Origin of the sequence: Pelagibacterium lacus (genome assembly GCF_003345525.1) — a bacterium.
In the GTDB taxonomy this organism is placed as follows: Bacteria; Pseudomonadota; Alphaproteobacteria; order Rhizobiales; family Devosiaceae; genus Pelagibacterium; species Pelagibacterium lacus.
On the sequence record NZ_QQNH01000020.1, the window covers coordinates 1 to 48843 of the forward strand.

The following is a 48843-nucleotide window of genomic DNA, read 5'->3' on the forward strand; positions in this document are numbered from 1 at the left end:
TGTTGCGCTTCATCTCTGGTCCTTTTCGATGGGCCAGAGTCTATTTCAAACTGGATTAGCTCCAAGGGGCAACGTCAATGGCCGCACTCTATTTGAAGCCAGGTATCAGGGGCCGCTCGGTGGCGGTCGTAGCCATGAGCTTAATATCCCAATGTTCGAAGCGAGAAGCAATATCGAGGTGTGCGTCGAATATAGCGCCCCTGCCTCCATCCCTTTGCTTCCGTTCGAGTTCAATAATCGCCGAAAGGTCAATTCGCATTCTGCGGCCAAACAGCGTTCAACGGAAGATCATCCAAGCTACTATCCAAGCCACGATGAGCATAGCGGCCTTTGGGAGGGCCTCTGGTCGTCCCCTAGTTGCTAATGATCATGCATCCTTCCATTCGGGCCGCAGATGGTCCTTCATGCGCTCATTGGTGACCTGCCCATAGAACTTGTGGATCATATCCGGGCTGGTGCCGGTATTCCGGGCAAGCGGGAACACATCAACGCCATGCGCAAGCTGTTGGCTGATGTAATAGTGCCGAAACGAATATGAGGTGCGGCGAACACCGCGATAATCCACCAGCAGATCACACGCCTTGAGCAGTTCCGCCAAAGACTTCTTGGTCGAGCCGAGCGGTTTCCCTCCACGTGTCGCAAACACCGGATCACTATCCGCGGGCGGCTTCTCCATGTGCTTGACCCAGAAATCCCACAGCCGATCAAACCACGGCAATGCTGCTTCCTGAGGTACAAAAGTTCGGCTCTTGGCCTTGCCATGCACCCGCAATCGAATGTCGCGTTTGCCAATGGGCAGCTTGCGGCCATCGCGATAGCCCAGAACGTCACCCCAGTTGAGGTTCTTCATTTCAGTGGGTCGCATACCGGTATAGGCTGCAATCATGATCTGCGAATGCAGGATCGTGCGGTCCCAGCGCAGATGCTCGTGGATATCGGGATCGGAAAGCCGTTTCAGGCTCGTCTCAATTAGCTTCTTGAACTCTTGCGGCTCGAAGCTGGGCCGGTGGTTAGGTTTGCCGGTTTTGGCAATGGCAATATCGGGCACCTGCCCGTTGTTCATATAACCCCACTTAACTGCCTGCCGGAAAAGCTGGCGCAGGGTGACGGTTTCCGACTTCTGCCTGCTGAGCGTTGGCATCCGCTTTTCAGGCAGTGGGCGCTTAATGGTCTTGCCATTGCGCTCATAGGTGATGTGAGTGACTTCGGCTCCCGGTCCTGTCAGCCAGTATTCCTTGCGCCATTCGAGATATTTCTCGATGTTGGCCTCGGTGATCGCGCTGATGTCCTTGGTGCCGAAATAGGGAATGAAATAACGTCGCACCACCGGAGGAATGTCGCGCGCATGATACGCTGGCCGTTCCCCGCGTTCAGCTTCGCGCTCGACCAGCGCTATGAACTCTTCGGCCACCTTGGCGAATGAACTGGGCTTTGCCTTCAATCCGTTCTTGGCCCGGTATTGCGCCTCATACCAAATCTCATGCGCTTTATGGCGCGCTTCAGCTTCATCAGCTGTTTCCAACGAACGCCTGATCTGCCCTTCGCCCTTGATCGAGAACCGCACCCACCAGTTGCTAGTGCCGTCCCGTCGATAGATCGAATACGGCTGTGAGAAATTTGAGTTCATGGACCCCGCACCCCTTGCATTATGGAGGTAGCCGAGCCGTGCTAAGAATGTGCTACCTCACAGCCTAGCACATCCAGAAACTCAATGATTTCAATGAGGGCAATTGGCCTGTGCCAGACCTGTGCTAGCTATAGCTTTTCAGTTTGAAAGCTGCGACCATTGATTTTGTTGAGTTTTTTGGTAGCGGAGGAGGGACTTGAACCCCCGACACGCGGATTATGATTCCGCTGCTCTAACCAGCTGAGCTACTCCGCCCCGATTGGCGCCGCCCGGAGGGGCGGGGGTCCGCGCGGTGCGGACGGCATGGGGCTTATTATGGATCGGCGCCGGGCCTGTCAAGCGCAACGCTGTGTCCCAATTCGCTTTCTGCATGATCGCGGATCAGCGCCAGATCGCGGGCGAAGGCGGCCCGCTCGGCCGCTGCCTTGTCGCGGTCCGGAAGGCGCAGCAGGTAGGAGGGGTGCACGGTGACGAACACCACCGTCCCGTCCTCCCTTTCGATCGGCGCGCCGCGCAGTTTCGAGATCGTCGCACCCGATCCCAAAAGACTTTTGGCGGCCGTGGCGCCCAGCGCCACGATCACCGCGGGCTTGACCAGGGCGATCTCGCGATCGAGCCAGAAGCGGCAGGCGCTGACCTCGCCCGCATTGGGGGTCTGGTGCAGCCGCCTTTTGCCGCGCGGCACGAATTTGAAATGCTTGACCGCGTTCGTGACATAGAGCTTCCTGCGGTCGATCCGCACCTCCTCGAGCACCGCGTCGAACAGCTTTCCCGCCGGGCCGACAAAGGGCTTGCCGGCGAGGTCCTCGCTGTCGCCGGGCTGTTCCCCCACCATCATCACCCGGGCATACGCCGCGCCGGCGCCGAACACCGCCTGGGTCGCATCCTGATAGAGCGGGCAGCGCGTACAGGCCTGAACCGCCGCTCTCGCCGCCGACAGGCTCGTGACATCCTCGCCCCCGCCCGTTTCCGCCTCATGGCGCGCCCTGTGCCTCACATGCCGCACGGGCGGCGAACTGGCTCCGGTCGCGATCATTTCGGCCTCCCGTATCTGCGCGGAACGGATCAGGGGAGCAATGATCTCGGCCTCGGGAAGGTTGCGCCAATATTTGCGCGGCATCTCCGCCGTCATGGCGCGGATCTTGAGCCGGGCCGGGTTGAAGATCGCGGCAAAATAGGTGCGCCACACATCCTCCAGCGCGTCCTGGGCCGGAACGTCGGTCTTGCGCGCACCCTCGCCGAACACGAGACGGTGCCGGTCCCAGAAGGCCGAGCGATAGGGCGTCAGGATGGCCCACTCCATGCCGCTGAACCGTTCGGCGAAAAACGGCGCCGTGCGTTCGAGGGTGAAATGCTCGGGCTCGAACCAGGCGGCGAACCGCGCATTGCCCTCATCCACTGCCCGAAAGCGCACAAAGGCCTTCATCTTGTGGCTGTCGCGCCGCACGGCCTTTTCCATGCTGCCGAGGCGGACGATGTCGGGGTCGGACGCGACCGAAAGCAGGTCCCGTTCCCGCTGCAGCCGCAACGCGATGCGGTACAACAGGTCGAACCGCCGCGCATCGGCGTGGCACAGCACGGTCTCCGCCGCGGCGAGGAAAGCGCGCGGCACCCCGATTGGCTCCCGCCGGCCGGCCGGCAGCACCTCCTCTGCGAACAGGGGCTCGGCGTCCCCTGCCCCGAGCCAGGCGATCCGGTCGGGCGCGATCCGCGCTTCGAGCAGCGGCCGCACCGTTTCCCGCCAGATCGCCAGATCGTTGCGCGTTTCCAGACGCACCCGATACATGGCTCAGAACAGGGACAATTGCGCCGGCCCGGGCAGCATGCGGGCCCGCAGGTCCTGGGCATCGAGGCGCTTTCCCGGCGTCCAGTCGACCGCCTGGATGAAGGGCCGCACCTTTTCGAGGCTGGCGCAGAGCCTCGCGACGTCGGCAAGGCGCAGCGAATGATGCCGCCGCGTCGCGATGATCTTGTCCACCGCCCGCAAGCCCAGCCCGGGCACCCGCAGCAATTGTGCCTTTTCGGCCCGGTTGACGTCGACCGGAAAGCGGCCGCGCCGGTTGAGCGCCCAGGCCAGCTTGGGATCGATGGCGAGGTCGAGCATGCCGTTTTCGTTGCCGGCGGTGATTTCCCCCGCTTCGAAACCGTAAAAGCGCATCAGCCAATCGGCCTGGTACAGCCGGTGCTCGCGCATCAGCGGCGGCTTTGCGATGGGCAGTCGCGCGCTGGCGTCGGGGATGGGCGAAAAGGCGGAATAATAGACGCGCTTGAGCCCGTACCCGGCATAGAGCGCCGCGCTGCGCGACAGGATGGTGCTGTCGGCCGATGCATCGGCGCCGACGATCATCTGCGTCGATTGTCCGGCCGGGGCGAACGGCTGGGGCTGGGCCCGCGAGGCCCGGTCGGGCTGCCCCTCCTCCCAGTTCGTCCGCACCCGCGCCATGGCCGTGCGGATTTCGCCGGCCCGCTTTTCCGGCGCGAACCGGCCCAGCCCCTCATCGGTCGGCATCTCGATATTGGTCGACAGCCGATCGGCGAACCGCCCGGCCATTTCCAACAGGTCCGGCGCCGCATTGGGGATCACCTTCAAATGGATGTATCCGGCAAAGCCATGCTCCTCGCGCAGGCTGCGGGCCACGCGGACCATTTCCTCCATGGTGTAGTCGGGCGCGCGGATGATCCCCGACGAGAGGAACAGGCCCTCGATATAATTGCGCTTGTAGAAATCGAGCGTCAGCGCCACCACTTCGGCCACCGAAAACCGGGTGCGCTCCACATTGGACGACGAGCGATTGACGCAATAGACGCAGTCATAGATGCAAAAATTGGTCAGCAGGATCTTGAGCAGCGAAATGCAGCGCCCGTCCGGCGCATAGGAATGGCAGATTCCGCTGCCCGGCCCCGTCGACCCGATGCCGCCGCTGGCCTTCCCGGTGCGGCGTTCCGATCCGCTGGAGGCACAGGACGCATCGTATTTGGCCGCATCCGAGAGAATGGCGAGCTTGCGCTTGAGACTGATCTGAACCATTTGTTCATGATATGTTCTATATGGCGCGACTGCAAGCGGCGTTTTCCCTTTTCCCACAGCCCTCGGCGATCGTTCGGCAAAAACGAATGATCAATTCTGCCGGCCGCCGGTTTTGCTCCATGGCCGGGCGGCCTATGTTGATCGGCAACGAACATCGATCCATCGGAGACACGACCATGGCCCTCGAACTCACCGGACTGCATCACCTGACGGCGGTGACCGCCAATGCTCGGGAAAACCTCAGATTCTATACCCAGGTTCTCGGCCTGCGGCTGGTCAAGCGGACCGTCAACCAGGACGATACCAGCGCCTATCACCTGTTTTACGGCGACGGGCGCGCCTCGCCCGGCTCCGACATCACCTTCTTCGACTGGAACACGCCGCGCGAGCAGCGGGGCACCCATTCGGTGGTGCGCACCGCCTTCCGCGTCGAAGGCGAAGCGGCGCTGGACTGGTGGAAGTCCCATCTCGAGGCCCATGGCGTCGCCACTTCGGCGATCGCCGAGCGCGCCGGGCATATGTCGCTCGATTTCGAGGACTCCGAGGGCCAGCGCCTGCGGCTGGTCAACGATACCCGGGCCGGCGGCGCCCACCCCTGGGAAAAGAGCCCGGTACCCGCGAAATACCAGATCAAGGGCCTCGGCCCCATCACCATGAGCGTCCCCGATCTCAAGCGGTCCGAGCCGGTGCTGACCGTGGTGATGAACATGCGCAAGATCCGCACCCACGCGGCCACCGCGGAACAGGGCGAGGTGCACGTCTTTGCCATGGGCGATGGCGGCGCTTCGGCCGAATTGCACGTGGCGGTGGAGCCCGATCTGCCCTTTGCCCGTCCCGGCGCGGGCGGGGTGCATCACATCGCCTTCCGCACGCCCGACAAGAAGCAGTTCGACCAATGGGTGGCCCGCGCCAGCCAGGCCGGCCTGCGCACCTCGGGCGAGGTCGAGCGTTATTATTTCACCTCGCTCTATTTCCGCGAGCCCAACGGCATCCTGTTCGAGATCGCCACCGACGAGCCCGGCTTCGACGTGGACGAGCCCATGGAGACCTTGGGCGAACGCCTCGCCCTGCCGCCCTTCCTCGAGCCCAGGCGGGCCCAGATCGAGGCGGGCCTCAAACCCATCGATTGAGACGAGAAAGGCCCGGATCGCTCCGGGCCTTTTTTTGCATCGTGCGCCATCCGGCGTCAGTTGAGGCTGGCCGCCATGTCGACCAGGCGGATGAACTCGGCCCGCCTTCCGGTCGGATCGCTCCCCCGCCCGGCTTCGGCGAGGGCGCGGATATCCGCCCACTCCATGGCCCGCAGATAGGGCGATCCCTTGAGCTTCTGGCCGAAGGCCGCCACGGCGGTGGCGAAATCGGCATCGGCCCGGGCGATGCTGTCCTCGCCCTCCACCAGCATTGGGGTTTCGATCAGCGTCGAGACGTCGCCGTCGGGCGCCTTGTAGCGCAGCTTGAGAAAGCCATATTCGTCGAGGCTGCCGCCCCCGGCCGCCACCGCCTCGCCATAGCGCAGGGGATCGACGGCGCCCCGCGCGCCCACCGGCGTGATCTCATAGAGCGCCGTCACCGAATGGCCGGCGCCGATATCGCCGGCATCGACGGCGTCATTGTTGAAATCCTCGCGGTCCAGCACGCGGGTTTCGTAGCCGATCAGCCGGTATTCGCTCACCGTCGCCGGGTTGAATTCGACCTGGATCTTGACGTCCTTGGCGATGGTCACCAGCGTGCCGCCCAATTCCTCCACCAGCACCTTGCGGGCTTCAGAATAGGAATCGATATAGGCGGCATTGCCATTGCCGGCCTGGGCCAGCGCCTGCATCACGGAGTCGTGGTAATTGCCGGTCCCGAACCCGAGGACGGAGAGGAAGATCCCCCTGTCGCGCTTGGCTTCAATCAGGTCTTCCAGCGCCTCGGGATCCGAGAGCCCGACATTGAAATCGCCGTCCGTGGCCAGCAGCACCCGGTTGGTGCCGCCCGCGATCATCGCCTGCTCGGCCAGCCGGTAGGCCGCTTCGATTCCCTGCGCCCCGGCCGTCGATCCGCCCGGCGCGAGGTCTTCGAGCGCGGCGAGGATCTTTGCCTTCTCGCCGGCCGGCGTGGGTTCGAGCACCACCCCGGCGCTTCCGGCATAGGTGACGATGGAGATGGTGTCCTGCGGCCCCATCTCGTTGACCAGCAGGGTGAAGGCGCGCTTGAGCAGCGGCAGCTTGTCCGGGGCATCCATCGAGCCCGACGTATCGATCAGCAGCACCAGATTGGCCGGCGGCACCGTATCGAGGGCCATGTCCTCGCCCTGAATGCCGATCTGGATCAGCCGGTTCTCCGCGTTCCATGGCGAAGGGCTGACCGCGAGCGAGGTCTCGAACGGAACCCCGCCCTGCGGCGCCGCATAGTCATAGGAGAAATAATTGATCAATTCCTCGACCCGCACCGCGTCGGGCGGCGGAAGCTGGCCCATGTCCAGCATGCGGCGCACATAGGCATAGGCGGCGGTGTCCACATCGATCGAGAAGGTCGAGACCGGATCGTCCGCCACCAGCATCACGCCGTTGTCGTCGAACGCGGTGAACCGGTCGCCCCCGGCCGGCATGGTCCCATATTCCTGGGTGCGCATCGGGATGACGCCGATCCGCTGCGTCGCGGCATCCACCAGCATGGACTCGGCCATGGGCACCGGCGCCGCGGGGGCCGGCTGCTGCGCGACCGGCCCGAAATCGGGCGGGGTCAGCGCGGTATTGTTCATATAGAGGACGCCCAGCGGCAGGATGAGCAAAGCCGCGAAGGTCGCGCCGAGGGGGATGCGCATATCCATGGTCCAAAGTCCTTTCAAGTTCGAACCTATGAACCTGTGACGTTTGGCCCGGCAATTTCCTTGGAAACCGGCGGCAAAGAAATCTACATAGACCGACGACTATCATCGAGCGGCGAGATCATCCCATGACAGAACCCGAAAAGGCCAATTGGGGCAACCGCATCATCCTGCTCATTTTCGGCGCGCTCGCCATCGTGACCATCGTCGGCACCATCTGGTCGACCACGGCCGAATGGGGCGCCGGCGAAGTCGCCGGGCCCACGGCAGTCGAGGATAGTCCGGTGATGGATTCCGGCAATGCGCCCGATGAGCGCGCGATATAATTGCGTTTCGACCCTAAGCCATCTCGTAGTCTTCTTCGAGCAGGGACTGCCGAACCGACTTGCGCATCAGCGGATAGCCGTCGGCATTGTAGAACCGCTTCACGTCGCCCGGGCCGTAGCTGTGGTTCCCGACGACCATGCGCGCGCCGCGCAGGCTGACGGGAGCCGCTTCTTCCATGGCAAACCGGATGGCCTTGGCGGCGGTAGGGAAGCGCCGCGCGCCTTCCCTGCGGGCCGAGACGGGATTGCTGCCCAGATAGAGCGCCGCCTCGGCGTTGAAATTGAGAGTATTCATTGCAAACCTTCTGCCGCCAGATCCGCTGGCGGTCCAAAATATCGCAGCGCGGGCCTGCCGGTCGGCAAGCATCCTGACGCGCGAACATGTCATGAGTTGTGTTCAAAATGACCGGCGCCGGAAACCCGACGCCAAGCGCCGTTTGTGCGGCCGCTGCGTGTCATGAACAGGTGATATATAGCGCCATGGGCGAAAAAATCAAGTCACCGCAAAATCATAGCGGAATCCCTGCCGGAACCGCCATTTGATTTTCTACCGCGCCGCTGATAGGATGCTCGGCATACGCTTGATGATTGTATCGGCCCGACGCTCCGCCATTGCGGATACTTCCAATGTTCTGGCCGAGCGGCGCGACCGAGCCCCACGGGCTGCCGACACCGGTTGAAAACCGGGCCCGCGATGACCATATCTGACCTAGGCTATGGCAGCACCCGCCCCAATATTCACCAAGCCCAAGGCCCGGAGCGCTTTCAGCAAAAGTGATTTCCACTTTTGCGGTTCGAAAGCGCGACAAAGAAAAGACTCCAGGCGCTTCCAGCAAAAGTGGTTTCCACTTTTGCGGTTTGGAAGTGCTCCATATTTCCGCCCCGCGCCGCCTGCGCGGGTCGAAGATGCTGCAACATTGATGGTCGAGGGGCCGCCCTTGGGTGGCCTGCTCTTGTTTAGTGAGGTTTCCCGATGATTGGTCCCAAATTGAGCACGCAGAGACGGCAGGATTTGATGGAAGCGCGCCAGCAGGAGGCCCTGCGGCAGGAGGAACTGGCCCTCGAAGCCACGCGCGCCAAGACCGCGCGCCTGCGCGCCCTGCGTCTGGAGCGCGAGCATCAGGCCGACCTTGCCGCAGCCGTGCCGGCGCCACGCAAGCGCCCCATCCGCGCCCGGCGCTAACGAAAGTGCGTCAGGCGACCATGGCCGTTTCGACAGCCTCGGCGATGAATCCTCCACCCAGCACCTGCGCGTCGGCGCTGTCGTCCGAATAGAGCACGCAGGCCTGCCCCGGCGCGATCCCGCTCTCTCCCGCAATGAGCGTCACATAGACATCCCCGTCACGCATGAAGGCCACCGCCTCCTGCGGGGCGCGGGTCGAGCGCACCTTGGCTTCGAGCGCCAGCCCGTTGCCATCGGCCATCTGGGCCAGCGGGCGCGCGCCGAGCCAGTTGACGTCGCGCAGCCGGATCGTATGGGTCGAGAGTGCCGACTTCGGCCCCACCACCACCCGCTGGGTCCGCGCGTCGAGCGAGAGGACGTAGAGCGCTTCGCCCGCCGCCACTCCCAGCCCGCGCCGCTGGCCCACCGTATAGTGGATGATCCCCTTGTGCCGACCCAGCACATTGCCGTCCCGGTCGACGATATCGCCGGGCTGTTCGGCCTCGGGCATCAGCTTGCGGATCACGTCGGAATAGCTGCCCTGGGGCACGAAGCAGATGTCCTGGCTGTCGCTCTTTTCCGAGATGGCCAGCCCCATCTCCCGCGCCATGGCGCGGGTTTCGTCCTTGGTCATGTTGCCGAGCGGAAAGCGCAGGAAATCGAGCTGTCCGGCCGTGGTGGCGAACAGGAAATAGGTCTGGTCCTTATCCCCGTCGAGCGGGCGCAGCAGCTGGCGCTTGCCGTCGACGATCCGCGAGCGGACATAATGGCCCGTGGCAAGGCAATCGGCCCCCAGATCCTTGGCGACCTCGAGCAGGTCCACGAACTTGACCGACTGGTTGCACGCAACGCAAGGGATGGGCGTTTCCCCCGCCGCATAGCTCGCCGCGAAGGGCTCGATCACGGCCTTGCGGAACCGCTCCTCATAGTCGAGCACGTAATGGGGGATGCCCAGCGTCGCCGACACGCGCCGCGCATCGTGGATATCCTGCCCGGCACAGCACGATCCCTTGCGGAACGTCGCTTCGCCATGGTCGTAAAGCTGCAAGGTCACGCCGATCACCTCATAGCCCTCGCGGGCGAGCAATCCGGCAACGACTGAAGAATCCACGCCGCCCGACATTGCGACGACGACGCGCGTTTCGCCGGGAGGCCGGTCGAAACCCAGGGAGTTCACCATTTTTCTCTTATCCGGTTGGGGTCAAGGGCCAGCGGACAAATCCGGGCGCATAAGCGCCTGTCTCAAGGTGGGTGCTTTTACGCCCATCGCGCCTGTGCCGCAACCGTGCCGGCGGGGATGGCGGCAGAAATTGCCGCCCACCCGGCGCTTCCTGCCCTCCGGCCCCACCGCGCGCGGGACAAATCTCCGCCTAACGCGCTCTATTTCCTGTCGTTTCCGGAACGGCGGCAGGTTGGCAAGCCATTTGCATCTATGGGCAAGACCTTGTCCTTGCTTATGAGCACAGCATCGTGACCAACGCGCTCACCCTATCGGCCAGTCCTGCGCGACCCGCGGGCTTTTCCGTGTCCTTCCGGCCCGCCCCGGAAACGCCGGACCGCGCTTTCGTCGATTTGCTCGACCTCGCGGACGGCACGCCCGCCAAGGCGCTGGGGGCTGTCTCGAGCGCGCCGGACACCACATTCGGAACTACCACATCCGAAGAGGACGAACTGCCCGAGCTGCTGGACGCGCTCCATGCCCTGTTCGACACGCTCGCCTCCAGGCTCGACTCCGACAAGACGCTGTCGAGCGCCGATATCGACGAGCTCGGCCAAATGCTGGGCCGCATCGAGACCCTGCTGTCGGCGGGAACGTCCCTGCCAGCATCCGATGGCGACCCGTCCCTGCCCGACCGGCCGGGCCTGCGCCCCGGCGAAGCCTTTGAGCTCCTGTCCGGCCTTGCCGCCCGGCTGGCCGAGGGCCTGCGCGACGCAGCGCCCGAGCTCGCATCCCGCCTCACCGATCTCACCCGGCAGCTCGACGCCCATGCCGCGACGATCCAGACGGCCGCCGCCGAGACAAAGGCGAGCGCCGCGATCACCATGCGCCATGTGGAAAGCGAAACCCGCCTCAACCCCGCCGCGGCCATAGACGCCGCCGCGACCGACACCGTCGATCCGGAAACTCCCGCCCCCGAACGGAAAACGTTCGAGCCCGCCCCTGCTTCCTCCCGCAGCCTCGTCGGTTCTGACGCCTCCGCGCCGGCGGCGTCCCCCAGCGCCCGCTCCGGCGCCAATACCACCGCACCGGCCGCATCCGCCGCCACGCCGGCCGAGCTCGAAGCCCCCGATGGCCTGATCACCCAGCCCGCCGGCCCGCACACCCAATCACCCGGCGCAATCACCGCGCCGCGGCCCGAGGCGGCGCTCTATCAGCGGCCGGAAGTCCAGGTCAATCTGCCCCACATCGCCGCCGAGATTTCCCGTCACGTCCACAACGGCACCACCCGGTTCGAGATCCGGCTCAACCCGGCCGAGCTCGGCCGCATCGACGTGCGCATGGAGATGGACCAGTCCGGCAATGTGATCGCCCGCCTCGCCGTCGAGCGCAGCGAAACCCTCGACCTGCTGCAACGCGACCAGCGCGCCCTGATGCGCGCCCTGGCCGATGCCGGCATGGACACCGCCCGCACCGATCTGCAATTTTCCCTCGACCAGGACGGGCGGCAGGGCTTTTCGCGCGATGAGGATGGCGCCCGCCACGCCGTGCGCTTCGCCGCCCCCGGCGCCGATGCCGCGCCGTCCGCCGACACCGCCGCCCCGGTCCGGGGCTATGCCCGGCTCGATGCCGTCAATCTCTGGGTATAAGGAGCCCCGCCCATGTCCTCGGTTTCCGGCGTTTCCGGCAGCACATCGAGCCTTGCCACCAGCCGCACGACGATCGCCGACAATTTCGACACCTTCCTGCAGATGCTGATCACTCAGCTCAAGAACCAGAACCCGCTCGAACCCATGGACACCAACCAGTTCACCCAGCAACTGGTGCAGTTCACCTCCGTCGAGCAGCAGCTCAAGACCAATGAATTCCTCGAGGCCATGATGCTGACCTCGCAGAACACCGTCAACGCGCAGGCGGTGGGCTATGTTGGCAAGACCGTCACCGCGTCCGGCGCCACGACCGATCTCGTCGACGGCGCGGCCGCCTGGGTCTACCGCATCGACAGCCCGGCCGAAAACACCACCGTCACCATCAAGGACGCCAACGGCAACACCGTCTATACCGATCAGCTTTCCCTCTCGGCGGGGACCGACCACATCGTCTGGGACGGCACCACCTCGACCGGCGAGAGGCTTTCGGGCGGCCGGTTCACCATCACCATCGACGCCCGCGACGCCAACGGCACCTATGTGCCCGTCACCACCGAGATCCGGGGAGTCGTCGAGGGTATCGATGTGAGCGGCAAGGAGCCCTATGTGATGATCGGCGACCTCCGCCTGCCGCTGTCCTCGATCACCGCCGTGCAGCGCACCCCGGCCTCGGGCTCGGGCGGCGGAGCCGACTAGGGCCGACAATCGCGCCCCCTCGCTATCCTCTTGATTTATCTTGATGGATGACCGCCCCCTTCGGGCGGTTCCGTGGCATTTTGCATGTACTCTTAACCGGTTGTAAGTTTCCGCTTAGCCAATTTTTAAGCCACGCACGCTAGTGTGAATGTCGGCTATGGTCAGGTTGAGTAGAGAGTAAAATGACCGTACAGATGCGTCCGCGCGTGAAGTATGTGATCGGTCCCGATGGCAGTCCGCTGACCATTGCGGATCTTCCCCCGGCCGATACCAAGCGCTGGGTCATCCGCCGCAAGGCGGAAGTGGTTGCCGCCGTGCGCGGCGGCCTGCTCAGTCTTGAGGAAGCCTGCGAACGCTATACCCTTAGCGTCGACGAATTCCTCAACTGGCAGGCGGCGATCGACAAGCACGGCCTGGCCGGCTTGCGCACCACATGGATTCAGCACTATCGGGAAGGCTGACGCCTTCTCACCGCCACATTCACGACCGGCCTATACCCTTCAAAGCCCGCCGCCCCATCGCGGCGGGCTTTGATTTTTCATTTTCCCGCAAGGCTTTGGCACCCTGATGCAGGCGGTTCGCGTGCCATAAACCTTTATGGGCAAAATTTGCCCGACCTTGCAAATTGCTGCCATGGTTAAGACCTTGTTTACCATCCGCTAGGCATATTTTGCCCAGTGGGCGCGAACTGATTTGCGGCCCCATATTCTGGGCTCGGGGCAGAGGCGTTCGCGTGAATCAATTGGGGGAACTGCTGGGCAAACTCGGCGTGGCGCGCATCGCGGCCATGGGCGCCGTAGCCCTCATGATGATCGGCTTTTTCGCCTTCCTCATCGTCCGCTCCTCCACCCCGCAGCTCGCGCCGCTCTACACCAATCTCGAATTCGACGATTCCGCCGCCATCATCGCCGAGCTCAACGCCACCGGCACCCCGTACGAACTGCGCAATGAGGGCGCCACCATCCTCGTGCCGCGCGACCGGATCACCACCGTGCGCATGGCGCTGGCCCAGGATGGACTGCCGGCCCGGGGCCAGGTCGGCTACGAGATCTTCGATTCCCAGAACACGCTGGGCGCCACGAGCTTCATCCAGAACATCAACCACGTCCGGGCGCTGGAAGGCGAGCTGGCCCGCACCATCGGGGCCCTGAGCCGCGTCCAGAGCGCCCGCGTGCACCTGGTGCTGCCCGAGCGCGAACTGTTCCGCCGCGAGGTGCAAAAGCCCTCTGCCTCCATCGTCCTCACCGTGCGCGGTCAATTGGCATCGGGCGAAATCCGCGCCATCCAGCACCTCGTCGCCTCGGCCATCGAGGGCCTTTCGCCCAATGCGGTCTCCATCGTCGACAGCGCCGGCACCCTGCTGGCGTCCGGCGCCGGCGAGGACGACACCAGCATCGCGGCCCAGGCCCTCGAGGAGCGCACGGTGGGCATCGAGAACCGCCTGCGCAGCCAGATCGAGGAACTGCTCGCCTCGGTGGTCGGTCTCGGGCGCGCCCGCGTGCAGGTCGCCGCCGAACTCGACCTCAACCGCTCCACCATCACCTCCCAGACCTTCGATCCCGATGGACAGGTGGTCCGCTCCGCCCAGACGGTGGAGACCGGCGACCAGTCGAGCGGCCCGGGCAATTCCGGCCAGGTCACCGTCGCCAACGAACTGCCCGGCGCCAGCCAGGGCGGCGCGGCCGGCACCGGCACCCAGACCACCTCCTCGACGCTCGAGGAAACCTTCAACTACGAGATTTCCAACATCTCCGAGACCCTGATCTCCGAAGCCGGCGCCATCAAGCGCCTCTCGGTGGCGGTGATCGTCGATGGCGTCTACACCTATGATGCCGATGGCAATGCCGTCTACGAACCGCGCAGCCAGACGCAGATCGACCAGATCACCGCCCTCGTGCGCACCGCCATGGGCTATGACGCCAATCGCGGCGACCAGCTCGAAGTCGCCAATCTGCAATTTGCCGAGCGCCCGGGCCTCGCCGCCGGCACGCAGGCTCCGGGCCCGCTCGATTTCAACCGCGACGACCTGATGCGCTTTGCCGAAATGGCCGTCACCCTGCTCATCGCCCTCGCTTTGGTGCTCTTCGTCATGCGCCCGCTGCTCAAGAAGGCCCTGGCCCCCGAGGCCAAGCCCCTCGCCCTGCCTGCCGCCGCCTCGGTGCCCGCCGACTATGCCGGCGAGGATGCCCCCGACCCCGCCGCCATGCTGGCGGCGCGCGACGCCACCGAGGCCTGGCTGTCCCAGGCCCGGTCCCTCGGCGAATCCCAGGTCAAGACGCTGCGCATGGTCGGCGATCTGGTGGAAGAAAACCCCAAGCAAGCCTCGCTGGTCATTCGCGACTGGCTGAGCGAAGCGGCATAGGCCTCCCATGGCACTCACCAATCCCCAGACCGCGGTCGCCGATCCCGAGGCCATGAACAAGGGCCTCGTCATCGACAATGACAAATCGCGGCGCCTCTTGTCGGGCGACGAGAAGGCCGCGGCCCTTCTGCTCGCCCTCGGCCCGGATTTCGGCAAGCCCATCTGGGACGAGCTCGACGAGATTGAAATCCGCCAGCTCTCGCGCGCCATGGTGCGGCTGGGACCGATCACCCAGGAAATGCTCGACGAATTGCTGGGGGAATTCGTCATGGGCGTGTCTTCGTCGGGCGCCATGGCGGGCAATACCGATTCCACCGAACGGCTGCTGCTGTCCTTCCTCCCCAAGGAGCGCGTCGACCAGATCATGGAGGAGATTCGGGGCCCGGCCGGGCGCAATATCTGGGAGAAGCTCTCCAACGTTCAGGAAGATATCCTCGCCAGCTATCTCAAGAACGAATACCCCCAGACCATCGCCGTGGTGCTCACCAAGATTTCCACCGACCACGCCTCGCGCGTTCTCGCCGTCCTCCCCGAGGAGCTGGCCATGGACGTGGTGCAGCGCATGCTGTCGATCGATCCCGTGCAGAAGGAAATCCTCGAAAAGATCGAGGCCACCCTGCGCACCGAGTTCATGTCCACCCTGAGCCATACCCAGCGCCGCGACAGCCATGAGCAGATGGCCGATATCTTCAACGCCTTCGACCGCCAGACCGAAGCCCGCTTCATGACGTCGCTGGAAGACGCCAATCGCGACAGCGCCGAGCGCATCAAGGCTCTGATGTTCACCTTCGACGACCTGACCCGTCTCGAATCCGCCGCCATCCAGACCCTCCTCCAGGCCTTCGACAAGAAGGAGCTGGCCTTGGCGCTCAAGGGCGCTTCCGAGACGGCGCGCGAATTCTTCTTCTCCAACATGTCGGCCCGCGCCGCCAACATGATGCGCGACGATATGGAAGCCATGGGTGCCGTGCGCCTCAAGGACGTGGACGAGGCCCAGTCCCGCCTCGTCAACACCGCCAAGGACCTTTCCGCCCGCGGTGAGATCGTCATCGCCAAGGGCAAGGCCGACGAGGAGATGGTGCTGTGAGCGTCGCCCACAAATTCACCTTCGATCTCGACCTCGCCCATACCCCGCCCCCCAGCAAGGTGATGGCGGAAGACGAGTTCGACCGTCAGATCGCCGCCGCGCGCCAGCAAGGCTATGCCCAGGGCTTCGCCGCCGGCGAGGCCGGTGCCGAGGCCCAGTCGGCCAGGGCAAGGGCCGCCGCTACCGAGCATCTCGCCGACGCGGTCAGCCATATGCTGGCCGGCATCGGCGCATATGAAAGCCGGCATCTGGCCGGCGCGGTGGACCTTGCCGCTTCGGTGGGCCGCAAGCTCGCCGCGCACCTCATCGCCCGCCACCCCGAGGCCGAGCTTGAGGCGCTGATCCATGACTGCATGGCCTCGCTCGAAAACGCCCCGCATCTGGTGATCCGCTGCCACCCCGACCTGTGCGACGCCATCCGCGACACCACCGAGGAGCGCATGCGCATCACCGGCTTTGCCGGACGCCTCGTGGTTCTGGGCGATCCCGACATCAAGCTCGGCGACGGCCGCATCGAATGGGCCGATGGCGGCCTCGTGCGCGACATCAACGCCATTTCCAGTGAAATCAATGCCCGCATCTCCGCCTATCTGGCGGCCAGCGGCGTCAAGGACGGAGACTAGGCCATGACCAATGGCGGCGACGAGACCCGGACCGCGCCCGACGGCATCTCCCTTGAGGAAATGCTCGCCGATTTCAACGAAGACGAGGCCGGCGGCGGCGAGAAGACCGCCAGCGATCTCGAAGCGGTGTTCGACGTGCCCGTGCGCCTCTCGGTGGTGCTCGGGCGCACCCGCATGCCGGTGTCCAAGCTCCTGAAAATGGATGTCGGCTCGGTGGTCGAGCTTGACCGTCAGGTCGGCGAAGCCATCGACATCTATGTCAACGACCGTCTGGTGGCGCGCGGGGAGATCGTCCTTGTCGAAGGACGGCTCGGCGTCACCATGACGGAAATCATCAAGGCCGCATAAGGGGAGTTCCGACCATGCGCTTACTGATTATCGGCGCCCTCGAAGGCCAGTTGAGCCAGGCATCCAAGATGGCCATGGATGGCGGCGCCAAGGTCGCCCATGCTGGCGATATCCACATCGCCATGGCCAGCCTGCGCTCGGGCAAAGGCGCCGACCTGCTGCTGGTCGACGTGATGGTGGATATCCCCGCCCTCATCGCCGCCCTGGAAGCCGAGCGCATCCATATTCCGGTCGTCGCCTGCGGAACCGAGACCAACGCCGCCGCCGCCGTCAACGCCATCCGCGCCGGGGCCAAGGAATACATTCCCCTGCCCCCCGATGCCGAGCTGATCGCCGCCGTCATCGCCGCCGTGGCGCGGGAAAATTCCGATTTCCTCTACCGCGATCCGGCCATGGCCCGGGTCGTCAAGCTGGCCGAGCAGATCGCCGGCTCCGACGCCTCGGTGCTCATCACGGGGGAAAGCGGCACCGGCAAGGAGGTGATGGCCAAATATCTGCACGCCCGCTCCAAGCGCGCCGCCCGCCCCTTCATCTCCATCAACTGCGCCGCCATTCCCGAAAACCTGCTCGAATCCGAATTGTTCGGCCACGAAAAGGGCGCCTTCACCGGCGCCATCGCCCGCCGCATCGGCAAGTTCGAGGAAGCCAATGGCGGCACGCTGCTGCTCGACGAAATCTCGGAGATGGATTTCCGCCTGCAGGCCAAGCTGCTGCGCGCCATCCAGGAGCGGGTGATCGACCGCGTGGGCGGCACCAAGCCCGTCCCGGTCAATATCCGCATTCTCGCCACCTCCAACCGCGATCTGGCCACCGAGGTGCGCGAGGGCCGCTTCCGCGAGGACCTTCTGTTCCGCCTCAACGTGGTCAACCTCAAGCTCCCGCCCCTGCGCGAGCGCCCCGGCGACGTCATCGCCCTCGCCGAGCATTTCGTCGCCCGCTATTCCGCCGCCAACGGCCTCACCCAGCGCGTCCTCTCCCAGGCCGCCCGCGACGAATTGCTGCGCGCGCCCTGGCAGGGCAATGTCCGCGAATTGGAGAACACCCTCCACCGCGCCGTGCTGCTGTCCTCGGGCGAGGTCATCGAACCGGACGCCATCCGCATGCCGGACGGCACCGGCCTTTCCGAAGCCATCGCCAGCCATTCCATCGCCAGCCAGGCCCGCGAGGCCGCTGATGCGGCGACCCGCGCCCTGGTCGGACGGACCGTCGCCGACGTGGAACAGGAGCTGATCCTCGATACGCTCCACCATTGCCTCGGCAATCGCACGCACGCCGCCAATATACTGGGCATTTCCATCCGCACATTGCGCAACAAGCTCAATCAATACGCCGATGATGGGGTCCCTATCCCCGCTCCCGGCGAGCATCGCATTAGCGCCGCATGAGCATCGCGGCGCCCCTCACGCCGCCGGCCGCGCCCGTTCCGGGCCGGTCGCACGGCGTGAGTTCCGGCGCCGCGATCCGCGCCCCCCGCCCTTCCGATACGTCCCGGACCGATATGACCGACACCACCGCCAGCGCCGTCTCCTCGCCTCTGGGCCGCCTCAACACGATCTTCGAGGTCATCCGCCAGTCCAATGCCGGGCTGGCCGTCGGCGTGGTCGGCATCATCGCCGTCCTCGTCCTGCCCATGCCGGCCATCTTCCTGGACGTGCTGCTCTCCATTTCGTTCGTGATGTCGGTGATGATCCTGATGACGGCGCTGTTCATCCAGACGCCGCTCGAATTCACCGCCTTCCCCACCGTGCTGCTGGTATCGACCATGCTGCGCATGGCCCTCAACCTCGCCTCCACCCGCCTGATCCTCTCGGAAGGGCACAATGGCGCCCACGCCGCCGGCCAGGTGATCGAAGCCTTCGGAAACTTCGTCACCCGGGGCAATTTCGTCATCGGGATCATCGTGTTCTCGATCCTCCTGATCGTCAATTTCATCGTCATTACAAAGGGTTCGGGACGCATCGCCGAGGTCGCGGCCCGCTTCAACCTCGACGCCATGCCCGGCAAGCAGATGGCCATCGACGCCGATCTTTCCTCCGGGCTGATCGAGGAATCCGAGGCCCGCACCCGCCGCAAGAACCTCGAGGACGAAAGCGCCTTTTTCGGCGCCATGGACGGCGCGTCGAAATTCGTGCGCGGCGACGCCATCGCCGGATTGCTGATCACCTTCATCAACATCATCGCCGGCATCATCATCGGCACCATGCAGATGGGCCTGACGCTGGCCGATGCGGGCAATTACTATACGCTGCTGACCATCGGCGACGGCCTCGTCAGCCAGATCCCGGCCCTCATCGTCTCCACCGCCGCCGGCATTCTCGTCTCCAAGGCCGGCGTCACCGGCTCGGCCAACAAGGCCCTCACCACCCAGTTCACCGCCTATCCCGTGGCCCTGGGCATGAGTTCGGGCGTCATGTTCATGATGGCGCTGGTGCCCGGCATGCCGCTCATTCCCTTCGTGACCCTCGGCGGCGCCGTGGGCTATCTCGCCTGGTCGGCCTCCAAGCGGCAGAAGGCCGAGCGCGCCGAAGCGGCCAGGACGACGCTCGCGCAACCGGCCGCGTCCTCGGCCCTCTCCACCCCCGCCGAAGCGCCGATCACCGACAGCCTCAAGATTGACGAGTTGAAGCTCGAACTCGGCTACGGGCTCCTGAGCCTCGTCAAGGAAGACGATTCCGGCACCGACCGGCTGACCGAGCAGATCAAGGCCCTGCGCCGCCAGCTCGCCACAGAGCTGGGCTTCATCATGCCCGCGGTGCGCATCCTCGACAACATGCAGCTCGAGCCCAATCTCTACAAGATCAAGATCAAGGAAGTCGAAGCCGGGCATGGCGAGGTCCACGCCAATCAGTTGATGGTCATGGACCCCTACGGCAATCCGATCACCCTGCCGGGCGACCGCACCGTCGAGCCCACCTTCGGGCTTCCCGCCACCTGGATCGACATCGCCCTGCGCGACGAGGCCGAGGTGCAGGGGCTGACCATCGTTGACCCCTCGACGGTGATTTCCACCCATCTCACCGAGGTCCTCAAGGCCAATACCGCCGATCTGCTGAGCTATGCCAATGTGCAGTCCCTGCTCTCCGGCCTCGACAAGGACCAGCAAAAGCTCGTCGAGGACATCGTCCCCGCGCTGATCTCAGTGTCGGGCATCCAGCGGGTGCTGCAAGGCCTGCTGGCCGAGCGCATCTCCATCCGCGACCTGCCCACCATCCTCGAAGGCATCGCCGAGGTGGCCGGTGCGGCCCGCAATACCGGCCAGATCATCGAGCATGTGCGCAGCCGGCTGGCCCGCCAGATCTGCGCCGCAAACCTGGGGCTGGACGGCAACCTGCCGCTGCTCACCCTCTCCCCCAATTGGGAGCGCGAATTCGCCGAGGCCATGGCAGGTGAAGGCGACGACCGTCATCTGGCCATGGCGCCCTCCAAGCTGCAGCAATTCATCGTCGGCATCCAGAACGCCTTCGAGAACGCCGCCCAGATGGGCGAGATCCCGGTGCTGATCACCTCGCCGCACATCCGGCCCCATGTGCGCGCCATCATCGAGCGCTTCCGCCCCCAGACCGTCGTCATGAGCCAGAACGAAGTGCATCCGCGCATCAAGCTCCGCACGGTGGGCAGCGTCTGAGCCAAGCGATCCCCAAAACGAAAACGGGAGGCCGAAGCCTCCCGTCCCTGCCTTATTCGGCCGCGACCGGCACCGGCCCCGTATCCAGCGCGTCGATTTCCTCGACCCGGTCATAGGCCTCCTGGTCGAGAATCCCCTGCCGCTTGGCGACGATGGTGGGCACCAGCGCCTGCCCGGCCACATTGACCGCCGTGCGGCCCATGTCGAGGATCGGGTCGATGGCCAGCAGCAGCCCGACGCCTTCGAGCGGCAGGCCCAGCGTGGAGAGCGTCAGGGTCAGCATCACCGTCGCGCCGGTCAGCCCCGCCGTCGCCGCCGAGCCGATGACGGCCACGAAGGCGATGAGCAGGTATTCCTGCATGCCCAGTTGGATACCGAAGAACTGCGCGACGAAGATCGCCGAGATGGCCGGATAGATCGAGGCACATCCATCCATCTTGGTGGTGGCGCCCAGGGGCACGGCGAAGCTCGCATATTCGCGCGGCACGCCGAGGTTCTTTTCCGTCACCCGCTCGGTGATCGGCAGCGTGCCAATGGACGAGCGCGAGACAAAAGCGAACTGGATCGCCGGCCACGCGCCCTGGAAATAGCGCACCGGATTGAGCCCGTGGAACGAGAGCAAGGCCGGATAGACCACCGCGATGACGATGGCGAGGCCGATATAGATCGCCGCCGCATACCAGCCCAGCTGCGCCAGCGTATCCCAGCCATAGACCGCCACCGCATTGCCCAGAAGGCCCACGGTCGCGATCGGGGTCAGGCGGATGATCCACCACAGCAGCTTGTGGATGATCTTGAGGAACGAGCGGTTGAACGCCAGGAACGGCTCAGCCGCATCGCCCACCTTGAGGGCGGCGATGCCCACCGCGATCGAGATGACGAGGATTTGCAGCACGTTGAAATTGAGGCTGGTGGTTGCCCCGCTCTCGGCCACCCGCGTGCTGGCCTGGAGCCCCAGGATATTGGAGGGGATGAGGCCGGTGAGGAAGTCCAGCCACGAGCCCGAGCGGGACGGCGCGGCGGCCGCGGCCTCGGTCACCGCCGTATTGAGCCCCGGCTGGATGATCAGCCCCAGCGCGATGCCGATGACCACCGCGATCAAGGCGGTGATGGCGAACCACAGCAGGGTTTGCCAGACCAGGCGCGCCGCGTTGTTGAGCTCGCGCAGATTGGCGATCGAGGCCACGATGGCGGTGAAGATCAGCACCGGCACGATGGTCCGCAGCAATTGCACGAAGCTCGATCCGATGGTCGAGAGCGTCTGGACCAGCCAGTTCGGACCGCCCGTCGCCGCCGGACCCATCTGGCGGGCGACCAGCCCCAGCAGAAGGCCCACCACCAGGGCGACCAGCACCTGGAAACCGAAGGACGTATACAAGGGCTTGCGCGGTTTGATTCCCGCGCCCGCCGCCAATGACGATGACATTTCTTGCCTCTTGGATGACCTGCCCACATGCCGGGCAGCAACTGAACAAGAGGATACGCCCCACCCCCAGCCGAACCAAGGTTCTGGCATGTCGGCGAAAACCGGGGCGGAGAAATATCGTGCCCCGCCGTTTCGGATTATTGGAATTGTCTTACTGGGCGAGACGATCCCGCATCGCGGCCATGCGATCGGAGATCGGGCCGGACGGCATACCGACCGTCTGCAAGGGCAGGTGCTCGGCCTCCGCTCCGTCTCCGGCATATTTGGCGACGCGGTCGAACAGGCTCTCTGTGACCGGCTCCTCGGTTTCCGCATCCCCGGCATAGACCAGCAGCGAGACGTCCGAGGCGATGTCGCGCAGGCGCTCGCGCAGGGTTTCGGCATCGAAACGCTCGGTGGTCCAGTCGGCGGCGATGGCGTCCTGCAATTCGGTCACCGATGCGCAGATCTTTTCTTCCTGCTCGTTCTGGGTGAACACCTCGGCCAGAAGCTGGGTCGGTGCCTGCCCCGCAGCATCCATGTCGCTGCCGTTTTCAGCCAGAAGCGCGTTGAGCCGCGTCTCGGCCCCGGAAATCCGCGCCTCCGCCTTGCGCAGCGCCACGCGGGACTCGCTCTCGGGGTCGGTCTGGGCCGCAAGCGTGTCGCGCAGCATGGCGATGGCCTCGTCCTTAAGCCCCGCCTTCTTGCGGCTTTCGAGCCGCGCCAGCAGCATGCGCGCCTGTTCTTCGAGATAGCCGTTGCGCTGGCGTTCGATATTGAGCGCGGTAAGCAGGTCCTCGACATCGGCGCGATAATCCCCGCTCAGCGCGTCGGCGGAAACCGCGGTGGCGGCGTCGAGCATATCCGGCTCGTCGAGGTCCTCCGCCTCCCGCGCCCGGGCCGCCAGCATCACCGCGTCGCGCTCAAGGTCGCGGATGCGGCTGGTCAACTCGTCCTCGCGCAGACGGAAGGCCTCGATGGCCCCATATTGCTCGTCCCGCTCAGATTTGAGCGCGGCCAGCTCCGTGCGCGCGGCATCCAGCTCGACGACCCGCGCCACCAATTGGTTGCGCACGGTCTCGATGCGCATGTCCCGCTTGCGCAGGGCCATAGCGAATTCGGCCCGCAATTTGTCCTTGTCGGCCCGGAATTCGGAAAGCGTGACGGGGGTGGCGGCCTCGATCCGGCGCTTGGTCAGCCTAACGGCCCGGCGCCAGAAGGCTGGCCCGATCGCGATGGCGATGAGCGCAGCGGACAGAAAGCCCAAAGCGAAATACATCGCGTATTCAATAACCATGCACCCTCTCCCCGCGCGGGAGTTTCTCGATCGAGTTTCGCACACCCGGCAGTCCGGTGCCAGAAAGCGATATGGGTAACCTTACCGCAGGCCGCAACCGGAGTCATGCCCCGGCGCGCCTCGGATCGGCATCCTTTCGCTGCCTGGAAACTGATCGCGGCTAGAAAGGGTTCCAGGTGGGCTCGCGGGTGAAGTTGAGATAGCCGACCGAGACGCCCGCCCGCAGCCCGACACCCGAGCTGATCGGCACCACATAGACGTCACCCATCTTGAGCGCCGTCATCCCCAGCCCGCCGACGGCGAAGATCGATCCCTCCACGCCGGGATAGCGGTCATAAATGGCGTCCACGGTGGGCAGGTTGTAGACCAGCATCATCACCCGGCTGCCATCGGCGCCGATATTGAGCCCCAGGCTCGGCCCCTGCCAGAACACCTGATGCGTGCCGGCATTGCGGGTATAAAGCGTGCCGTCGCCATATTTGGCGCCGATGAACAGGGCGCCGCCGCCCTCCTGGCCGAGGATATAGCCATTGGGCTGGCCATACTGGCTGAAGGCCCGCTCGATCAGAGAAGCGAGACCCTGCGCGACCGATCCGAAGAACTGATGCCCGGCGGTGAGAATTTCATCGCTCGAATAGGTCTCCGACAGTGAACCGTTCTGCGCCTGCGCGCCCGCCGGCCATCCGGCGAACCCCACCAGCAGAACCAGTGCCGCCAAAAGGCGATTGATCATCTCAAGTGCTCCCAACTCTCGCATTTCGATGTCGCGATATGCGTTCCCGGTTAACCAAGGCCAAACGGCCTTGCGATACGGTCTTCCGGTCCGCCCCCAACAGCATAACGGTTCCAACGGCAATTATACGGCAAAGAGGTAAACAAATCTTAACCCTTACAAAGCGTTACGCCGCCTTGCTGATCTTGTGCCTCGCCATGGGCGCGGCGCCGGCCGCTGCCCAGCAAAAAGCCTTTGTCGCCAATGCCCTGACCGGGGTCGCGCTCTCGGGCTACGATCCCGTCGCCTATTTCACCGAGGGCCAGCCGCGCCTCGGCCTGCCCCTACACGAACTCGCCTGGGGCGGCACCGTCTGGTATTTCGCCTCGGCCGCCAATCGCGACGTGTTCGCCGCCAATCCCGAGGTCTATGCGCCGCTATTCGGCGGCCATTGCGTCACCGCCATGGCGCGCGGCTATCTTTCCGATGGCAATCCGCAGATTTTCCGTATTGTCGGCGACCGGCTGATGCTGTTCCATTCGGTCGGCAATCGCGAGGCCTTCGCCCTGGCCCCCGCGCCGCAATTGTCCAGCGCCGTCGACAATTGGGAGGCCCTGCCCGATTACGGCGCACAGACGGTTTCCGCGCAATAAGCTGGGGCGAACCCGTCCCCGGCCATCATCGTGGCGTTGCCCCTCAGGGCTTGCCCTGTAAAGTGCACTGCAATTGATTCGTGAGCGAAAGGCCGACCGGATATGACCAGCATTATTGAACTGAGCGCCGCGGACCTTGCCGCTCTCTTGTGCTCGCGGGTCTGCCACGACCTGATCAACCCGGTCGGCGCGATCGGCAACGGGCTGGAGGTATTGTCCGATCCCAGCCAGACCGAAATGCAGACCTTCGCCAAGGAACTGATCGAGAATTCGGCCCGCCAGGCCCGCGCCAAGCTCGAATTCGCGCGCCTCGCTTTCGGCGCCTCCTCGACCGCCGGCACCGACATCGATACCCGCGAGGCTGAACGCGTATCGAGCCTGCTGTTCGCCGGAGAAAAGGCCGACCTCGAATGGAAGGTCGCGCCCATGCTCCTGCCCAAGAACAAGGCCAAGCTGATGCTCAACATGCTGCTGATCGCCGTGGCCGGCGTGCCGCGGGGCGGCACGGTCACCGTGGAGGTCGAGGGCGAAGCCGGCAGGGAATCCATCACCATCACCTCCACCGGCCCCAAGACGCTGATCCCCAATGCGGTGCAGGGTCTCCTGTCCGGAATGCCGGAGGACGGCAGCGTGGATGCGCGCGGCATCCAGCCCTTCTATACGGGGCTTCTGGCCCGCGAGAGCCATATGGGCATCAATCTCGTGCTCGACGGCGATATCCTGCGCTTCACCGCCGATCCCCTGCCCCACGATATCGATTGAGATTTCCCATTCGCTAACCATTCTGGCCTACCCTTGCCTCCGCCGGCGCCATGGCGATGCGCTGGCGGAGCGTGGAGCCCAGCATGAAATCCTGTCTCATCGTCGACGATTCCAGCGTCATCCGTAAGGTGGCGCGCCGCATCCTCGAGAATATGGATTTCATCGTCGACGAGGCCGAGGACGGCCAGGAAGCCTTCGAGAAATGCACGCGGGAAATGCCCGACGTCATCCTGCTCGACTGGCAGATGCCCATCATGTCGGGGCTGGAATTCCTGAAAACCCTGCGCGGCTATACCGGCGGCGAGCGCCCCAAGGTGGTCTATTGCATCACCGAGCGCGATATCGGGCAGATCGCCATGGCCCGCAAGGCCGGCGCCAACGACCACATGCTCAAGCCCTTCGACCAGGCCATGCTCGAGAGCAAGTTCCAGGCTTTCGTCTGACACCGCACAATGGCGTGAGCACGGCTCACCAACACCACATTTCTCCTATACCCTGACGCCGTTGCGCGGCCCCCGCGCATTGTGACGAAAGGCCATGGCCGCGCTTCCTTGCAAAAGGGAGACCGAAAATGCCTGTGCCTCATGCCCCCACCCTCTCCGGCGCCGACGAAAGCCATGTTTCCGTCCACTCCGTCACCATGTCAGACCTCTCCGACGCCCTGCGCAAAGGCGTCAGCGACTTCTGGCGCCATCCGTCCCACTATCTCTTCATCGCGCTGATCTATCCCGTCATGGGCATCGTCCTCGCCGTGTGGAGCGCCGGCGGATCGGCCTTCTCGCTGCTCTATCCCCTCGCCACCGGCTTTGCCCTTCTGGGTCCCGTCGCCGCCCTGGGCCTCTACGAATTGAGCCGCCGGCGGGAACAGGGGCTCGATGACAGCCCGCGCCACGCCCTGTCCGTTCTTCACCACCCCGCCATCGGCTCCATGCTGGTGGTCGGCCTCTATCTGGCGGTGGTCTTTGCGGCCTGGCTGGCCGCGGCCGCAGCGCTCTACAACGCCTTTCTCGGCGCCAACCCGCCCGAAGGCATCCTCGAACTCATCACCGCGACGCTGACCACCCCGGCCGGCCAGGGCCTGCTGCTGTGGGGCAATGTGGTGGGAATAGGCTTCGCCCTCCTCGTCCTCGCCACCACGGCCATCGCCTTCCCGCTGCTGGTCGACCGCGGGGGCAGCGCCGGACGCGCCATCGCCACCTCGATCCGCGCCTTCTTCGCCAGCCCGGCGACCTTCCTCGCCTGGGGCCTGATCGTCGCGGCGATCCTGCTCGTCGCCTCCATCCCGCTCTTCGTCGGATTGGCCATCGCATTGCCCATTCTCGGCCATGCGACCTGGCACCTCTACCGCAAGGCGACCGACTAAGGGAGCGTGTCCAGCAAAAGTGGACACCACTTTTGCGGTTCGGAAACGCGACGAATCAAAGACTTACAACACCAAAAGGGCCCCGCGCCGATGCTTCGCGCGGGGCCCCTCGATAAACCGGAGATGCCGGAGAGATCAGGCGCTTTTGGCCATCTCCGCCTCGTCGGGCTCGCGCAGCACATAGCCGCGCCCCCAGACGGTTTCGATGTAATTCTTGCCCTCGGTGGCCACCGAAAGCTTCTTTCTGAGCTTGCAGATGAACACGTCGATGATCTTGAGTTCCGGCTCGTCCATCCCGCCATAGAGATGGTTGAGGAACATTTCCTTGGTGAGCGTCGTGCCCTTGCGCAGGCTGAGCAGCTCCAGCATCTGGTATTCCTTGCCGGTTAGATGCACGCGCTGGCCACCCACCTCCACCGTCTTGGTGTCGAGGTTGACGCTGAGATCGCCCGTATTGATGACCGACTGGGCGTGGCCCTTGGACCGCCGCACGATGGCGTGGATGCGGGCCACCAGCTCGTCCTTGTGGAACGGCTTGGTCATGTAGTCGTCGGCGCCGAACCCAAGGCCGCGGACCTTGTCTTCGATGCCGGCCAGGCCGGACAGGATGAGAATGGGGGTCTGAACCTTCGCAACGCGCAGCGTGCGCAGCACTTCATACCCGCTCATATCCGGCAGGTTGAGGTCAAGCAGGATGATGTCGTAGTCATACAGCTTGCCCAGATCGACACCTTCCTCGCCGAGGTCGGTGGTGTACACATTGAAACTCTCGGATTTGAGCATCAACTCAATGCTCTGCGCTGTCGCGCTGTCGTCCTCTATCAAGAGCACACGCATGCCAATCCCCTTATCCAACACATCCCTGTCTGGGACCGAGCCCGGACCGAACCGCGACCCTTAATCAAACCCTACTGGGTACGATTCGAAGCTACCGACAATTAGTTAACAAAGTTTAATTCGGTCGGGCAATATGCGAGAGACATTAACCGTTATTTCCACTAACCCATTGTAAATTAACATAAAATTGCATCAATTTTTCTTAATGCACAACGTTAAGAAAACCCTGCAAGCGACTCTCTGGACTCACCTAAACCGGACTGATTGGAAGGAGCGGGCGCGCGTCGACGCGCGGCGAAAAAAATTGCTCAACTTCCGGCAATATCGCTATAACCTTAAGGATCGGTTACCAATGCGGCGCCAATATGGTGCGAATCATGGTCTTCCGAGGATGCGCGCAAGGTGCAGTCGCTGATCTCCGACATCGATGCCATTGACGAAATCGAGGTCTTCGGACGCGTCAAGACCGTCCAGGGCCTGTTGATCGAGGTCGTCGGTCCGGTGCGCGAATTGCGCGTCGGGGGGCGCGTCTTCATCGAGAACCAGTCCGGCACCCGGCTCGCCTGCGAGATCATCGGCTTCCGCGACGGCCTCGCCCTCTGCCTCCCCTTCGGCCCGGTGGAAGGCGTAAGGCTCGGCTGCAAGGCGGTGTTTGCCGGCCATGACGGCGCCGTCTATCCCCATCCGTCCTGGCTCGCCCGCGTGATCAACGCCGAGGCCCAGCCCATCGATGGCGGCGATCCCCTGCTGCGCGGGCCCACCCCCTATGGCCTGCGCAATGCGCCGCTCCCCGCCCATGAGCGCGGCCGCGTCGGCGGCCCGATCGATCTGGGCGTCCGGTGCCTCAACACCTTCACCACCTGCTGCAACGGCCAGCGCATGGGCATCTTCGCCGGGTCCGGCGTCGGCAAGTCGGTGCTCATGTCCATGTTGGCCCGCAACACCGATGTGGACGTCGCGATCATCGGCCTCATCGGCGAGCGCGGCCGCGAAGTGCAGGAGTTCATCTCCGAGCAGTTGGGCGAGGAGGGCATGAAAAAGGCCATCGTCGTCGTCGCCACCTCCGACGAATCCGCCCTGATGCGCCGCCAGGCCGCCTTTCTAACCCTGACCCTGGCCGAATATTTCCGCGATGCGGGCCAGCGCGTCTTGTGCATGATGGACAGCCTCACCCGTTTCGCCATGGCCCAGCGCGAGATCGGGCTGGCCACCGGCGAGCCACCGACCGCCAAGGGATATCCGCCTACGGTGTTCACCGAGCTGCCGCGCCTGCTCGAACGCGCTGGTCCGGGCCTTGTCAATTCGGGCTCCGTTACCGGTCTATTTACCGTTTTGGTGGAAGGTGATGATCACAATGAGCCCATTGCGGACGCCGTGCGCGGCATTCTCGATGGCCACATCGTGATGGAGAGGGCGATTGCCGAACGCGGGCGTTATCCGGCGGTCAATGTGCTCCGATCCGTCTCGCGCACCATGCCCGGATGCGTGCCGGAAGATTTCCGGCCCACCCTGACCAGGGCGCGCGAACTGATGTCGGTATTCGCCGACATGGAGGAACTGATCCGGCTGGGGGCTTACCGGAAAGGATCGGATCCAAAGGTTGATCGCGCCATCGCGCTCAACCCGGCGCTGGAGGCGTTTCTGAGCCAGCGTTCGGACGAACGGACGGGGATTGCCGACGGATACAAACTGTTGGCCACCATCCTCGAAACCGGCGGGGCGCAGTCGTAATGACGGATGGGGACGGCTCCCGGGCCGGCCGGCGGCTTGATGAGTAAGGAGTACAAGTCATGAAGTCCAAGAGCGCGAACTTGATCCGCCTGAAGAAGTTCCAGGTGGATGAAAAACGCCGCCAGGTGCTTCAGATCGAAACCATGGTCGCCGATTTCGAGCGCATGGCCGCCGAACTCGACCAGCAGATCGAGATCGAGCACAAAAAGACCGGCATCTCCGACGTCGCCCATTTTGCCTATTCGACCTTTGCCAAGGCCGCCATCACCCGGCGGGACAATCTGCTCACTTCGGCCGGCGACATGAAGAGCAAGCTCGAGGCCGCCCAGGACGAACTCGCCGAAGCCATCGAGGATCTCAAGAAAGTCGAACTGCTCGACGCCCGCGAAACCCAGCGCGAAAGAGACGAGCAGCAAAAGCGCGAACAGGCCGAATTCGACGAGATCGGCCGCCTGCGCTACCGCCGCTGAGCGGGAGCGCGGCGATGACCTGGGACGACCTCCTCCCCATCGCCCTCTCCTTTCCGGACGTCACCGAATCCACCAGCTACGGCACGCCCGCCCTCAAGCTGGGCACGAAATTCCTCCTGCGCGAACGCGAACCCGGCCTCCTCGCCTTGCAGCGCCCCTCGATCGATGAACGCGACATGCTGCTCGACGCCGAGCCGGAACTGTTCTTCATCACCGATCACTACCGCCATTACCCCTACGTCCTCGTGCGCCTCGCCGATCTCGACGCCGGCCGGTTCCGGGGCCTGTTCGAGACCCTTTGGCGCTCCAAGGCCAATGCCCGGCAGCTGTCGGCCTACAAATCCGCCTAGATCGGAAACGAAACCCATCCCCAACGCCTTGACGGCGCAGATCATAGCCTATTCTCTCCTCGAAGAACGAAACGGCGATGTTGCAGGGGAGGCTGCATGTTCGTCTCTGTCTTCGACATCTTCAAGATCGGCGTCGGACCGTCCTCGTCCCATACCATGGGTCCGATGATCGCCGCGGCGCGATTCGTGTCCAACCTTGACGAAAATCCCATCCCCCGGGGCGCCCGGCTCTGGATCACCCTTTACGGGTCATTGGCCTATACCGGCATCGGCCACGGCACCAATGCCGCCGTCCTCGCCGGGGCACTGGGATTTTCACCCGAAACCTACGACAAGGCCGAGGCCGAAGCGGCCCTTGCCGCCCTCGGCCACCGCAAGACCATCGCGGTTGCGGGCGAGACGGTCCTCCTCGATCCCGATACCGATCTCGTCCTCGACCGCACCACCCGGCTCGACGCGCATCCCAATGGCATGCGCTTCACGCTGCTCGACCCTGCCGGCGCCGTCCACGCGGAACAGACCTATTTTTCCATCGGGGGCGGCTTCATCAGGACCGAGGCCGAAATCCAGGCCGGCGATCTGCCCGCCACCCCGGCTGAGGACGTGCCCTTTCCCTTCGCCAGCGCCGCGCAAATGCTGGAAATGGGCCGCATATCCGGCCTGTCCATCGCGGATATGAAGCGCCGCAACGAATGCGCCCGCCTCAATGGCGCCGCCTTCACCGATCGCCTGGCCGCCATCTGGACGGTGATGGATGCCTGCATCACCCGCGGCCTCCAGACCACGGGCGAACTGCCCGGCGGGCTCAGGGTCAAGCGCCGCGCCAAGGCGATCTTCGAGAATATGAGCGGCCGGGCGGGCAGGAACGACATCCCGCTCCATTCCGCCATCGACTGGCTTTCGGCCTATGCCATGGCGGTCAATGAGGAGAATGCCGCCGGCGGGCAGGTGGTCACCGCCCCGACCAATGGCGCCGCCGGGGTGTTTCCCGCCGTGCTGCGCTATTATCTCGACCATGTGCCCGGCGCCACGCGCGACAAAATCCCCGACATGCTGCTGGTCGGCGCCGCCATTGGCGGCCTCATCAAGTACAACGCTTCGATTTCCGGCGCGGAAGCAGGGTGCCAGGCGGAAGTGGGCTCGGCCTCGGCCATGGCCGCCGCGGCCCTATGCGCCGCCCTGGGCGGCAGCAATGCCCAGATCGAGAACGCCGCCGAGATCGCCCTCGAGCACCATCTGGGCATGACCTGCGACCCGATCCGGGGCCTCGTCCAGGTTCCCTGCATCGAGCGCAACGGGCTGGGCGCCGTCAAGGCCGTCGCCGCCGCCTCCCTCGCCCTGCAGGGCGACGGAACCCATATCGTCTCGCTGGACGCCTGCATCGAGACCATGCGCCAAACCGGCAGGGACATGGACGAGCGCTACAAGGAGACATCCCTCGGAGGCCTCAGCGTCGCCGTGCCCGATTGCTGACCCCTGGAGCGTTTCCAGCAAAAGTAGGCACCACTTTTGCGGTTCGGAAGCGCGACCAAACAAAGACGTAGAGCGCCCGATCTGATTGCCATCAGATCAGGAATTGCTCTATTCCGCCACCACGGCGATCTCGCGCAGCATCTCGCCGGTTTCCCCGTCGAAGATGCGGATCGCCTGACCGGCCTCGCCCGCATAGGTGACCGTGACCCGCCCGTCCTGCACCTGGGCGGAAACAATCTGCGCGCCGGCCGGCAGGGCGATGGCCTCCAAGCCATAGCCTGCTGCTGCATCGCTGCTCATGGTGGCAAGCCGATAGACAACCACGAGCACAATGGCCATAAAGCCCGCCAGCATGAGCAGCATGGACAGGCCTGCGCGGCGGCGGACCTTGGCCATCACGGCTTCGGCCTCGGGGCTGAGCGGCTGGTCATCTTCGAAATCGGCTTGTTGAGGTTTGGTCATTGTCCGGCAATCGGCTCCAGGAAGACAGACACGACGCCACCGTCCTCGACGCCGAGGCGGGAACGCGGCTGGATGCGTTTCTGGCCGCCCGGTTTCCGGTCTTTTCGCGCAACCGGATCAAGGATTTGATCCTCGCCGGCGCGGTCAGCGTCGATGGGGCGGCCAATGATGTGCCCAAATATCGCGTCAAGGCGGGAGAGTCCATCACCCTCGCCGCACCGGAGCCCGTTGAGGCCGAACCGCAACCGCAGGCCATCCCGCTCGACATCCTTTACGAGGACGACGCGCTGATCGTCATCGACAAGCCCGCCGGCATGGTCGTCCATCCCGCCCCCGGCAATCCAGATGGCACCCTCGTCAATGCGCTGATCCATCATTGCGGCGAAAGCCTGCGCGGCATTGGTGGCGTCAGGCGGCCCGGTATCGTCCACCGGCTCGACAAGGAGACCTCCGGCGTCATGGTCGCCGCCAAGACCGACATCGCCCATGCCGGCCTCTCCGCCCAGTTCGCCGATCATGGCCGCACCGGTCCGCTCGAGCGCGCCTATACGGCCTTCGTCTGGGGTATTCCCAATCCGCTGGTCGGCACCATCGAGACCCTGCTCGGCCGCGATCCGCACAATCGGCTCAGGCAATCGGTTCTGGCCCGCGACGGCCGCGAGGCCATCACCCATTATCGGGTCGAGGACCGCTTCAAGGGCGACAGGTGGGAGGTGGCGCAGGTGCGGTGCGAACTTCAAACCGGACGAACACACCAAATACGTGTGCACATGGCCAATATTGGCCACCCATTGCTCGAAGATGCGCTCTATGGGGCCGGCTACGCGACCAAGATCAACACCGTCCCAGACGCGGTGGCGACCGCTCTTTCCGCCCTCGGCCGTCAGGCCCTGCACGCCGCCGTCCTGGGCTTTGCCCATCCGGTGACCGGCGAGCACATGCGTTTCGAGAGCCCCCTGCCCCCCGACATGGCGGCCCTCGCCGAGGCCCTGGCAGGGGAGCGGGCCTGACCCCCTACTGCACGAACCTGTTGGTAAAATAGGTCGAGAAATCAGGATGTTGCGACAGCGCCTTGCCCTCGGCATCGACCAGCGCGCCGGCCTCGAACAGGAAGTCTCCCAGCTCCAGCATCATCGCCTCGTCGAAGACCCCGACCGTGCCATCGCTGCGGGCGAGGTAGTTGCCCTCGACCATCAGCGCCATGGAGGCTTCGACCAGTTCCGCCTCTCCTGCCAGCTCCGGAACGGTCTCGACGAGGATGCGCGCCGCCTCCGCCGGATTGGCCACCGCATAGGCATATCCCTCCTGCGTCGCCGCGATGAACGCCGCCGCGACCTCCGGCCGTTCGTCGAGGAAATCCGCAGAGGCGCCGAGGATGATCGTGTGCTGGTCCGGCACCCCGTAATCGGCATAGGCGAAGCCTGAAATATCGTTGCCCGCCAATTGGTTCTCGACCCCTTGCCAGGTCAGCACCTCGAGCGTGAAGTCGATCTCCCCGGCCCGCAACGCGTCATAAACCGAGCTGTCCAGCGTCCGGGTTTCATAAGCCGGCACGCCGCCGTCATGGGCAATCATGGTATCGATGATTGCCTGCTCCCAGCGCGTTCCGAACCCGCCATACACCCCATCGGCCAGATCGGCCGGCCGGGAGGCCCGGTCGGCGTCATAGGCCAGCCGCCCTGTCTCGGTCTGGATCACCGCGTAAACGCCCACCGCATCGAGCCCCGCCGCCTTGAGCGTATAGAAATCGAGGACGCCATAAATGCCCATATCGGCCGCGCTGCCGAGCGGAACGATCTCGACCTCGAGACCGGCCTGCTCGTAAAACCCCAACACTTCGGCGACATAGATGCCGACGAAATTGGTATTGGGCGTCCAGTCCGGCACCACGCTGACCGGCTCGGCGGCATTTGCCGGCAGGGTTGCCAGAAGCAGTCCAAGGGACAGAAGGGGGGTAAATCGCATGATCTTCACCTGTGCATGAGTAGGGTTCGCCACCCGCCCGGATACTCAGCACCGGCCCCGCGATCGCATGCGCCAATGGACGCCGCGCGCTGGGCGCGGTCCTCCATCACGCATATGTGTCTACGGCAAGGCCCTATCGAGAAAGCCATCTCGCTCCGCTGGTATTATCCAGATCAGCTTGAGGGTTCGCGGCCAATCCGCATCTCAGCCCCGGCAATCGGAGCACCCCTGTGACAATGAGCCCGATACCATCTGCGCACGCTCCATGCAACCAATTGGCTGCGGCCACGTTCGAGCCAAGAGACTTCGGCGCCGACCCATGCACTCCGCGGATATCAGAAATTCGCGAGCCGGGGATGTAATCGCCGAATTGAAACCTATATTCACTCCAACATAGTCCGCACACGTGCCGCAATGGGCGTCGATGCGGCAAACGCTCGCCGGGGATACCGGGGGCTGATAAAGGGGGTGCTGACAATGGCCCAGACCAATCTTCCTGTCCTTAGCTCGGAGAACGGGCTCAATCGCTATCTTCAGGAAATTCGCAAGTTTCCCATGCTCCACGCTGACGAGGAATTCATGCTCGCCAAGCGCTACAAGGAGCATTCCGATCCCGAAGCCGCCCAGAAGCTGATCACCTCGCATCTGCGCCTCGTCGCCAAGATCGCCATGGGCTATCGCGGCTATGGCCTGCCGATTTCCGAGGTGATCTCGGAAGGCAATGTCGGCCTGATGCAGGCGGTCAAACGCTTCGAGCCCGACAAGGGCTTCCGTCTAGCGACCTATGCCATGTGGTGGATCAGGGCCTCGATCCAGGAATATGTCCTGCGCTCCTGGTCGCTGGTCAAGATCGGCACCACCGCCGCCCAGAAGCGCCTGTTCTTCAATCTCCGGCGCTTGAAGGGCCAGATCGCTGCACTCGATGACGGGAACCTCCATCCCGACCAGATCAAGCAGATCGCGACCACGCTCAAGGTCAGCGAGGACGATGTGGTGTCCATGAACCAGCGCCTCACCGGCGATGCCTCGCTCAACGCGCCCATGCGCGCCGACGAGGGCACCAGCCAGTGGCAGGACTGGCTCGTCGATGAAGCACCCGACCAGGAAGAAGTGCTGGGCGAGAGCCAGGAGTTCGACGAACGCATGGGGCTGCTCGAAGGCGCCATGGAAGTGCTCAACGATCGCGAGCGGGCCATCTTCAAGGCTCGGCGGCTGCAGGAAAGCCCCTCCACCCTCGAGGAACTGGCGCAGGAATACGACGTTTCGCGCGAACGTATCCGCCAGATCGAGGTAAGAGCCTTCGAAAAGGTGCAGGATGCGGTCAAAGAAGCCGCCCGCGCGCAAGCAGTGCATTGACGACGGGGCGCGCGCGAACCATTGTGTGCGCTCCCGAAACTGACTGAAAGATGAAATCGGATCGCCCCCGGGCCGATCTGTCCCACATGATAGAAATAGCTATCGTCGCAGGTCTGATCCTGCTCAACGGCGTGTTCGCCATGTCCGAACTCGCCGTCGTCTCGGCCAGCAAGCCACTCTTGCGTTCCATGTCCGAGCGTGGCCAGCGCGGAGCCTCCGCCGCCCTTGCTCTTGCAGAGCAGCCTGGCCGCTTCCTTTCGACCGTACAGGTCGGCATTACCCTTATCGGCATCGTGGCCGGCGCCTTTTCCGGCGCCACCCTCGGCGGTTCGCTCGCCGAGGCGCTCTACGCGGCCGGCCTGCCGGAGACCGCATCGTCCGCGCTGGGCTATGGCGGCGTCGTGGCCATCATCACCTATCTGCAGGTCGTGATCGGCGAACTGGTGCCCAAGCAATTCGCCCTGCGCAATGCCGAGGCCATCGCGTGTCTCGTCGCCTCTCCCATGGCCACCCTCTCGCGCATCGCAGCCCCCGTCGTCTGGCTGCTCGATGCGTCGACGCGGCTGATCTTCCGCATATTGGGCATGAGCGAGACCAATGAAGACACGGTGACCGAGGAGGAAATCAAGTCCATGGTCGCCCAGGCCGCCGAAACCGGGGTGATCGAACGCGACGAAAAGCGCATGATCGCCGGCGTACTCCGCCTGTCGGACCGGCGGGCCCGGTCGGTCATGACCCCGCGCACCGATGTCGAATTGATGATGTTCGACGAGGATTTCACGGTGCTGCAGGCCCAGTTGAACAAGGCGCGCCACTCGCGCGTGCCCATCGCCAGCGAAGATTCCGACAACATCATCGGCGTCCTGGTGATGCGGGAATATTTCGCCGCCCAGCCCAAGGACCACCGCGCGCTGAAGCGGCTCCTGCGTACGCCGCAGGTGGTGCCCGACACCATGGGCGCGCTCGACGTGCTCGATACGCTGCGCCAGGCCGATTTTCCCCTGGCCCTGGTGCTCGACGAATACGGGCATTTCGAGGGGATCGTCACCCCCGCCGATATTCTCGAAGCCATTGCCGGCGTGTTCAAATCCGATCTCGACGACAATGAGGACGACGAGGCGGTGAGGCGCGAGGACGGCTCCTGGCTGCTGGCCGGCAGCCTCACGGCGGACGAACTCGCCGACCGGCTCGGCCTCGACCTGCCGGAAAAGCGCGACTATCAGACCCTGGCCGGCTTCATCATCGACCACATGCAGCACATCCCCGCCACTGGCGAAGTGCTCGAACACGAGGGATGGCGCTTCGAGGTGGTCGACATGGACGGCCGGCGCGTGGACAAGGTTCTCGCCGCTCCCCTGCCGATCGCGCCGCTTCTATAGGATCGCGTCGATCAATCCCCGATCAAGGATCAGCAGCCACGGGCCCTGGGGGCCCGGGGCAACCGTGATCTCGATCGTGTCGGCGACGGCCGCGTTCGAGGTGCCGATCGCCTTGCCCTGCTCCATGACCAGACCGTCGAGGGGATAGAGCAGCCCCTTCGATCCCGCAAACTCCGTGCGGCCAAGCGGATAGATGGAAACCCGCGCCCCCGTCCCGACGGCCAGCGCCATCGAACCGGAAACCCCCAGCGCCAGATCGTGCTCGTCGATGAGAACGATGCGCCGTCGATGCGCATGGCGGGCGACCGCGTGCAGCGCCGCCAGCGTATGATCGAGCCGCCCTCCGGTCATGCCGATGGCCAGGGTGATGGGCGCCTGGGTCGAATAGAGGCATTTCTCGAAATCGGTGGTGTCCTGCTCGGCCAGCGCGATCACCTCGGTCTGCGCGGGAAACCGGCCCGGATCGGCCACCGAATCCATATCCCCGATCACCGCATCGGGCGCCAGCCCGGCATCGAGCAGCACTTCGCCCCCGATATCGGCACCGACAAGACCCGCGCATCGCGGCGCAAGGGCCAGCAGCAGATCGCGCTCCACGCGCCCGCCGCCCACCACGAGCAGCGGACCGTCGAACCGCAACGAGCGGTGGGTCGGCGTTCGGGCCCCTTGCACTGAAACCTGCACCTCTATAGTGTCGCCTTGTCTCGCTGGGGTGCCTCTTCGAATCGAAGGGGCTGAGAAATACCCATGGAACCTGAACCAGGTCATGCTGGCGGAGGAAGTACGAGATGGCAAGGCCCATTGACGTCCGCCCTGCCATAGCCTCTTTCCCCCTCGTCCAACACTGACCGCAACGATTGGCTTGCCGCATGGGTCATGCCCGTGCGGCCGATGAAAGGACGAACCCGAATGGTCCGTGTGATCAGAACGAGCCTGTATGCGGCAGCCCTAGGAGCGCTCGCGCTTCCGGCCATCGCGCAGGATACCCCCACCCTCACCGTCTATACCTATGACGCCTTCGCGGCCGATTGGGGCCCCGGGCCGGCCCTCAAGGAGGGCTTCGAGGCGCAATGCGGCTGCACGCTGGATTTCGTCTCCGCCGAGGATTCCATCTCCGCCCTGCGGCGCGTCCAGCTCGAAGCGGAAACCACCCGGGCCGATATCGTGCTGGGGCTGGATACCGCGACCATCGGCGAGGGCATGGCGACGGGGCTGTTCGTCGAGCATGGCCTCGACCTCCCCGCGTTCGACATCCCGCTCGATTGGACCGATGAGGTCTTCGTCCCCTTCGACTACGGCTATTTCGCCTTCGTCTATGACACCGAAACCCTCGCCACCCCGCCGGCGAGCTTCGAGGACCTGATCGCTCTTCCCGACGATTTCAAGGTGGTGATCCAGGACCCGCGCTCCTCGACGCCCGGCCTCGGCCTTATCCTCTGGATCAAGGCCCTTTATGGCGACGGGGCCAGCGACATCTGGCAGGGGCTGGCGCCCCACGTCCTCACCGTCACCTCCGGCTGGTCCGAATCCTACGATCTGTTCCTGTCCGGCGAGGCCGATATGGTGCTCTCCTACACCACCTCGCCCGCCTATCACGTCATCGCCGAGGACGAGGACCGCTATCAGGCCGCCAAGTTCACCCAGGGCCACTATACCCAGATCGAGGTGGCCGGCATCCTCGCCGCCAGCCCCGACCAGGAACTGGCCCGCGAATTCCTCGCCTATCTGGTTTCTCCCCAAGCCCAGGCGGTGATCCCGGAAACCAACTGGATGTATCCGGTGACCGAGCCCGAAGGCGGGCTCAACCCCGGCTTCGACGCCATGATCGATCCCCAGCCGGCCTTGCTGCTCGATGCCGAGGCGGTGACGGCCAATACCCGCGCCTGGATCGACGAAGCCTTCGCGGCCCTGCAATAGCGATGACGGCCGGGTCCCTTCTTGCCTGGCGGCCCGGCCGCCTTCTCACCGGCATTGCGATTGCGCTGGCGATCGCGGTGCTGATCGTGTCCCTGCTCGCCACCCTGTGGATCGCGGGACAGCGCTTCCCCACCACCGGGTCCAACGTCGCCGATATCGGGCATCTGGTCCGCATGTCGGCCATACAGGCGGGGATTTCGACCGTCCTCTCCATCGCGACCGGCATCGCCATCGCCTGGACCATCGACCGCCTACGCTTTCCGGGCCGCGCGCTGGTCATCGGCCTGCTTTCCACCGCGCTGGTCCTGCCGGCCCTGGTGGTCGTCTCCGGACTTGTGGGCATCTGGGGCCGCAATGGCTGGGCCAATGCGGTGCTGGGCCTTTTCGGCCAATCGACCGGTGGATCGATCTTCGGGCTCGGGGGCATAATCGCGGCCCATGTCATCCTCAACGGCGCCTTTGCCGGCCGCATCTTCATCGACCGGCTCGCCGCCATCCCTCCCGAAAAGCTCAAGCTGGGCCGCAGCCTCGGCCTCTCGGCCGGGCGCCGCTTCGCCGTCATCGACGCCCCGGCCCTCGCCAGCTCGATCCCCGGCCTCGCCGCGACGATTTTCCTTCTGTGCTTCACCAGCTTTCCCATCGTTCTCACGCTGGGCGGAGGACCGGCCAACCAGACGCTGGAGGTCGCCATCTACCAGTCCGTGCGCCTCGATTTCGATCTCGGCGCCGCGGTCAAGCTGGCGCTGGTGCAATTGCTGGTCTGCGCCGCCATCATCATCCCCGCGACGACGCTCTCCCCGGCCGCCACCCTGTTCGGGCGCCGGACGCAGATCGTCTGGCCGGAGCGCCGCGCCGTGAGCCTGATGCAGGCCGGTCTCCTCGCCCTGCTGCTCATCGGCTTCATCGCGCCCCTCGCCGTCGTCCTCATGCGCGGCCTCGGCCCGGCCATGGGCTCGCTTCTGAGCCAGCCGGCCTTCTGGCGCGCCACGGGAACCAGCCTTGCCATCGGCACGCTGTCGGCGCTGCTGGCGCTCGCCCTGGCCCTCGGACTGGCCATGGCCCGCGCCATGATGGCCGGCAATCGCCCGGCCCGCGCCGCCCTCGGCCTGCCGGTCTTCACCTATCTCGCCGTGCCCGCCGTGGTGCTCTCGCTGGGTTTTTTTCTATTGGCGCGGTTCCTGGGCATCCCGACTGCCATGGCGGCCCCGGTGGTGCTGGTCATCGCCAACGCGCTCCTCGCCCTGCCCTTCGTGTTCGCCGCCCTCGCGCCCCCTCTCGAAGCGCTGCTCAATCGCCACGCCCGGCTGATCCGCGCCCTCGGGCTGAGCTCGCTCACCCAATGGCGGCGCATCGAATGGCCGCTGCTGGGCCAGCCGCTGGGCTATGCCCTCGCCGTCGCCTTCGTCTTTTCCCTCGGCGATCTCGGGGTCATCTCGCTGTTCGGCACCTCGGAATTCTCAACCCTGCCCTGGATGATGTACCGGGCCTTCGGTGCCTATCGCACCAATGACGCCGAAGCCATCGCGGCCGTGCTGCTCATCCTCAGCGTCACCGCCTTTGTCGGCATTCCCAAACTGTTCGAAAAGCTCACCCATGCTTGAGATTTCCGGCCTCGCCTTCCGCTATCCCCAGGGCGAAATGGATTTTGCCTTCGACCTCACCGTCGCCCCCGGTGAATGCGTCAGCCTCGAAGGCGCATCGGGATCGGGCAAATCCACCCTGTTCGATCTCATCGCCGGCTTTCTCACCCCCCAATCGGGCGACATCCGGCTCGACGAACGCTCCATCCTGCCGCTGCCGCCCGAAAGCCGGCCGGTCTCGATCCTCTTTCAGTCCGACAATGTCTTCGAGCATCTTTCAGCCGGGGCCAATGTGGCGCTGGGTCTGGGCAACCGGGTTGCGCCCACCGACCAGAGGGTGCGCGACGCGCTCGAACGCATGGGCCTTTCCGGCCTCGCGAACCGGCGGGCCGCCAATCTCTCGGGCGGGCAGCGCCAGCGCGTAGCGCTGGCCCGCACGCTGCTGCGCAACCGCCCCGTCCTGCTGCTCGACGAGCCCTTTAGCGGGCTCGACGAGGAAACGGCGGGGCCCATCCGCGAGACGATTGCCCGGCTGATCGTCGAATGGGGATGGCATGCCATCCTGGTCTCGCACCAGTCCAGCGACATCGCCGCCCTGGCCCAGCGCCATTACCGCATAAAAAACGGCCGCACCACCGAAGTGACGCGGCCGCGATAAGGGGGAATTGGCGCCTCAGGCGCCGGGGCTGTCGGCGGCGTCGCTCCCGTTCGCGGCGGCATCGAGCGCCGCCCAGGCGTCCAGCACGTCGTTGAAGATCTCGCTGCCTTCCTCGCCCTTTTCCAGCGTCATGATGGCCCGGCGTCCGGTGCCATAGACCATGGCGAGGTCCATCCAGCCGCGATCGGTCAAAAGACCGATATTGTTCTGCACATCGATCTCGCTGGCGCTCGACAGCGCAAACAGGAACGAATTGCCCACGATCCGCGCCGAGGCGCCGGTCAGGGGCTGGCCCTGCACCAGTTCCTCATCCTTGAGCAGCACCCCCGGCAGATTGGCGATCGATCCGCCGATAAAGCTCTCGGCGACGTCGAACTTGACCTCCATCAGATGGCTGGCCGGCAGATTGGCGTCGCCATTGCGGCGGATCAGCACCTCGACATCGAGATTGCGGGCCGGGATCGAAGCATTGGCGACGATGGTGGGATTGCCCAGCTCATCGGTGCCGCGCGACCATTCCACGCTGCCCGAATAGGGCACGGCACCGGTCATGCCGCTGGGCTGCTCCTCGAGCAGCAGCGATTGCAGCCCCTGGCCGAGCGCCACGACGGCGGGCTGCTCGGTCGCGCCATTGGCGGGATCGAGCGGCTCGTCGGCTTCGGCCGGCAGCCGGTCCTCGAAGCTCGCTTCCGGTTGGCCGGTATTGGTGGCCGGGGTCTCGGTTGCCACCGGCTCGCCCCCCGGAAGGGCCGAACCATCGACCTCGCCGGGCGCCACCGGCACCTCGGGCGTGGTGTTGGTCGCCGAAGGCGCCGGCACCGTCCCGGGGGTTTCCGCCGGCGTGGCTTCGGAGGGAAGATCGGTCGCGGCCACCTCGGTGGTCGGGGGCGTGTCGCCCTGAGCAAACACCGAGTTGAGATCGATATAGCCCTGCTGCCAGGCCCAATAGCCCGCTGCGCCGCCACCGACCAGCAGCAGCACCGAGATCAAAAGGAAGATGGTGAGCGCCCCCGGACCGCCGCCCGACCTGTCATCGCGCGCCTCGGCGTCGTCCTCGGGCTCCATGCCCGCGTCCGAGGCGATGGGCGCCGCGTCCTCGTCCGACCGCTCCTGGGCCGGACTTCCCTGGGCTTCCCGATCGAGGGCGGCAATCGCCCGATCGATCGCCACTTGGGCATCGGAAATCTCGGGGCGCTTAAGAACGTCCGGCTCGACATCGACCTCGCGCACGCTCGACATCGCGGTGCCCGGCACACTGTCCGGGGCGCTGACGCTGAGGGGCCGGCCATGCAGATCGACCAATGGAGAGCGATGCACCGGCGCGATCTCGGCTTCGCTGAGGAGGAAATGCCGCTCTTCCGGCGCTGCGGTGGGATCGTCCCGATGCGGGGTCGCGAAGGGAATGACCCGGGCCTCTTCTCGCGGGGCCGGCTCGTCTTCGGTCTCCAGGGCGTCGGCCTCGGAAGCCTCGACCTCTTCCTGCCGGGCGCCGGCCGAAGCCAGTTCGGCGGCGGCGATGATATCCTCGATCGAGCCGCCGCCATAGCCGGGCGCCTGCGGCTCGGGCTGCTCATGGCGCTGCGCCTCGGCATTGATGGCGTCCGCCGCTGCGTCCGCCCCGCTCGGGTCCCAAACCGGCTCGACGGGTTCGGCCGGCTGATCCTCGGAAAAATCTTCGAAATGGTCGCCGAATTCGGGCTCGCCGCCCATCCGGGGTTCGACGTCCCATCCCTCCTCGGCGCCCTGTGCGTCGGGGGGCTCGGGTTCGCGGGACGGCGCCTCCACGTCGAACCGGTCGTCCTCCCCGGCCGGCGCGTCTTCCGCCGCCTCCGGCAGGTCCGGTTCCGGCTCCTGGGGGAAGTCATCGTCGGGCGGGGCATCGGCGACGACAAAATCGTCCTCCACCACGTCCGGCTTCGGTTCAGGCTCGGGCTCGATCTCGGGCTCGATTTCGACTTCGGAAGCCTCGGGCTCCGGAACGAGCTCCTCGGCCTCCTCTGCCTCCACGGCGCGGAAGCGGCCGAGCAGTCTCTCGGTCGCCTCGTGCTCGACTTCGCGAATGCAGTCCTCCAGCGCCAGCCGGTGCGTGGTGATCTCGCGCGCCGGCAAGGGCGGCTCGATGGCCCGCAATTGCGTCACGAGGGCGGTGCGCGCCTTCTCGTAAACTGCGCGGCGATTGGCACCCGTATTGTCCGGCAGGGCGTCGATCGCCTTGCGCAAGAGTTCGCGATAGTCGGCCATTATCTACTCAACATCGTTTCTGCCGGCGTTGTGACAAAATTGTTTCTAACAAGAAAATTCAATCTTGAAACGGGTCCTGCACCAAAATCGTGTCTTCGCGTTCCGGACTGGTGGACAACAGCGCCACCGTCGCCCCGATCAATTCCTCGACACGGCGGACATATTTGATCGCCTGGGCCGGCAGTTCGGCCCAGCTGCGCGCCCCCGCAGTGGTCTCTTTCCAGCCGTCCAGCGTCTCATAGATTGGCTTGACTCGACTTTGTGCCCCCATTGAGGCGGGCAGATAGTCGATCCGCTCCCCATCGAGCTCATAGCCGACACAGACCTTGATCTCGTCCATGCCGTCCAGCACGTCGAGCTTGGTGAGCGCGATCCCATGGATTCCCGAGGTCCTGACCGTCTGGCGCACGATCACCGCGTCGAACCAGCCGCAGCGCCGCTTGCGCCCGGTGACCACGCCGAACTCGTGCCCCTTTTCGCCAAGGAACTGCCCGATTTCATTATCCTGCTCGGTCGGGAACGGCCCCTCGCCCACCCGGGTCGTGTAGGCCTTGGTGATCCCCAGGACGTAATCGACCGCCGCCGGCCCCAGCCCGGACCCCGGCGCCGCCTGTCCGGCCACGGTGTTCGAGGAGGTGACGAAGGGATAGGTGCCGTGGTCATTGTCCAGCAGCGCGCCCTGCGCACCCTCGAACAGGATGCGCTCGCCCTTGCGCCGCCGCTCGTCGAGCAGTTCCCACACCCGGTCCATGAAGGGCAGGATCTTGTCGGCCACCGCCATCAGCTCGTCATGGATCGCCTGGGCGGAAATCTCGGCGGCGCCGATGCCGCGCCGCAGCGCATTGTGATGGGTCAGCAGCCGCTCGATCTTGTCCATCAGCGTCTCGGGCTCGGCCAGGTCGCACACCCGGATGGCGCGGCGCCCCACCTTGTCCTCATAGGCCGGCCCGATGCCGCGGCGCGTGGTGCCGATCTTGAGCCCGGAATTGGAATCCTCGCGCAGCGCGTCCAGCTCGCGGTGCAGCGACAGGATCAGCGGCGCGTTCTCGGCAATGCGCAGCACCTCGGGGGTGACCGAGATGCGCTGCCCGGCAATCTTGTCCACTTCCATGACGAAGTGATGCGGATCGACCACCACGCCATTGCCGATCACCGAGAACTTGCCGCGCACCAGGCCCGAGGGCAGCAGCGACAGCTTGTAGCTCACCCCGTCGATGACGAGCGTATGGCCGGCATTGTGGCCGCCCTGATAGCGCACGACCACATCGGCGCGCTCGGACAGCCAGTCAACGATCTTGCCCTTGCCCTCGTCGCCCCATTGGGAGCCGACCACAACCACATTCGCCATTTACGCCAACGATCCTTGTCTCGCTTTCCGCGCGTCCGCTGCCGCGCGGTCATTTCCAAAAGGCTTCAACCCAGAGCCCGCATTCTAGTTTACCATTCAGTTGCGGGCAAAACGCTGATAAGTCCGGGTTCTATAAAGCACAAGGCCCGTTATGACAAAGACTGACCACCCCACGCGCGCCGGCAAAGCCTCCTCCTCGCTCCTCGACCGACCGATCCTGCTCCTCACGCTTTCGGCTTTGTTCTGGGGCGGTAACATCATTGCGGGCAAATATGCGATCGGCGAACTCGATCCCCTCGGCCTTTCGGCCATGCGCTGGGTGCTCGCCTTCCTCGTCATCCTGCCCTTCGCCTGGTCCTCGGTCCGGGCCGAATGGGCCGAAATCCGGCGCGGCGCCTTCTGGCTCGCCTTTTATGGCGCGGTGGGGTTCGTGAGCTTCAACGTGCTGCTCTACGGCGCCACCACCTTCACCGCCGCTGTCAATATCGCCATGATCCAGGCCGCCATTCCGGTGCTGGTCATGGTGGGCAATTTCCTCGCCTTCCGCGTGCGGGCCTCGGCGCTGCACATCATCGGCGTGGCGCTGACCATTTACGGCATCATCCATGTGGCGACCCATGGCGCGCCGCTGCGCGTCCTCGGCCTCGACGTCAATCTCGGCGACGCCATGATGCTGCTCGCCGCCCTGCTGTACGCCATCCATTCGCTGGTGCTGCGCTACAAGCCGAAAATCGGCTGGATGAGCTTCATCGCCGCCACGAGCTTTTTCGCTGCCCTCACCTCCATCGTCTATCAGGCCCTGTTCGGGTCCGGCCCGGCGGGACTGATCTCGGACGTCCTCGCCATGAGCTGGCGCGGCTGGGTGGTGGTGGCCTATGTGGTGCTGTTCCCCTCGATCATCGCCCAGATGACCTATGCCCGCGGCGTGGAACTGATCGGCCCCAATCGCGGCAGCCTGTTCATCAACCTCATTCCGGTGTTCGGGGCGGCGCTGGCCGTGCTGATGCTGGGCGAGCGGGTGGAAACCTTCCACTTCATTGCCGCGCTGTTCATCATCGCCGGCATCGCGCTGGCCGAATATGCCGCCCGGCGCAATCTGCGCGATATCCTCAAGCCGCAGCCGTAGAGCGTCTGATCTGATTCAATCAGATCAGACGCTCTACGTCATTGTTTTGTCGCGTTTCCGAACCGGATAAGTGGTGCCCACTTATCCTGGAAACACTCTAGATGGCAAAAAGGGCCGGTTGAACCGGCCCCTTGCACGTTTGTCGGCAATGCGGTCAGACGTTGAAGCCGAGCTTTTTCGCCTGCACCACGCCTTCCAGCCCGGCAATCTGGGCCAGACGGTCATCGGTCAACTCGCCATCGATCGAGACCAGCGCGATGGCATCCTTGCCCTGCTCGACCCGGCCCAGGTTGAAATTGGCGATATTGATGTCGAGCTGGCCCAACAGCGTGCCCAGGCGCCCGATGAAGCCCGGCTTGTCCTCATTGGTGATGTAGAGCATGGAGGGGGTCAGCTCGGCCTCGAGCGTGATGCCCTTGACCTCGACGATGCGCGGCGCCTTGCTGCCATAGACCGTGCCCGCGACGCTGCGTTCCTGCCGCTCGGTGATCACCGTCAGCCGGATGAGGTTGTCATAGGCGCCGACCTGCTCGCGATTGGTGGTCTCCACCGCGATGCCGCGCTCCTTGGCGAGGGTGGGTGCCGAGACCATGTTCACATCGCCCAGCAGCGGGGTGAGCACGCCATAGAGCGCCGCGGCCACCATGGGGCGGGTGTTGAGCGCGGCGACGTCGCCTTCGAACTCGATCCTGATGCCCTTGATGGCGGTCTCGGTGAGCTGCCCCGCGAACGAGCCCAGATGCTCGGCCAGCTTGACGAAGGGGGTGAGGCGCGGGGCCTCTTCCGCCGAGATCGAGGGGAAGTTGAGCGCATTGGTGATCTCGCCCGAGACGAGATAGGCCGAAATCTGCTCGGCCACCTGCAGCGCGACATTCTCCTGCGCCTCGGTGGTCGACGCGCCCAGATGCGGGGTGCAGATGACGTTGGGCATGTCGAACAGCGGGTTGTCCTTGGCCGGCTCCTCGAGGAACACGTCGAGCGCCGCCCCGGCGACCTTGCCCGATTCCAACGCCTCTTTCAGCGCTGCCTCGTCGATCAGCCCGCCACGGGCGCAATTGACGATGCGGACCCCGTCCTTCATCTTGGCGAAGGCTTCGGCGTTGATGATGTTGCGGGTCGCATCGATCAGCGGCGTGTGCAGGGTGATGAAATCGGCCCGGGCCAGGAGGTCGTCGAGCTCGACCTTTTCGACACCCAGATCCACGGCCCGCTCGGGCGTGAGGAACGGGTCATAGGCGATCACCTTCATCCTGAGGCCCTGGGCGCGGTCGGCGACGATCGAGCCGATATTGCCTGCGCCGATCAGCCCCAGAACCTTGTTGGTGACCTCGACGCCCATGAAGCGGTTCTTTTCCCATTTGGAGGCCCGCGTCGACGCATCGGCCTCCGGGATCTGCCGGGCCAGCGCCAGCATCATGGAAATGGCGTGCTCGGCGGTGGTGATCGAATTGCCGAACGGGGTGTTCATGACGATGACGCCCTTGGCGGTGGCCGCCGGGATATCGACATTGTCGACCCCGATGCCGGCCCGCCCGATCACCTTGAGATTGTCGGCCCGCTCGAGGATCTTTTCGGTCACCTTGGTGGCCGAGCGGATGGCGAGGCCATCATACTGCCCGATGACCTCGGCCAGCTTGTCCTTGTCCTTGCCGAGATCGGGCAGATAGTCCACCTCGACGCCGTTGTTCTTGAAAATCTCGATCGCCGCCGGGCTGATCTTGTCCGAAACGAGTACCTTGGGCATGTCGCCCTCCATCAAATCTGCAAATGTGGGAAAAGCGGCGCGCCAGCCGGCGCGCACGCGAAAGATCAGGCCAGCGCGGCCTTCTTTTCCTCGGCAAACGCCCAGTCGAGCCACGGCCCAAGCTTTTCGAGATCGGAGGTCTCCACCGTCGAGCCGCACCAGATGCGGAAGCCGGTCGGCGCATCGCGATAGCCGCCGATATCGTAGGCGACGCCTTCCTTGTCGAGGCGGGAGACCACGGCCTTGGCCAGCCTGGCCTGGGCGTCGTCATCAAGAGCCGCAACCGCCGGATCGACGATCTTCAGGCACACCGAGGTGTTGGAGCGCACGGCCGGATCGGCGGCGAGGAAATCGACCCAATCGGTGCGGGCTACCCAATCGGAAACCGCCTTGGCATTGGCGTCGGCGCGGGCCTGCATGGCCTTCAATCCGCCGATCTCCATGCCCCATTCCATGGCGTCGACCGCATCCTCGACGCAGAGCATCGACACGGTGTTGATGGTGGCGCCCTCGAAGATATCGGCCATCAGCTTGCCGCCCTTGGTGAGGCGGAAGATCTTCGGCAGCGGCCGGTCGGGGGTGAAGGTCTCCAGCCGCTCGACGGCGCGCGGCGAGAGGATCAGGATGCCATGGGCCGCTTCCCCGCCCAGCGCCTTCTGCCAGGAGAAGGTCACCACGTCGAGCTTTGCGAAATCCATGTCCTGGGCGAAGGCCGAGGAGGTGGCGTCGCAAATGGTCAGTCCCTCGCGGTCGGCCGGAATCCACTCGGCATCGGGGACGCGCACCCCCGAGGTGGTGCCGTTCCAGGTGAAGACCACATCGCGGGCGAAATCGACCTGGGAGAGATCGGGCAACTCGCCATATCCGGCCTTGAGCACGCGCACATCGTCGAGCTTCAGCTGCTTCTGGACGTCGGTGACCCAGCCGGCCCCGAACGATTCCCAGGTCAGCATGTCGACCCCGCGGGCGCCCAGCATGCCCCACAGCACCATTTCCACGGCGCCGGTATCGGAGGCCGGGACGATGCCGATGAGGTAATCCTCCGGCACTTCCAGCAATTCGCGGGTGAGGTCGATGGCGCGCTTGATGCGTGCCTTGGCCGGCTTGGCGCGGTGCGACCGGCCGGTCAGCGCGCCCGACAGCGCCTCGATCGTCCACCCGGGACGCTTCGCGCAAGGACCTGAAGAGAAATTGGGGTTTTCCGGACGCACATCCGGCTTCGCCACGCGCGTGGCGGCAGAAATATCTGTCATGTTGCTCCATCCTTACAGATGGGCGTCCCTCGTTGGGAAGGGATGGCCCACTGGCGCGTTTATAGGAAGGCACCGCGTTTGACAAGGCGGCATTTGCAGCACGCCGAAGTGTCCGCCGGCGATTTTCGCGCCGCGGAGGGATGGAGCAGGCTGGCATGGGGCGATGAACGCCTCGTCCTGTGGTAGTTAGAGTATGAAGCGATCATCGCCCCATGCATCCGGGATTTTGGGATCTCGGTATCCGCGTAACCCGGGGA

The 48843-nt window shown here is 64.8% G+C and carries 45 protein-coding genes, 1 tRNA gene and 2 riboswitches; of the genes, 28 read left to right on the forward strand and 18 right to left on the reverse strand.

What is annotated here, in order from left to right:
- Positions 1–364 (forward strand): hypothetical protein (locus DVH29_RS16535; protein ID WP_210206255.1); only part of this gene is annotated, 364 nt, incomplete at its 5' end.
- Between the two features lie 3 nt (positions 365–367).
- On the opposite strand, the gene DVH29_RS12395 is transcribed toward DVH29_RS16535, so the two are convergent.
- The 4 genes from DVH29_RS12395 to DVH29_RS12410 form a co-directional block, all read right to left on the reverse strand.
- Complete coding sequence (locus DVH29_RS12395) at positions 368–1627, reverse strand: tyrosine-type recombinase/integrase (protein ID WP_114646502.1); 1260 nt, start codon at positions 1625–1627, stop codon at positions 368–370.
- A 178-nt stretch (positions 1628–1805) separates the two neighbouring features.
- Positions 1806–1882: transfer RNA gene (locus tag DVH29_RS12400), tRNA-Met, on the reverse strand.
- Between the two features lie 58 nt (positions 1883–1940).
- Complete coding sequence (locus tag DVH29_RS12405; protein WP_114646503.1) at positions 1941–3413, reverse strand: UdgX family uracil-DNA binding protein; 1473 nt, start codon at positions 3411–3413, stop codon at positions 1941–1943.
- Between the two features lie 3 nt (positions 3414–3416).
- Complete coding sequence (locus DVH29_RS12410) at positions 3417–4655, reverse strand: putative DNA modification/repair radical SAM protein (protein ID WP_114646504.1); 1239 nt, start codon at positions 4653–4655, stop codon at positions 3417–3419.
- Between the two features lie 176 nt (positions 4656–4831).
- Between DVH29_RS12410 and DVH29_RS12415 the strand changes: the two genes are divergently transcribed.
- Positions 4832–5785: a ring-cleaving dioxygenase gene (locus DVH29_RS12415; protein WP_114646537.1), complete on the forward strand. Its 954-nt coding sequence runs from the start codon at positions 4832–4834 to the stop codon at positions 5783–5785.
- Between the two features lie 56 nt (positions 5786–5841).
- Here the strand turns inward: DVH29_RS12415 and DVH29_RS12420 are convergent, their stop codons facing one another.
- Entirely contained in the window at positions 5842–7470 is a 1629-nt protein-coding gene (locus DVH29_RS12420; RefSeq protein WP_114646505.1) for a vWA domain-containing protein, read from the reverse strand.
- Between the two features lie 125 nt (positions 7471–7595).
- On the opposite strand from DVH29_RS12420, the gene DVH29_RS12425 reads away from it, so the two are divergent.
- On the forward strand, positions 7596–7793 hold the full coding sequence (locus DVH29_RS12425) for a hypothetical protein (RefSeq protein WP_114646506.1): 198 nt from the start codon (positions 7596–7598) through the stop codon (positions 7791–7793).
- A gap of 13 nt (positions 7794–7806) precedes the next feature.
- Here DVH29_RS12425 and DVH29_RS12430 read toward each other — a convergent pair whose 3' ends face one another.
- Positions 7807–8088, reverse strand: a complete 282-nt coding sequence (locus tag DVH29_RS12430) for a hypothetical protein (RefSeq protein ID WP_114646507.1) — start codon at positions 8086–8088, stop codon at positions 7807–7809.
- 693 nt (positions 8089–8781) lie between these two features.
- On the opposite strand from DVH29_RS12430, the gene DVH29_RS16230 reads away from it, so the two are divergent.
- On the forward strand, positions 8782–8976 hold the full coding sequence (locus tag DVH29_RS16230) for a hypothetical protein (RefSeq protein ID WP_147276083.1): 195 nt from the start codon (positions 8782–8784) through the stop codon (positions 8974–8976).
- 10 nt (positions 8977–8986) lie between these two features.
- Here the strand turns inward: DVH29_RS16230 and mnmA are convergent, their stop codons facing one another.
- A complete protein-coding gene (gene mnmA, locus DVH29_RS12435; protein WP_114646508.1) occupies positions 8987–10135 on the reverse strand; it encodes a tRNA 2-thiouridine(34) synthase MnmA in 1149 nt (382 codons plus the stop codon).
- A 290-nt stretch (positions 10136–10425) separates the two neighbouring features.
- Here mnmA and DVH29_RS12440 point away from each other — a divergent pair, with 290 nt between their 5' ends.
- From DVH29_RS12440 to flhA, 9 genes are all read left to right on the forward strand, one after another.
- A complete protein-coding gene (locus tag DVH29_RS12440) occupies positions 10426–11763 on the forward strand; it encodes a flagellar hook-length control protein FliK (RefSeq protein ID WP_147276084.1) in 1338 nt (445 codons plus the stop codon).
- A 12-nt stretch (positions 11764–11775) separates the two neighbouring features.
- Entirely contained in the window at positions 11776–12459 is a 684-nt protein-coding gene (locus tag DVH29_RS12445; protein ID WP_114646510.1) for a flagellar hook assembly protein FlgD, read from the forward strand.
- Positions 12460–12641: 182 nt separating this feature from the next.
- A complete protein-coding gene (sciP, locus tag DVH29_RS12450) occupies positions 12642–12920 on the forward strand; it encodes a CtrA inhibitor SciP (RefSeq protein WP_114646511.1) in 279 nt (92 codons plus the stop codon).
- A 272-nt stretch (positions 12921–13192) separates the two neighbouring features.
- Entirely contained in the window at positions 13193–14821 is a 1629-nt protein-coding gene (gene fliF / locus DVH29_RS12455; RefSeq protein ID WP_114646512.1) for a flagellar basal-body MS-ring/collar protein FliF, read from the forward strand.
- Positions 14822–14873: 52 nt separating this feature from the next.
- A complete protein-coding gene (gene fliG, locus DVH29_RS12460) occupies positions 14874–15908 on the forward strand; it encodes a flagellar motor switch protein FliG (protein ID WP_245944976.1) in 1035 nt (344 codons plus the stop codon).
- Positions 15905–16531 (forward strand): FliH/SctL family protein, encoded by a 627-nt coding sequence (locus DVH29_RS12465; protein WP_114646514.1) that lies wholly within the window; start codon positions 15905–15907, stop codon positions 16529–16531. Before fliG ends, DVH29_RS12465 begins: the two co-directional genes overlap by 4 nt.
- Before the next feature lie 60 nt (positions 16532–16591).
- Positions 16592–16879: a flagellar motor switch protein FliN gene (gene fliN, locus DVH29_RS12470; protein WP_245944977.1), complete on the forward strand. Its 288-nt coding sequence runs from the start codon at positions 16592–16594 to the stop codon at positions 16877–16879.
- 14 nt (positions 16880–16893) lie between these two features.
- The gene (flbD, locus tag DVH29_RS12475; RefSeq protein ID WP_114646516.1) at positions 16894–18264 is read left to right on the forward strand and encodes a sigma-54-dependent transcriptional regulator FlbD; all 1371 of its coding nucleotides are present in this window, start codon (positions 16894–16896) and stop codon (positions 18262–18264) included.
- A 113-nt stretch (positions 18265–18377) separates the two neighbouring features.
- Positions 18378–20504: a flagellar biosynthesis protein FlhA gene (flhA, locus tag DVH29_RS12480; protein ID WP_114646538.1), complete on the forward strand. Its 2127-nt coding sequence runs from the start codon at positions 18378–18380 to the stop codon at positions 20502–20504.
- Positions 20505–20556: 52 nt separating this feature from the next.
- On the opposite strand, the gene DVH29_RS12485 is transcribed toward flhA, so the two are convergent.
- The 3 genes from DVH29_RS12485 to DVH29_RS12495 form a co-directional block, all read right to left on the reverse strand.
- Positions 20557–21930: a dicarboxylate/amino acid:cation symporter gene (locus tag DVH29_RS12485; protein WP_114646517.1), complete on the reverse strand. Its 1374-nt coding sequence runs from the start codon at positions 21928–21930 to the stop codon at positions 20557–20559.
- Between the two features lie 151 nt (positions 21931–22081).
- Positions 22082–23206: a coiled-coil domain-containing protein gene (locus DVH29_RS12490; protein WP_147276085.1), complete on the reverse strand. Its 1125-nt coding sequence runs from the start codon at positions 23204–23206 to the stop codon at positions 22082–22084.
- Between the two features lie 160 nt (positions 23207–23366).
- Positions 23367–23939 carry a DUF1134 domain-containing protein gene (locus DVH29_RS12495; protein WP_245944974.1) on the reverse strand — a complete coding sequence of 191 codons (573 nt, stop codon included), beginning with the start codon at positions 23937–23939 and terminating at the stop codon, positions 23367–23369.
- Between the two features lie 176 nt (positions 23940–24115).
- Between DVH29_RS12495 and DVH29_RS12500 the strand changes: the two genes are divergently transcribed.
- The 4 genes from DVH29_RS12500 to DVH29_RS12515 all read left to right on the forward strand — a co-directional run bounded on the left by DVH29_RS12500 (position 24116) and on the right by DVH29_RS12515 (position 26696).
- Positions 24116–24571, forward strand: coding sequence for a YHS domain-containing (seleno)protein (locus tag DVH29_RS12500; protein ID WP_114646519.1), 456 nt, complete (start codon positions 24116–24118; stop codon positions 24569–24571).
- A gap of 102 nt (positions 24572–24673) precedes the next feature.
- On the forward strand, positions 24674–25333 hold the full coding sequence (chpT, locus tag DVH29_RS12505; RefSeq protein WP_114646520.1) for a histidine phosphotransferase ChpT: 660 nt from the start codon (positions 24674–24676) through the stop codon (positions 25331–25333).
- 83 nt (positions 25334–25416) lie between these two features.
- A complete protein-coding gene (locus tag DVH29_RS12510) occupies positions 25417–25776 on the forward strand; it encodes a response regulator (RefSeq protein ID WP_114646540.1) in 360 nt (119 codons plus the stop codon).
- 128 nt (positions 25777–25904) lie between these two features.
- The gene (locus tag DVH29_RS12515; protein WP_114646521.1) at positions 25905–26696 is read left to right on the forward strand and encodes a DUF2189 domain-containing protein; all 792 of its coding nucleotides are present in this window, start codon (positions 25905–25907) and stop codon (positions 26694–26696) included.
- A 135-nt stretch (positions 26697–26831) separates the two neighbouring features.
- On the opposite strand, the gene ctrA is transcribed toward DVH29_RS12515, so the two are convergent.
- Complete coding sequence (gene ctrA, locus DVH29_RS12520) at positions 26832–27533, reverse strand: response regulator transcription factor CtrA (RefSeq protein WP_114646522.1); 702 nt, start codon at positions 27531–27533, stop codon at positions 26832–26834.
- Positions 27534–27935: 402 nt separating this feature from the next.
- Here ctrA and fliI point away from each other — a divergent pair, with 402 nt between their 5' ends.
- From fliI to DVH29_RS12540, 4 genes are all read left to right on the forward strand, one after another.
- Positions 27936–29264, forward strand: coding sequence for a flagellar protein export ATPase FliI (fliI, locus tag DVH29_RS12525; protein WP_114646523.1), 1329 nt, complete (start codon positions 27936–27938; stop codon positions 29262–29264).
- 59 nt (positions 29265–29323) lie between these two features.
- The gene (fliJ, locus tag DVH29_RS12530) at positions 29324–29734 is read left to right on the forward strand and encodes a flagellar export protein FliJ (protein ID WP_114646524.1); all 411 of its coding nucleotides are present in this window, start codon (positions 29324–29326) and stop codon (positions 29732–29734) included.
- 14 nt (positions 29735–29748) lie between these two features.
- Entirely contained in the window at positions 29749–30084 is a 336-nt protein-coding gene (locus DVH29_RS12535; protein ID WP_114646525.1) for an MmcQ/YjbR family DNA-binding protein, read from the forward strand.
- 96 nt (positions 30085–30180) lie between these two features.
- Complete coding sequence (locus DVH29_RS12540) at positions 30181–31557, forward strand: L-serine ammonia-lyase (RefSeq protein WP_114646526.1); 1377 nt, start codon at positions 30181–30183, stop codon at positions 31555–31557.
- 108 nt (positions 31558–31665) lie between these two features.
- On the opposite strand, the gene DVH29_RS12545 is transcribed toward DVH29_RS12540, so the two are convergent.
- Positions 31666–32019, reverse strand: a complete 354-nt coding sequence (locus DVH29_RS12545; protein ID WP_114646527.1) for a DUF6476 family protein — start codon at positions 32017–32019, stop codon at positions 31666–31668.
- Between DVH29_RS12545 and DVH29_RS12550 the strand changes: the two genes are divergently transcribed.
- Complete coding sequence (locus DVH29_RS12550; RefSeq protein WP_114646528.1) at positions 32019–33029, forward strand: RluA family pseudouridine synthase; 1011 nt, start codon at positions 32019–32021, stop codon at positions 33027–33029. The genes DVH29_RS12545 and DVH29_RS12550 overlap by 1 nt on opposite strands.
- Positions 33030–33033: 4 nt before the next feature.
- Here the strand turns inward: DVH29_RS12550 and DVH29_RS12555 are convergent, their stop codons facing one another.
- Positions 33034–33984, reverse strand: coding sequence for an ABC transporter substrate-binding protein (locus tag DVH29_RS12555; protein WP_147276086.1), 951 nt, complete (start codon positions 33982–33984; stop codon positions 33034–33036).
- A gap of 133 nt (positions 33985–34117) precedes the next feature.
- Positions 34118–34224, reverse strand: a riboswitch (TPP riboswitch).
- Positions 34225–34461: 237 nt separating this feature from the next.
- Between DVH29_RS12555 and rpoH the strand changes: the two genes are divergently transcribed.
- Together rpoH and DVH29_RS12565 are read left to right on the forward strand one after the other, a co-directional pair.
- Positions 34462–35340, forward strand: coding sequence for an RNA polymerase sigma factor RpoH (gene rpoH / locus DVH29_RS12560; RefSeq protein ID WP_114646541.1), 879 nt, complete (start codon positions 34462–34464; stop codon positions 35338–35340).
- Positions 35341–35426: 86 nt separating this feature from the next.
- Positions 35427–36719 carry a hemolysin family protein gene (locus DVH29_RS12565; protein ID WP_114646542.1) on the forward strand — a complete coding sequence of 431 codons (1293 nt, stop codon included), beginning with the start codon at positions 35427–35429 and terminating at the stop codon, positions 36717–36719.
- On the opposite strand, the gene DVH29_RS12570 is transcribed toward DVH29_RS12565, so the two are convergent.
- Entirely contained in the window at positions 36714–37403 is a 690-nt protein-coding gene (locus DVH29_RS12570; RefSeq protein ID WP_158541661.1) for a thiamine diphosphokinase, read from the reverse strand. The two genes, DVH29_RS12565 and DVH29_RS12570, sit on opposite strands and share 6 nt — an antisense overlap.
- Before the next feature lie 14 nt (positions 37404–37417).
- A riboswitch (TPP riboswitch) is annotated at positions 37418–37519 on the forward strand.
- 109 nt (positions 37520–37628) lie between these two features.
- On the opposite strand from DVH29_RS12570, the gene thiB reads away from it, so the two are divergent.
- From thiB to DVH29_RS12585, 3 genes are read left to right on the forward strand one after another with little or no spacing between them, the layout of a single operon-like run.
- Complete coding sequence (thiB, locus tag DVH29_RS12575) at positions 37629–38636, forward strand: thiamine ABC transporter substrate binding subunit (protein ID WP_245944975.1); 1008 nt, start codon at positions 37629–37631, stop codon at positions 38634–38636.
- 2 nt (positions 38637–38638) lie between these two features.
- Positions 38639–40237 (forward strand): ABC transporter permease family protein, encoded by a 1599-nt coding sequence (locus tag DVH29_RS12580; RefSeq protein ID WP_114646531.1) that lies wholly within the window; start codon positions 38639–38641, stop codon positions 40235–40237.
- Positions 40230–40874 carry an ATP-binding cassette domain-containing protein gene (locus tag DVH29_RS12585; RefSeq protein WP_158541662.1) on the forward strand — a complete coding sequence of 215 codons (645 nt, stop codon included), beginning with the start codon at positions 40230–40232 and terminating at the stop codon, positions 40872–40874. The genes DVH29_RS12580 and DVH29_RS12585 overlap by 8 nt, the downstream gene beginning before the upstream one ends.
- Before the next feature lie 15 nt (positions 40875–40889).
- Here DVH29_RS12585 and DVH29_RS12590 read toward each other — a convergent pair whose 3' ends face one another.
- A complete protein-coding gene (locus DVH29_RS12590; RefSeq protein WP_114646533.1) occupies positions 40890–43115 on the reverse strand; it encodes a hypothetical protein in 2226 nt (741 codons plus the stop codon).
- A 58-nt stretch (positions 43116–43173) separates the two neighbouring features.
- On the reverse strand, positions 43174–44463 hold the full coding sequence (locus tag DVH29_RS12595; protein ID WP_114646534.1) for an adenylosuccinate synthase: 1290 nt from the start codon (positions 44461–44463) through the stop codon (positions 43174–43176).
- A 151-nt stretch (positions 44464–44614) separates the two neighbouring features.
- Between DVH29_RS12595 and DVH29_RS12600 the strand changes: the two genes are divergently transcribed.
- Positions 44615–45589, forward strand: a complete 975-nt coding sequence (locus DVH29_RS12600; RefSeq protein WP_114646535.1) for a DMT family transporter — start codon at positions 44615–44617, stop codon at positions 45587–45589.
- Positions 45590–45743: 154 nt separating this feature from the next.
- On the opposite strand, the gene serA is transcribed toward DVH29_RS12600, so the two are convergent.
- Entirely contained in the window at positions 45744–47333 is a 1590-nt protein-coding gene (gene serA, locus DVH29_RS12605; RefSeq protein ID WP_114646544.1) for a phosphoglycerate dehydrogenase, read from the reverse strand.
- A 65-nt stretch (positions 47334–47398) separates the two neighbouring features.
- Positions 47399–48586: a phosphoserine transaminase gene (locus tag DVH29_RS12610; RefSeq protein ID WP_114646536.1), complete on the reverse strand. Its 1188-nt coding sequence runs from the start codon at positions 48584–48586 to the stop codon at positions 47399–47401.
- Positions 48587–48843 lie beyond the last annotated feature (257 nt).

Excerpts from the sequence above, each read along its gene's own strand:
- DVH29_RS12395 (WP_114646502.1), bottom strand. The coding sequence starts at position 1,627 with ATGAACTCAAATTTCTCACAGCCGTATTCGATCTATCGACGGGACGGC.
- DVH29_RS12405 (WP_114646503.1), bottom strand. The coding sequence starts at position 3,413 with ATGTATCGGGTGCGTCTGGAAACGCGCAACGATCTGGCGATCTGGCGG.
- DVH29_RS12410 (WP_114646504.1), bottom strand. The coding sequence starts at position 4,655 with ATGGTTCAGATCAGTCTCAAGCGCAAGCTCGCCATTCTCTCGGATGCG.
- DVH29_RS12415 (WP_114646537.1), top strand. The coding sequence starts at position 4,832 with ATGGCCCTCGAACTCACCGGACTGCATCACCTGACGGCGGTGACCGCC.
- DVH29_RS12420 (WP_114646505.1), bottom strand. The coding sequence starts at position 7,470 with ATGGATATGCGCATCCCCCTCGGCGCGACCTTCGCGGCTTTGCTCATC.
- DVH29_RS12425 (WP_114646506.1), top strand. The coding sequence starts at position 7,596 with ATGACAGAACCCGAAAAGGCCAATTGGGGCAACCGCATCATCCTGCTC.
- DVH29_RS12430 (WP_114646507.1), bottom strand. The coding sequence starts at position 8,088 with ATGAATACTCTCAATTTCAACGCCGAGGCGGCGCTCTATCTGGGCAGC.
- mnmA (WP_114646508.1), bottom strand. The coding sequence starts at position 10,135 with ATGGTGAACTCCCTGGGTTTCGACCGGCCTCCCGGCGAAACGCGCGTC.
- DVH29_RS12445 (WP_114646510.1), top strand. The coding sequence starts at position 11,776 with ATGTCCTCGGTTTCCGGCGTTTCCGGCAGCACATCGAGCCTTGCCACC.
- sciP (WP_114646511.1), top strand. The coding sequence starts at position 12,642 with ATGACCGTACAGATGCGTCCGCGCGTGAAGTATGTGATCGGTCCCGAT.
- fliG (WP_245944976.1), top strand. The coding sequence starts at position 14,874 with ATGAACAAGGGCCTCGTCATCGACAATGACAAATCGCGGCGCCTCTTG.
- fliN (WP_245944977.1), top strand. The coding sequence starts at position 16,592 with ATGCTCGCCGATTTCAACGAAGACGAGGCCGGCGGCGGCGAGAAGACC.
- flbD (WP_114646516.1), top strand. The coding sequence starts at position 16,894 with ATGCGCTTACTGATTATCGGCGCCCTCGAAGGCCAGTTGAGCCAGGCA.
- flhA (WP_114646538.1), top strand. The coding sequence starts at position 18,378 with ATGACCGACACCACCGCCAGCGCCGTCTCCTCGCCTCTGGGCCGCCTC.
- DVH29_RS12485 (WP_114646517.1), bottom strand. The coding sequence starts at position 21,930 with ATGTCATCGTCATTGGCGGCGGGCGCGGGAATCAAACCGCGCAAGCCC.
- DVH29_RS12490 (WP_147276085.1), bottom strand. The coding sequence starts at position 23,206 with ATGGTTATTGAATACGCGATGTATTTCGCTTTGGGCTTTCTGTCCGCT.
- DVH29_RS12495 (WP_245944974.1), bottom strand. The coding sequence starts at position 23,939 with ATGATCAATCGCCTTTTGGCGGCACTGGTTCTGCTGGTGGGGTTCGCC.
- chpT (WP_114646520.1), top strand. The coding sequence starts at position 24,674 with ATGACCAGCATTATTGAACTGAGCGCCGCGGACCTTGCCGCTCTCTTG.
- DVH29_RS12510 (WP_114646540.1), top strand. The coding sequence starts at position 25,417 with ATGAAATCCTGTCTCATCGTCGACGATTCCAGCGTCATCCGTAAGGTG.
- DVH29_RS12515 (WP_114646521.1), top strand. The coding sequence starts at position 25,905 with ATGCCTGTGCCTCATGCCCCCACCCTCTCCGGCGCCGACGAAAGCCAT.
- ctrA (WP_114646522.1), bottom strand. The coding sequence starts at position 27,533 with ATGCGTGTGCTCTTGATAGAGGACGACAGCGCGACAGCGCAGAGCATT.
- fliJ (WP_114646524.1), top strand. The coding sequence starts at position 29,324 with ATGAAGTCCAAGAGCGCGAACTTGATCCGCCTGAAGAAGTTCCAGGTG.
- DVH29_RS12535 (WP_114646525.1), top strand. The coding sequence starts at position 29,749 with ATGACCTGGGACGACCTCCTCCCCATCGCCCTCTCCTTTCCGGACGTC.
- DVH29_RS12540 (WP_114646526.1), top strand. The coding sequence starts at position 30,181 with ATGTTCGTCTCTGTCTTCGACATCTTCAAGATCGGCGTCGGACCGTCC.
- DVH29_RS12545 (WP_114646527.1), bottom strand. The coding sequence starts at position 32,019 with ATGACCAAACCTCAACAAGCCGATTTCGAAGATGACCAGCCGCTCAGC.
- DVH29_RS12555 (WP_147276086.1), bottom strand. The coding sequence starts at position 33,984 with ATGCGATTTACCCCCCTTCTGTCCCTTGGACTGCTTCTGGCAACCCTG.
- rpoH (WP_114646541.1), top strand. The coding sequence starts at position 34,462 with ATGGCCCAGACCAATCTTCCTGTCCTTAGCTCGGAGAACGGGCTCAAT.
- DVH29_RS12565 (WP_114646542.1), top strand. The coding sequence starts at position 35,427 with ATGATAGAAATAGCTATCGTCGCAGGTCTGATCCTGCTCAACGGCGTG.
- thiB (WP_245944975.1), top strand. The coding sequence starts at position 37,629 with ATGGTCCGTGTGATCAGAACGAGCCTGTATGCGGCAGCCCTAGGAGCG.
- DVH29_RS12580 (WP_114646531.1), top strand. The coding sequence starts at position 38,639 with ATGACGGCCGGGTCCCTTCTTGCCTGGCGGCCCGGCCGCCTTCTCACC.
- DVH29_RS12585 (WP_158541662.1), top strand. The coding sequence starts at position 40,230 with ATGCTTGAGATTTCCGGCCTCGCCTTCCGCTATCCCCAGGGCGAAATG.
- DVH29_RS12590 (WP_114646533.1), bottom strand. The coding sequence starts at position 43,115 with ATGGCCGACTATCGCGAACTCTTGCGCAAGGCGATCGACGCCCTGCCG.
- DVH29_RS12595 (WP_114646534.1), bottom strand. The coding sequence starts at position 44,463 with ATGGCGAATGTGGTTGTGGTCGGCTCCCAATGGGGCGACGAGGGCAAG.
- DVH29_RS12600 (WP_114646535.1), top strand. The coding sequence starts at position 44,615 with ATGACAAAGACTGACCACCCCACGCGCGCCGGCAAAGCCTCCTCCTCG.
- serA (WP_114646544.1), bottom strand. The coding sequence starts at position 47,333 with ATGCCCAAGGTACTCGTTTCGGACAAGATCAGCCCGGCGGCGATCGAG.
- DVH29_RS12610 (WP_114646536.1), bottom strand. The coding sequence starts at position 48,586 with ATGACAGATATTTCTGCCGCCACGCGCGTGGCGAAGCCGGATGTGCGT.